The sequence below is a fragment of the Pseudomonas sp. PVC-5-1 genome (assembly GCF_057444345.1).
The window spans coordinates 5,594,490-5,650,849 of sequence record NZ_CM172024.1; the positions used below are offsets into that span (position 1 = coordinate 5,594,490).

52 protein-coding genes and 1 pseudogene (1 of these 53 only partly in view) are annotated in these 56,360 nt (G+C 63.7%); 29 read left to right on the forward strand and 24 right to left on the reverse strand.

Annotation, left to right across the window (positions count from 1 at the left end; translation table 11 throughout):
- Positions 1–997: the 5' portion of an L-piperidine-6-carboxylate dehydrogenase gene (gene amaB, locus AC2T3R_RS25530; RefSeq protein ID WP_486744426.1), read on the reverse strand. Its footprint begins 494 nt before the window's first position; only the first 997 of its 1,491 coding nucleotides appear in the window; the start codon lies at positions 995–997; the stop codon falls past the left edge of the window.
- A 136-nt stretch (positions 998–1,133) separates the two neighbouring features.
- On the opposite strand from amaB, the gene AC2T3R_RS25535 reads away from it, so the two are divergent.
- Both AC2T3R_RS25535 and hglS read left to right on the forward strand, forming a co-directional pair.
- Positions 1,134–2,024: a LysR family transcriptional regulator gene (locus AC2T3R_RS25535; RefSeq protein WP_410951468.1), complete on the forward strand. Its 891-nt coding sequence runs from the start codon at positions 1,134–1,136 to the stop codon at positions 2,022–2,024.
- A gap of 203 nt (positions 2,025–2,227) precedes the next feature.
- Complete coding sequence (gene hglS / locus AC2T3R_RS25540; protein WP_486744427.1) at positions 2,228–3,622, forward strand: 2-oxoadipate dioxygenase/decarboxylase HglS; 1,395 nt, start codon at positions 2,228–2,230, stop codon at positions 3,620–3,622.
- Between the two features lie 113 nt (positions 3,623–3,735).
- Here hglS and AC2T3R_RS25545 read toward each other — a convergent pair whose 3' ends face one another.
- Positions 3,736–4,662: a LysR substrate-binding domain-containing protein gene (locus tag AC2T3R_RS25545; RefSeq protein WP_013974772.1), complete on the reverse strand. Its 927-nt coding sequence runs from the start codon at positions 4,660–4,662 to the stop codon at positions 3,736–3,738.
- Between the two features lie 156 nt (positions 4,663–4,818).
- Between AC2T3R_RS25545 and AC2T3R_RS25550 the strand changes: the two genes are divergently transcribed.
- On the forward strand, positions 4,819–6,207 hold the full coding sequence (locus AC2T3R_RS25550) for a NorM family multidrug efflux MATE transporter (RefSeq protein ID WP_486744428.1): 1,389 nt from the start codon (positions 4,819–4,821) through the stop codon (positions 6,205–6,207).
- 83 nt (positions 6,208–6,290) lie between these two features.
- On the opposite strand, the gene AC2T3R_RS25555 is transcribed toward AC2T3R_RS25550, so the two are convergent.
- On the reverse strand, positions 6,291–7,958 hold the full coding sequence (locus AC2T3R_RS25555; RefSeq protein WP_486744429.1) for a putative bifunctional diguanylate cyclase/phosphodiesterase: 1,668 nt from the start codon (positions 7,956–7,958) through the stop codon (positions 6,291–6,293).
- Between the two features lie 253 nt (positions 7,959–8,211).
- Here AC2T3R_RS25555 and rep point away from each other — a divergent pair, with 253 nt between their 5' ends.
- Together rep and AC2T3R_RS25565 are read left to right on the forward strand one after the other, a co-directional pair.
- Positions 8,212–10,221, forward strand: coding sequence for a DNA helicase Rep (rep, locus tag AC2T3R_RS25560; protein ID WP_015272320.1), 2,010 nt, complete (start codon positions 8,212–8,214; stop codon positions 10,219–10,221).
- 64 nt (positions 10,222–10,285) lie between these two features.
- The gene (locus tag AC2T3R_RS25565) at positions 10,286–10,858 is read left to right on the forward strand and encodes a xanthine phosphoribosyltransferase (RefSeq protein WP_009683322.1); all 573 of its coding nucleotides are present in this window, start codon (positions 10,286–10,288) and stop codon (positions 10,856–10,858) included.
- A 110-nt stretch (positions 10,859–10,968) separates the two neighbouring features.
- On the opposite strand, the gene AC2T3R_RS25570 is transcribed toward AC2T3R_RS25565, so the two are convergent.
- The 5 genes from AC2T3R_RS25570 to dadA all read right to left on the reverse strand — a co-directional run bounded on the left by AC2T3R_RS25570 (position 10,969) and on the right by dadA (position 16,801).
- Positions 10,969–12,831, reverse strand: coding sequence for an acetyl-CoA hydrolase/transferase C-terminal domain-containing protein (locus tag AC2T3R_RS25570; RefSeq protein ID WP_486744430.1), 1,863 nt, complete (start codon positions 12,829–12,831; stop codon positions 10,969–10,971).
- A 226-nt stretch (positions 12,832–13,057) separates the two neighbouring features.
- Complete coding sequence (locus tag AC2T3R_RS25575) at positions 13,058–13,462, reverse strand: c-type cytochrome (RefSeq protein ID WP_410951470.1); 405 nt, start codon at positions 13,460–13,462, stop codon at positions 13,058–13,060.
- 154 nt (positions 13,463–13,616) lie between these two features.
- The gene (locus AC2T3R_RS25580; protein ID WP_013974777.1) at positions 13,617–14,165 is read right to left on the reverse strand and encodes a cupin domain-containing protein; all 549 of its coding nucleotides are present in this window, start codon (positions 14,163–14,165) and stop codon (positions 13,617–13,619) included.
- A gap of 109 nt (positions 14,166–14,274) precedes the next feature.
- On the reverse strand, positions 14,275–15,348 hold the full coding sequence (gene alr, locus AC2T3R_RS25585) for an alanine racemase (protein WP_015272322.1): 1,074 nt from the start codon (positions 15,346–15,348) through the stop codon (positions 14,275–14,277).
- A gap of 148 nt (positions 15,349–15,496) precedes the next feature.
- On the reverse strand, positions 15,497–16,801 hold the full coding sequence (gene dadA, locus AC2T3R_RS25590) for a D-amino acid dehydrogenase (RefSeq protein ID WP_486744431.1): 1,305 nt from the start codon (positions 16,799–16,801) through the stop codon (positions 15,497–15,499).
- 156 nt (positions 16,802–16,957) lie between these two features.
- Here dadA and dadR point away from each other — a divergent pair, with 156 nt between their 5' ends.
- Entirely contained in the window at positions 16,958–17,446 is a 489-nt protein-coding gene (gene dadR, locus AC2T3R_RS25595) for a transcriptional regulator DadR (RefSeq protein ID WP_003258963.1), read from the forward strand.
- 2 nt (positions 17,447–17,448) lie between these two features.
- Here dadR and AC2T3R_RS25600 read toward each other — a convergent pair whose 3' ends face one another.
- Complete coding sequence (locus tag AC2T3R_RS25600; RefSeq protein ID WP_013974780.1) at positions 17,449–17,802, reverse strand: YkgJ family cysteine cluster protein; 354 nt, start codon at positions 17,800–17,802, stop codon at positions 17,449–17,451.
- Positions 17,803–18,001: 199 nt separating this feature from the next.
- Between AC2T3R_RS25600 and AC2T3R_RS25605 the strand changes: the two genes are divergently transcribed.
- Positions 18,002–19,294, forward strand: coding sequence for an NAD(P)/FAD-dependent oxidoreductase (locus tag AC2T3R_RS25605; protein ID WP_085721323.1), 1,293 nt, complete (start codon positions 18,002–18,004; stop codon positions 19,292–19,294).
- 155 nt (positions 19,295–19,449) lie between these two features.
- Here AC2T3R_RS25605 and AC2T3R_RS25610 read toward each other — a convergent pair whose 3' ends face one another.
- Complete coding sequence (locus AC2T3R_RS25610; RefSeq protein ID WP_015272324.1) at positions 19,450–19,680, reverse strand: DUF1127 domain-containing protein; 231 nt, start codon at positions 19,678–19,680, stop codon at positions 19,450–19,452.
- A 178-nt stretch (positions 19,681–19,858) separates the two neighbouring features.
- Here AC2T3R_RS25610 and AC2T3R_RS25615 point away from each other — a divergent pair, with 178 nt between their 5' ends.
- A complete protein-coding gene (locus tag AC2T3R_RS25615; RefSeq protein ID WP_162491226.1) occupies positions 19,859–21,289 on the forward strand; it encodes an aminotransferase-like domain-containing protein in 1,431 nt (476 codons plus the stop codon).
- A gap of 60 nt (positions 21,290–21,349) precedes the next feature.
- Positions 21,350–22,906, forward strand: coding sequence for a phospholipase D family protein (locus AC2T3R_RS25620; RefSeq protein ID WP_486744432.1), 1,557 nt, complete (start codon positions 21,350–21,352; stop codon positions 22,904–22,906).
- 121 nt (positions 22,907–23,027) lie between these two features.
- Here the strand turns inward: AC2T3R_RS25620 and AC2T3R_RS25625 are convergent, their stop codons facing one another.
- Both AC2T3R_RS25625 and AC2T3R_RS25630 read right to left on the reverse strand, forming a co-directional pair.
- Positions 23,028–24,167 carry an MFS transporter gene (locus AC2T3R_RS25625; RefSeq protein WP_410951459.1) on the reverse strand — a complete coding sequence of 380 codons (1,140 nt, stop codon included), beginning with the start codon at positions 24,165–24,167 and terminating at the stop codon, positions 23,028–23,030.
- 130 nt (positions 24,168–24,297) lie between these two features.
- Positions 24,298–25,791 (reverse strand): aldehyde dehydrogenase, encoded by a 1,494-nt coding sequence (locus AC2T3R_RS25630; RefSeq protein ID WP_013974786.1) that lies wholly within the window; start codon positions 25,789–25,791, stop codon positions 24,298–24,300.
- A gap of 196 nt (positions 25,792–25,987) precedes the next feature.
- Here AC2T3R_RS25630 and AC2T3R_RS25635 point away from each other — a divergent pair, with 196 nt between their 5' ends.
- Positions 25,988–26,347 carry a cupin domain-containing protein gene (locus AC2T3R_RS25635; RefSeq protein ID WP_003258971.1) on the forward strand — a complete coding sequence of 120 codons (360 nt, stop codon included), beginning with the start codon at positions 25,988–25,990 and terminating at the stop codon, positions 26,345–26,347.
- Between the two features lie 70 nt (positions 26,348–26,417).
- Here AC2T3R_RS25635 and rpmG read toward each other — a convergent pair whose 3' ends face one another.
- Together rpmG and rpmB are read right to left on the reverse strand one after the other, a co-directional pair.
- Entirely contained in the window at positions 26,418–26,573 is a 156-nt protein-coding gene (rpmG, locus tag AC2T3R_RS25640; protein WP_003253507.1) for a 50S ribosomal protein L33, read from the reverse strand.
- 10 nt (positions 26,574–26,583) lie between these two features.
- The gene (rpmB, locus tag AC2T3R_RS25645; RefSeq protein ID WP_003258972.1) at positions 26,584–26,820 is read right to left on the reverse strand and encodes a 50S ribosomal protein L28; all 237 of its coding nucleotides are present in this window, start codon (positions 26,818–26,820) and stop codon (positions 26,584–26,586) included.
- Between the two features lie 361 nt (positions 26,821–27,181).
- Here rpmB and AC2T3R_RS25650 point away from each other — a divergent pair, with 361 nt between their 5' ends.
- Complete coding sequence (locus AC2T3R_RS25650) at positions 27,182–28,789, forward strand: ABC transporter substrate-binding protein (protein WP_217189999.1); 1,608 nt, start codon at positions 27,182–27,184, stop codon at positions 28,787–28,789.
- Positions 28,790–28,912: 123 nt separating this feature from the next.
- Here AC2T3R_RS25650 and radC read toward each other — a convergent pair whose 3' ends face one another.
- Complete coding sequence (radC, locus tag AC2T3R_RS25655) at positions 28,913–29,593, reverse strand: RadC family protein (protein WP_054572025.1); 681 nt, start codon at positions 29,591–29,593, stop codon at positions 28,913–28,915.
- A 128-nt stretch (positions 29,594–29,721) separates the two neighbouring features.
- Here radC and coaBC point away from each other — a divergent pair, with 128 nt between their 5' ends.
- The 4 genes and pseudogenes from coaBC to argB all read left to right on the forward strand — a co-directional run bounded on the left by coaBC (position 29,722) and on the right by argB (position 33,842).
- A complete protein-coding gene (gene coaBC, locus AC2T3R_RS25660; RefSeq protein WP_085721318.1) occupies positions 29,722–30,933 on the forward strand; it encodes a bifunctional phosphopantothenoylcysteine decarboxylase/phosphopantothenate--cysteine ligase CoaBC in 1,212 nt (403 codons plus the stop codon).
- A gap of 5 nt (positions 30,934–30,938) precedes the next feature.
- The gene (dut, locus tag AC2T3R_RS25665) at positions 30,939–31,394 is read left to right on the forward strand and encodes a dUTP diphosphatase (protein ID WP_015272329.1); all 456 of its coding nucleotides are present in this window, start codon (positions 30,939–30,941) and stop codon (positions 31,392–31,394) included.
- 144 nt (positions 31,395–31,538) lie between these two features.
- A pseudogene (locus AC2T3R_RS25670) lies at positions 31,539–32,906 on the forward strand (phosphomannomutase/phosphoglucomutase); the annotation flags it as partial.
- 30 nt (positions 32,907–32,936) lie between these two features.
- Positions 32,937–33,842 carry an acetylglutamate kinase gene (argB, locus tag AC2T3R_RS25675; RefSeq protein ID WP_003258198.1) on the forward strand — a complete coding sequence of 302 codons (906 nt, stop codon included), beginning with the start codon at positions 32,937–32,939 and terminating at the stop codon, positions 33,840–33,842.
- A 180-nt stretch (positions 33,843–34,022) separates the two neighbouring features.
- On the opposite strand, the gene pyrE is transcribed toward argB, so the two are convergent.
- Entirely contained in the window at positions 34,023–34,664 is a 642-nt protein-coding gene (gene pyrE, locus AC2T3R_RS25680; RefSeq protein ID WP_100413067.1) for an orotate phosphoribosyltransferase, read from the reverse strand.
- A gap of 80 nt (positions 34,665–34,744) precedes the next feature.
- On the opposite strand from pyrE, the gene AC2T3R_RS25685 reads away from it, so the two are divergent.
- A complete protein-coding gene (locus AC2T3R_RS25685) occupies positions 34,745–35,524 on the forward strand; it encodes an exodeoxyribonuclease III (protein ID WP_003253401.1) in 780 nt (259 codons plus the stop codon).
- Positions 35,525–35,639: 115 nt separating this feature from the next.
- Here AC2T3R_RS25685 and AC2T3R_RS25690 read toward each other — a convergent pair whose 3' ends face one another.
- Both AC2T3R_RS25690 and rph read right to left on the reverse strand, forming a co-directional pair.
- Positions 35,640–36,008: a DUF4870 domain-containing protein gene (locus AC2T3R_RS25690; protein ID WP_003258195.1), complete on the reverse strand. Its 369-nt coding sequence runs from the start codon at positions 36,006–36,008 to the stop codon at positions 35,640–35,642.
- 23 nt (positions 36,009–36,031) lie between these two features.
- Positions 36,032–36,754: a ribonuclease PH gene (gene rph / locus AC2T3R_RS25695; protein WP_013974792.1), complete on the reverse strand. Its 723-nt coding sequence runs from the start codon at positions 36,752–36,754 to the stop codon at positions 36,032–36,034.
- A gap of 230 nt (positions 36,755–36,984) precedes the next feature.
- Between rph and AC2T3R_RS25700 the strand changes: the two genes are divergently transcribed.
- Positions 36,985–37,848 (forward strand): YicC/YloC family endoribonuclease, encoded by an 864-nt coding sequence (locus tag AC2T3R_RS25700; RefSeq protein ID WP_015272331.1) that lies wholly within the window; start codon positions 36,985–36,987, stop codon positions 37,846–37,848.
- 13 nt (positions 37,849–37,861) lie between these two features.
- Entirely contained in the window at positions 37,862–38,482 is a 621-nt protein-coding gene (gene gmk / locus AC2T3R_RS25705) for a guanylate kinase (protein ID WP_015272332.1), read from the forward strand.
- Positions 38,483–38,606: 124 nt separating this feature from the next.
- On the opposite strand, the gene AC2T3R_RS25710 is transcribed toward gmk, so the two are convergent.
- The 3 genes from AC2T3R_RS25710 to AC2T3R_RS25720 all read right to left on the reverse strand — a co-directional run bounded on the left by AC2T3R_RS25710 (position 38,607) and on the right by AC2T3R_RS25720 (position 42,422).
- Positions 38,607–40,148 (reverse strand): APC family permease, encoded by a 1,542-nt coding sequence (locus AC2T3R_RS25710; RefSeq protein ID WP_013974795.1) that lies wholly within the window; start codon positions 40,146–40,148, stop codon positions 38,607–38,609.
- 113 nt (positions 40,149–40,261) lie between these two features.
- Positions 40,262–41,035: a gamma-glutamyl-gamma-aminobutyrate hydrolase family protein gene (locus AC2T3R_RS25715; RefSeq protein WP_015272333.1), complete on the reverse strand. Its 774-nt coding sequence runs from the start codon at positions 41,033–41,035 to the stop codon at positions 40,262–40,264.
- A 4-nt stretch (positions 41,036–41,039) separates the two neighbouring features.
- Complete coding sequence (locus tag AC2T3R_RS25720; RefSeq protein ID WP_015272334.1) at positions 41,040–42,422, reverse strand: glutamine synthetase family protein; 1,383 nt, start codon at positions 42,420–42,422, stop codon at positions 41,040–41,042.
- A gap of 207 nt (positions 42,423–42,629) precedes the next feature.
- On the opposite strand from AC2T3R_RS25720, the gene AC2T3R_RS25725 reads away from it, so the two are divergent.
- The 5 genes from AC2T3R_RS25725 to AC2T3R_RS25745 all read left to right on the forward strand — a co-directional run bounded on the left by AC2T3R_RS25725 (position 42,630) and on the right by AC2T3R_RS25745 (position 47,390).
- Positions 42,630–43,502: a LysR family transcriptional regulator gene (locus tag AC2T3R_RS25725; RefSeq protein WP_013974798.1), complete on the forward strand. Its 873-nt coding sequence runs from the start codon at positions 42,630–42,632 to the stop codon at positions 43,500–43,502.
- 261 nt (positions 43,503–43,763) lie between these two features.
- Positions 43,764–44,027 (forward strand): DNA-directed RNA polymerase subunit omega, encoded by a 264-nt coding sequence (gene rpoZ, locus AC2T3R_RS25730; RefSeq protein WP_003253383.1) that lies wholly within the window; start codon positions 43,764–43,766, stop codon positions 44,025–44,027.
- A gap of 59 nt (positions 44,028–44,086) precedes the next feature.
- Positions 44,087–46,195, forward strand: coding sequence for a bifunctional GTP diphosphokinase/guanosine-3',5'-bis pyrophosphate 3'-pyrophosphohydrolase (spoT, locus tag AC2T3R_RS25735; RefSeq protein WP_015272335.1), 2,109 nt, complete (start codon positions 44,087–44,089; stop codon positions 46,193–46,195).
- A 23-nt stretch (positions 46,196–46,218) separates the two neighbouring features.
- Positions 46,219–46,599 (forward strand): RidA family protein, encoded by a 381-nt coding sequence (locus tag AC2T3R_RS25740; RefSeq protein ID WP_009684531.1) that lies wholly within the window; start codon positions 46,219–46,221, stop codon positions 46,597–46,599.
- A 59-nt stretch (positions 46,600–46,658) separates the two neighbouring features.
- Complete coding sequence (locus tag AC2T3R_RS25745; RefSeq protein WP_410951456.1) at positions 46,659–47,390, forward strand: hypothetical protein; 732 nt, start codon at positions 46,659–46,661, stop codon at positions 47,388–47,390.
- 141 nt (positions 47,391–47,531) lie between these two features.
- Here AC2T3R_RS25745 and AC2T3R_RS25750 read toward each other — a convergent pair whose 3' ends face one another.
- The gene (locus AC2T3R_RS25750; RefSeq protein ID WP_486744433.1) at positions 47,532–48,401 is read right to left on the reverse strand and encodes an SDR family oxidoreductase; all 870 of its coding nucleotides are present in this window, start codon (positions 48,399–48,401) and stop codon (positions 47,532–47,534) included.
- Positions 48,402–48,591: 190 nt separating this feature from the next.
- Between AC2T3R_RS25750 and exbB the strand changes: the two genes are divergently transcribed.
- From exbB to AC2T3R_RS25780, 6 genes are all read left to right on the forward strand, one after another.
- Entirely contained in the window at positions 48,592–49,566 is a 975-nt protein-coding gene (gene exbB, locus AC2T3R_RS25755) for a tonB-system energizer ExbB (protein WP_367070113.1), read from the forward strand.
- Positions 49,567–49,569: 3 nt separating this feature from the next.
- Entirely contained in the window at positions 49,570–49,998 is a 429-nt protein-coding gene (exbD, locus tag AC2T3R_RS25760) for a TonB system transport protein ExbD (RefSeq protein ID WP_013974803.1), read from the forward strand.
- Positions 49,995–50,726, forward strand: coding sequence for an energy transducer TonB (locus tag AC2T3R_RS25765; protein WP_410951454.1), 732 nt, complete (start codon positions 49,995–49,997; stop codon positions 50,724–50,726). The genes exbD and AC2T3R_RS25765 overlap by 4 nt, the downstream gene beginning before the upstream one ends.
- Positions 50,727–50,820: 94 nt before the next feature.
- Complete coding sequence (locus AC2T3R_RS25770; RefSeq protein WP_013974805.1) at positions 50,821–51,747, forward strand: hydrogen peroxide-inducible genes activator; 927 nt, start codon at positions 50,821–50,823, stop codon at positions 51,745–51,747.
- A gap of 3 nt (positions 51,748–51,750) precedes the next feature.
- A complete protein-coding gene (gene recG, locus AC2T3R_RS25775; protein WP_015272340.1) occupies positions 51,751–53,829 on the forward strand; it encodes an ATP-dependent DNA helicase RecG in 2,079 nt (692 codons plus the stop codon).
- Positions 53,830–53,907: 78 nt separating this feature from the next.
- Positions 53,908–55,311 (forward strand): aminoacyl-tRNA deacylase and HDOD domain-containing protein, encoded by a 1,404-nt coding sequence (locus AC2T3R_RS25780; protein WP_217190000.1) that lies wholly within the window; start codon positions 53,908–53,910, stop codon positions 55,309–55,311.
- A 134-nt stretch (positions 55,312–55,445) separates the two neighbouring features.
- On the opposite strand, the gene AC2T3R_RS25785 is transcribed toward AC2T3R_RS25780, so the two are convergent.
- Positions 55,446–55,820 carry a hypothetical protein gene (locus AC2T3R_RS25785; protein WP_015272342.1) on the reverse strand — a complete coding sequence of 125 codons (375 nt, stop codon included), beginning with the start codon at positions 55,818–55,820 and terminating at the stop codon, positions 55,446–55,448.
- 148 nt (positions 55,821–55,968) lie between these two features.
- On the reverse strand, positions 55,969–56,268 hold the full coding sequence (locus AC2T3R_RS25790; protein WP_013974808.1) for an HU family DNA-binding protein: 300 nt from the start codon (positions 56,266–56,268) through the stop codon (positions 55,969–55,971).
- Between the last annotated feature and the right edge of the window lie 92 nt (positions 56,269–56,360).

The window sequence follows — 56,360 nt, forward strand, 5'->3', positions numbered from 1 at the left end:
ACGACTGCTTGTCGATCAGCGGGCCCACCAGGTTGTCCTTGCGTGGGTCACCGATGCGCACCTTGCCGTAGGCGGCTTTGACGCGGGCAACCACTTCGTCCTTGATCGAACGGTGCACGATCAGGCGGCGCAGGGTGGTGCAACGCTGGCCGGCGGTGCCGACTGCGGAGAACAGGATGCCACGCACGGCCAGGTCGAGGTCGGCGCTCGGGGCCAGGATCATGGCGTTGTTGCCGCCCAGTTCGAGGATGCTGCGGCCGAAGCGGGCAGCCACACGTGGGCCGACTTCGCGCCCCATGCGGGTGCTGCCGGTGGCGCTGACCAGCGGTACGCGCGGGTCGTCGACCATGGCTTCGCCGGCTTCACGGCCGCCGATCACCAGTTGTGCCAGGCCAGCCGGGGCATCACCGAAGGCTTTCAGGGCTTTTTCGAACAGCGCCTGGCAAGCCAGGGCGGTCAGCGGGGTCTTCTCGGACGGTTTCCATACCACCGAGTTACCGGCGACCAGGGCCAGGGCGGTGTTCCAGGCCCAGACTGCGACCGGGAAGTTGAAGGCGCTGATCACGCCGACCACGCCAAGCGGGTGCCAGGTTTCACGCATGTGGTGGCCAGGGCGCTCGGAAGCGATGGTCAGGCCGTACAGCTGGCGCGACAGGCCAACGGCGAAGTCGCAGATGTCGATCATTTCCTGCACTTCGCCCAGGCCTTCCTGGGTGATCTTGCCGGCTTCGATCGAAACCAGCTCGCCGAGGTCGGCCTTGTGCTCACGCAGCACTTCGCCGAACAGGCGCACCAACTCGCCGCGGCGCGGGGCCGGCACGCTGCGCCAGGCTTCGAAGGCGCTCTGGGCCTGATCGATGCGGGCGATGGTCTCGGCCTTGCCGAGCAGTTTCACCGAGGCGATCTGGCTGCCGTCGATCGGCGTGTGAACAGGGTAGTCGCCCTGGGTGTAAGCCTCGGCAGCAACGCCAAGGCGCTCGAGCAGTCCAGCAACCATTTGTGCATCTCCTACATCGGGTGATGGGGTGGAAAAATGATGTGGATCAGTATTAATCCGATCACACCGGTGCAACAAACGACCTTTATTCCGCATATCATTCCGTCAGGTAATGATTTGAGCCGCAGAGACCGCTATGTCCAAACGCCTGGTGCCCTCCATGACCGCCCTGCAGTGCTTCGAAGCTGCAGCCCGCCATTTGAGCTTTACCCGTGCCGCCGAAGAGCTGCACCTGACCCAGAGCGCGGTCAGCAAGCAGGTGGCGCAGCTTGAAGACATGCTGCGCCACCACCTGTTCCTGCGTATCCGCCGCCGTCTGCAGCTGACGCCGGCGGGTAGCCTGTACCTGGCCGAGGTCAACAAGATCCTCACACAGGTGGATATGTCCAGCCGCTACGTGCTCACCTACGGCGAGCAGACCGAGATATTGAAGGTAGCCACTCAGCCGAGTTTTGGCGTGCGCTGGTTGATCCCGCACCTCAAGGGCTTTGGCAAGCGCCACAACAACATTCACCTGGACATCCGCAACGAGATGGAGCCTTTCGCCCTGCTGCAAGGCTCGGCCGATGTGGTGTTCTTCTATGGCCAGGGCACTTGGCCGGGGGCCACCTGCGTGGAGCTGTTCGGTGAGGAGGTGGTGCCGGTGTGTGCGCCGGAGTTGCTGGCCGGACGTGAACTGAACGATGCCGGGGAGCTGGCCGACCTGGTGCTGCTGCAGAGCACCTCGCGGCCGGAGGCCTGGCACGAATGGTTCCTGGAGTTGGGTTTGCAGAGCGTCAGCGCCTACCACGGGCCGCGCTTCGATACCTTCTACATGGCCTTGAGCGCGGCGCAGGCCGGGTGCGGGGTGGCGTTGGTGCCGCGCTACCTGGCGGCGAAGGAGCTGGCCGAGGGGAGTTTGGTGGTGCCGTGGAACCATGCGATGCGCAGTGCCGGGGCGCATTACCTGGCGTATGCCGAGCATGCGGCGGAGGTGCCCAAGGTAAGGGCGTTGGTGGAATGGATTCGTGAGCAGTTATCGGCTTGAAGGCCTCTTCGCGGGCACGCCCGCTCCCACAAGGTACTGCATAAGGTTCAGACTGTGCACAATCCCTGTGGGAGCGGGCGTGCCCGCGAAGGGGCCCTTGAGGTCGATCAAAAAAGGAATGACACACTCACTTTTTTTCGCTTGTGAGCAAAGTGCATTCCCAGCTTTCATGTAAGCGTCCGAACCCAACCAGGAAGCTAGCGATGCCCGCCCACGATTTCGTCAGCCCCGACAGCATCCGCGCGCAGTTCTCTGCCGCCATGTCGCTCATGTACAAACAGGAAGTGCCCCTGTACGGCACGCTGCTGGAGCTGGTGAGCGAAATCAACCAGCAGGTCATGGCCCAGCAACCCGAGGTTGCCGAGGCCCTGCGCTGGACCGGCGAAATCGAGCGCCTGGATCAGGAGCGCCACGGCGCCATCCGTGTCGGCACCGCCGCAGAGCTGGCCACCATCGCCCGGTTGTTCGCGGTCATGGGCATGCAGCCAGTCGGCTACTACGACCTCAGTTCCGCCGGCGTGCCGGTGCATTCCACCGCCTTCCGCGCGGTGCACGAGCAGTCGCTGCACGTCAGCCCGTTCCGCGTATTCACTTCGCTGCTGCGCCTGGAGCTGATCGACAACCCGCAATTACGCGAGCTGGCAGAGAGCATCCTGGCCAAGCGCCAGATCTTCACCACCCGCGCCCTTGAGCTGATCGACCAATGCGAGCGCGATGGTGGCCTGAATGCCGCCGATGCCGAGGCGTTCGTGCAGGAAGCGCTGCACACCTTCCGCTGGCACCATGACGCCACCGTCACTGCCGAGCAGTACCAGCAGTTGCACGACCAGCACCGCCTGATCGCCGATGTGGTGGCCTTCAAGGGCCCGCACATCAACCACCTGACCCCGCGCACCCTGGACATCGATGCAATCCAGCTTGGCATGCCGGCCAAGGGCATCCCGCCAAAGGCCGTGGTCGAAGGCCCGCCCACCCGCCGTCACCCGATCCTGTTGCGCCAGACCAGCTTCAAGGCCCTGCAGGAAAAGGTCGCGTTCAGCGACCAGCAGGGCAGCGAAGGTAGCCACACCGCGCGCTTCGGCGAAATCGAGCAACGCGGTGCGGCGCTGACGCCGAAAGGCCGCCAGCTGTACGACAAGCTACTCGACGCCACCCGCGCCGCCCTGGGTGGCGCCCCGGCCGAGGCCAATGCCGAACGCTACATGGCGTTGTTGAAGGACACCTTTTCCGAGTTCCCGGATGACCTGGCACAGATGCGTGAACAAGGGCTGGCCTACTTCCGCTACTTCGCCACCGAGAAAGGCCTGGCTGCGCGCGACCAGGACGACCGCCCGACCACACTGGATGGGCTGATCGAGGCTGGCCATGTGCACTTCGAGGCGTTGGTGTACGAGGACTTCCTGCCGGTGAGCGCGGCGGGGATCTTCCAGTCCAACCTGGGTGACGATGCGCAGGCCGAGTACGGCAGCAACGCCAATCGCGATGCGTTCGAAGCGGCGTTGGGGCTGCAGGTGCAGGATGAGCTGGCGCTGTATGCGCAGAGCGAGCGTCGGTCGCTGCAGGCGTGTGCACAGGCGTTGAACCTGGGCTCGATGTAAGGCATTGCGGCCTCTTCGCGGGCTCGCCCGCTCCCACAGGTACAGTGCCGGTTTCAAGGCATGCGATAACCCTGTGGGAGCGGGCAAGCCCGCGAAGAGGCCGGTACAGGCGATCAAAGGGCCGGCAGGATCTGCACATCCGGCAAATCCATCGCCGCCACCTCCTCTTCCAGAAACGCGCTCAAACGCCGCAACCGCTCGCCCCCTGGCCGAGTGCGCGGCCACACGAGGTAATAATCCATCCCGCTGGGCACCGCCGTCGGCCAAGGCAAGCTCAAGCGCCCCTGCGCCACATCTTCGGCCACCATCAGCAAATCACCCATGGAAATGCCGTAGCCACGCGCAGCGGCAATCATGCCCAGCTCCAGGGTGTCGAACACCTGCCCGCCCTTGAGCGAAACCTTGTCACTCAACCCCATGCGCTCCAGCCATTCCCGCCAGTCACGCTTGTCCACCGTGGGGTGCAGCAGCTCTATGCAGGCCAGCCGACGCTCGTCCCAGGGTTCCTCGTCGAGCAGGTCTGGCGCACCCACGGGGATCAGCAGCTCCGGGAACAACCTGCGCACTTCCCATTCCGGCGGGAACACCCCGTCGCTGAGCAACACCGCGCAATCGAACGGCTCCTGGTTGAAGTCCACATGGTCGACATCCATCCAGGCGCTGGTCAGCTGCACTTCGTTGCCAGGCTGCAAGTGGCGAAAGCGGCTAAGGCGCGCCAGCAACCAGCGCATGGTCAGGGTCGAGGGAGCCTTCATGCGCAGGATGTCATCCTCACCGCGCAAGGTATCGCAAGCCCGTTCCAGCGCGGCAAAGCCTTCACGCACACCGGGCAGCAGCACCCGCGCCGCTTCGGTCAGTTGCAGGCTGCGGCCGCTGCGCACGAACAGGCGGCAGGCAAAATGCTCCTCCAGCGTGCGGATATGCCGGCTGACCGCGCTCTGGGTAATCGACAGCTCTTCGCCGGCACGGGTGAAGGAGCTTAGCCGCGCGGCGGCTTCGAATGCGCGCAGGGCATACAGCGGGGGGAGCTGACGGGACATGAGGCACCTGCCATACGGGGCTGTGAAATGAATCACCGGGAAGCATATATACATGAGTCAGACTCATGCCAATGATCGCATTTATCCTTTTGTGCAAAGTTGACCAAAGCCTCAGAATCGCCCTTCGTTGATCACCCCAGGAAAAGGACTGCCCCCATGCATGTCGCGCCCACCACAGAACTCAAGGCTTTGCTGCGCCTGGCCGGGCCGCTGATCGCCTCGCAGTTGGCGCACATGCTGATGGTGCTGACCGATACCCTGATGATGGCCCGCATCAGCCCGCAAGCCCTGGCTGGTGGCGGCCTAGGCGCGGCGAGCTACTCGTTCGTGTCGATCTTCTGCCTTGGCGTGATCGCTGCGGTCGGCACCCTGGTGGCCATTCGCAAGGGCGCCAACGACATCGAGGGCGCCACCCGCCTGGCGCAGGGTGGCCTGTGGCTGGCCTGGGGCCTGGCGCTGTTCGCTGCGCTGGTGCTGTGGAACCTTGAACCGGTACTGCTGCTGTTCGGGCAAAAGCCCGAGAACGTTGCCTCGGCCGCCGAATTCCTCACCCTGCTGCCACTGGCGCTGCCCGGCTACCTGACTTTCATGGCGTTGCGCGGCTTCACCAGCGCGCTGGGCCGGTCTACGCCGGTGATGGTCATCAGCCTGGTTGGCACGGTGCTCAACTACCTGTTCAACGTGGCGCTGATCGAAGGCATGTTCGGCCTGCCCAAGCTGGGCCTGATGGGCATCGGCCTGGTCACCGCGGTGGTGTCGATGGGCATGGCCATTGCCTTGGCGCTGTATATCCGTTGCCACCCGGCCTATGCCGCCTACCCATTGCGCAAGGGCCTGTCGCGCCCTTCGCTGCCGGCCCTGCGCGAGCTGTGGCGGCTGGGCCTGCCGATTGGCGGCACCTACATGGTGGAAGTCGGCCTGTTCGCCTTTGCCGCGCTGTGCATGGGCGTGCTGGGCAGTACCGAGCTGGCGGCGCACCAGATCGCCCTGCAGATCGTCTCCACGGCGTTCATGGTGCCGACCGGGTTGTCGTATGCGGTGACCATGCGCGTGGGGCTGTACTACGGCGCCGGCAACCTGCTGGCGGCGCGCAGTGCCGGGCGGGTGGGCATAGGCTTCGGGGCGATGATCATGTTTGCCTTCGCCGCGCTGTTCTGGCTGCTGCCCGATGCGCTGGTGGGGCTGTTCATCGACCGTGACGACCCGGCATTTGCGGCGATCTTCCAGCTGGCGGTGCAGTTGCTGATGGTGGCTGCGTGGTTCGAGCTGTTCGATGGCATGCAGACGATCGCGATGGGCTCGATCCGTGGGCTGAAGGATGCCAAGACGACCTTCCTGATCGGGTTGGTGTGCTACTGGCTGGTGGGGGCGCCGAGCGCCTGGCTGTTCACCTTTACCCTGGGCGGTGGCGCGGTCGGGGTGTGGTGGGGGCTGGCGTTGGGGCTGGCGTGTGCGGCGGTGGCACTGACCTTTGGCTTTGAGTGGCGGATGAAGCGGCTTTTGGGCAAGGCAGGGGGTAGTCGAGAGGCTACCGCCTCGGCCTGACTCACGGGCCTATTCGCGGGCACGCCCGCTCCCACAGGTACAGACACGGACACTGTGGGAGCGGGCGTGCCCGCGAATAGGCCCTAACGGGCAGCCTCCAACTGGCAGCCGGTCGCCTGCAGCAAGAACTCCATCAACTCCCCCACCGGCAGCGGCTTGCTGACCAGGAAGCCCTGCACCTGGTCACAGCCAAACCCGCGCAGCAACGCCATCTGCTCTTCACTCTCCACACCTTCGGCCACCACCTCGAGGTTGAGGTTGTGCGCCAGGTTGATCATGGCGTGCACCAGCTTGCGGTTCTCCTCGCGCATTTCCATCTCCGCGACAAAGCTGCGGTCCACCTTGAGCAAGGTGATCGGCAGGCTGTTTAGGTGCACGAACGAAGAGAACCCGGTACCGAAATCATCGAGCGAGAAGCGCACGCCCAGGCGCCCCAGGGCGTCCATGGTCTGGCGCACCAGTTCGTTGCGGCGCATCACTGCCGTTTCGGTCAATTCGAACTCCAGCCAGCGGGCATCCACGCCATGTTCGAGAATCAGGCGGCTCAAGGTCGCCAGCAACTGGCTGTCCTGGAACTGGCGGAAGCTCAGGTTGACCGCCATGTGCAGCGGCTCCAGGCCGCGCTCGCACAGCGCCTGCATGTCGCGCAGGGCTCGGGAAATCACCCAGTAGCCCAGCGGCACGATCAGGCCGCTCTGCTCGGCCAGCGGCACGAACTCGCTGGGCGGCAACAGACCACGCTCGGCATGCCGCCAGCGCACCAGCGCCTCGAGGCCGACGATGCGCCCGTCGGCCAGGTTCAACCGCGGCTGGTAATGCAGCTCCAGCTCGTCCCGGCGCAGGGCGCGGCGCAGTTCGCTTTCCAGGTCGGCAAGGCTGCGGGCGTTGCGATTGATACGCTCGTTGAACACATGGAAGGTGCAACCCTGGCTGCCCTTGGCCTGGCGCATGGCGATGTGCGCATGCCACATCAGCGGGTCGGCACCACCCTGGGCGCGGGCATGGGCCAGGCCCAGGCTGCAGCCCAGCAGCAGGCTTTCGCCGTCAATCCAGTAGGGTTCGGCCAACGCCTCGACAATCCGCTCGGCAATCCACTCGGCACGGTTGGGGTCGCGTCGGGTGTCGATCAGCAGGGCGAACTCGTCGCTGCCCAGGCGCGCCAGTTGGTCGCCCGCCTCCAGTTGCTGTTTCAGCCGCGCCACCACCTGCAGGATCAGGCGGTCGCCGCTCTGGTGGCCAAGGGCGTCGTTGACGTGGCGGAAGTTGTCCAGGTCCAGGTGGCCGAGGGCAAGGCCACGGCCGTCGTTCTCGGCCAGGCGCGCGGTCAGCAAGGCCTGGAAGCCTTGGCGGTTGGCGATGCCGGTCAGCGGATCCTGCTCGGCCAGGCGCTGCAAGGTGGCCACCAGCACGCCGCGCTCGCGCACATGGCGCAGCGAGCGACGCAAGGTGTCGGCATTGAGCTGGTCACGCACCAGCCAGTCACTGACGGCGCTGGGCGCTAACTGAGGCTCGTGGTCGAGCAGCAGGATGGTCGGCAGCTCGCAGCGCCCAGGCGCGGGCTGCAGGGCCGGGGTTGCCAGCACGACAGCCTGGCGGTCCTGGTTGAACAGGCTGTCGACCGACTCCCAGTTCGGCGCCGTCAGCAGCACGGCGCTGCTACCCTGGGCAGGCATGCACTCGCGTAGCAGCGCGCCCCATTCCGGCTCATCGGCCAACAGCAGCAAACGCAATGGTTCGACAGGCGTGGACAAGCGGGCTCCTTAGGCTTCACGGTGCAACGGAAACTGCCAGGTATGCTACTGCATTAATAAAAATGATTTTCAATTTAATACATGTTTTTACGGGCGTAGCATCCCGACGTATTTTGTCGTGCATCCTGCGCGAAACTGCGCCAGCCGGCAAATCCCGTTTACATATTTGACTCAGACGTCAGACGGTCGCGCCACAAACGCCCCATGCCTGTTAGAATGCGCGGCTATTTTCTGGCGACCCCCGGTTTCTAGCATGTCCCGACTCAATCCCCGGCAGCAGGAAGCCCGTGACTATGTCGGCGGCCCTCTTTTGGTGCTCGCCGGCGCAGGCTCGGGCAAGACCAGCGTGATCACGCGCAAGATTGCCCACCTCATTCAGAACTGCGGCATCCGTGCCCAGTACATCGTGGCGATGACCTTCACCAACAAGGCCGCGCGCGAGATGAAGGAACGGGTCGCCACCCTGCTGCGCCCGGGGGAAGGCCGCGGCCTGACTGTGTGCACATTCCACAACCTGGGCCTGAACATCATCCGCAGGGAGCACGAGCGCCTGGGCTACAAGCCGGGTTTCTCGATCTTCGACGAGTCCGACATCAAGGCGTTGCTGTCGGACATCATGCAGAAGGAATACTCCGGCGACGACGGCATCGACGAGATCAAGAACATGATCGGTGCCTGGAAGAACGACCTGATCCTGCCCGCCGAGGCCCTGGAGAAGGCGCGCAACCCGCGCGAGCAGACTGCCGCCATCGTCTACACCCACTACCAGCGCACGCTCAAGGCGTTCAACGCGGTGGACTTCGACGACCTGATCCTGCTGCCGGTCAAGCTGTTCCAGGAGCACCCCGATGTGCTGGAGCGCTGGCAGAACCGCGTGCGCTACCTGCTGGTGGACGAATACCAGGACACCAACGCCAGCCAGTACCTGCTGGTGAAGATGCTGATCGGCATGCGCAACCAGTTCACCGTGGTAGGCGACGACGACCAGTCGATCTACGCCTGGCGTGGCGCCCGGCCGGAAAACCTGATGCTGCTCAAGGAGGACTACCCCTCCCTGAAGGTGGTGATGCTGGAGCAGAACTACCGCTCCACCAGCCGCATCCTGCGCTGCGCCAACGTGCTGATTGCCAACAACCCGCACGCGTTCGAGAAGCAGCTGTGGAGCGAGATGGGCGTGGGCGACGAGATCCGCGTCATCCGCTGCAAGAACGAGGAAGCCGAGGCCGAACGCGTGGCCATGGAAATCCTCACCCTGCACCTGCGCACCAACCGCCCGTACAGCGACTTTGCCATCCTCTACCGCGGCAACTACCAGGCCAAGCTGATCGAACTGAAGCTGCAGCACCACCAGGTGCCATATCGCCTGTCGGGCGGCAACAGCTTCTTCGGCCGCCAGGAGGTCAAGGACCTGATGGCCTACCTGCGTCTGCTGGTGAACCCGGACGATGACAACGCCTACCTGCGGGTGATCAACGTACCCCGCCGCGAAATCGGCTCCACCACCCTGGAAAAGCTCGGCAACTACGCCACCGAGCGCGGTATTTCGATGTACGCCGCCAGCGAGGAGCTTGGCCTGGGCGAGCATCTGGACGCCCGCTATACCGAGCGCTTGCAGCGCTTCAAGCATTGGCTGGACGGGGTGCGCCACAAGGTTGCCCTGGAAGATCCGATTGCCGCGCTGCACGAGATGATCCGCGATATCGACTACGAGAACTGGATCCGCCAGCAGACCGCCAGCGACAAGGCGGCCGAGTTCCGCATCAGCAACGTCTGGTTCCTGGTCGAAGCGCTGAAGAACACCCTCGAGAAGGACGAAGAGGGTGACATGACCATCGAGGACGCCATCGGCAAGCTGGTGCTGCGCGACATGCTCGAGCGCCAGCAGGAAGAGGAAGAGAACGCCGAAGGTGTGCAGATGATGACCCTGCATGCCTCCAAGGGCCTGGAATTCCCATACGTGTTCATCATGGGCATGGAAGAGGAAATCCTCCCGCACCGCTCCAGCATCGAGGCCGACACCATCGAAGAGGAACGCCGCCTGGCCTACGTGGGCATCACCCGCGCGCGCCAGACCCTGGCCTTCACCTTCGCCGCCAAGCGCAAGCAGTACGGTGAAATCATCGACTGCACGCCCAGCCGGTTCCTCGACGAACTGCCACCGGACGACCTGGCCTGGGAGGGCCTGGACGATGCGCCGGTCGAGGTAAAGGCCGCACGGGGCAACAACGCCCTGGCCGATATCCGGGCAATGCTCAAACGCTGATCAACCATTACTCTTTAACTTTGCCGCTATTTGCGGCCACCTTTGCTACATCGAGGAAAACAAAGTGGAAGCACTGCATCAGAAGATTCGCGAAGAAGGCATCGTGCTTTCCGATCAGGTTCTCAAAGTCGATGCGTTTCTCAACCACCAGATCGATCCGGCGCTGATGCAGCTGATCGGTGACGAGTTCGCCCGCCTGTTCGCCGACGCGGGCGTGACCAAGATCGTCACCATCGAAGCCTCGGGCATTGCCCCGGCGGTGATGACTGGCCTGAAGCTGGGCGTGCCGGTGATCTTCGCCCGCAAGCACCAGTCGCTGACCCTGACCGAGAACCTGCTGACCGCCTCGGTGTATTCCTTCACCAAGCAGACCGAGAACACCGTGGCCATCTCGCCGCGTCACCTCAACAGCAGCGACCGCGTGCTGGTGATCGACGACTTCCTGGCCAACGGCAAGGCGTCGCAGGCCCTGATCTCGATCATCAAGCAGGCCGGCGCCACCGTGGCCGGCCTGGGTATCGTGATCGAGAAGTCGTTCCAGGGCGGCCGTGCCGAGCTGGACAGCCAGGGCTATCGCGTCGAGTCGCTGGCCCGGGTGAAGTCGCTGGAAGGTGGTGTGGTTACCTTCATCGAGTAATCGCGGCGCCTGCTTCGCGGGCACGCCCGCTCCCACAGGTACACCACAGGTTTTGAATGCTGTGGTGTACCTGTGGGAGCGGGCGTGCCCGCGAATGGCCTCAATCCTCTCTATCTGGCAGCCGCCAACCCCGCCAGCAGCAACCGCTGGTAAAGCTCTTCCTTCAGCCCCTGCGGCTGATCCAGCTGCATCCGCACAAGATGCCTCGCATAGCCCTCCGGCCCCGGCGCATCCAGCGCTGCCTTGCCCAGCTCCAGCACCTCGCTCAGCTTGAACTTGCTCTTCAACCAGTTCAGCGCCCGCAGCAAATCCCGCTCTTCAGCCGTAAAGTCCGTGCCCAGCGGATACTCCGGGAACAACCGCGAATGCCGCGCCCTGATCGCCTCCAGCCGCTGCGGCGTATTGTCGGTAAAGCACGCCTCCAGTTGAAAATCCTTGGCCAGCTTGCCGGCATCCTTTGCCTGCTCGATCAGCCCCTGCTGGAACCGCGAATCACATACTGCCAGCAACCGCGCAATCACCTCGCTGTCGGTCTGCCCACGCAGGTCGGCAATGCCGTACTCGGTCACCACGATATCGCGCAGGTGCCGGGGGATGGTGCAATGGCCATAGTTCCAGAACAGGTTCGAAGTTACCTCCCCGCCCGCCTCACGCCAGCTGCGCAGCAGCAGGATCGAACGCCCGCCCTCCAGCGCATGGCCCTGGGCGACGAAGTTGTACTGCCCGCCCACGCCACTGAGTACTCGGCCATCCTCCAGCTGGTCAGCCACCCCAGCGCCAAGCAGGGTCATGCCGAATACGCTGTTGATGAAGCGCGCATCGCGGCGTTGCCGGCGCTTGAGCTCCTCCTGCCCGTACAGCTCGTTGATGAAGCTGATACGAGTCATGGCAAACCGTGCGCGCTGTTCCAGCGGCATGTCGCGCAAGCGCTGGTAGAACGCCTGGGGGCCGAGGAAGAAACCGCCATGCAGCACTGCCGCCACCTGCTCGTCCGCCGGGCGCCGCAACAGGCCCGCTTCGGCCAGCGCCAGCAAGCCGTTGACGAACATCTCGCTGCAGCCGTACAGGCCTTGGGCGAAGGTATCCAGGCCCCCTTCCCGTTCGATCAGCGCTTGCCACGAGCCAGCACCCAGCGCGTCGAGCACGGCACGATAACCGGCGTTGTCACCCTGACGCGCCAGCAATGCGGCAGCTACCGCATCGCCCATGGCACCAATGCCGATCTGTAGCGTGCCGCCGTCGCGAACCAGGCTGCTGGCGTGCAGGCCGATGCAGTGGTCCTGGGTGTTGACCGGCATGTTCGGCGTGGAGAACAGGCGGCGTTGCTCGGCTGTATCGATCAGCAGGTCGAACGTGTCGATGGGTAGCTCGGCGTCACCCGGCATGTAAGGCAGCTCGGCATGCACCTGGCCGAGCATGAGGATGGTCTCGCCGGCAGCGCGGCGCTTGGCGATCATCGGCAGCAGGTCGAGGGTGATGTCGGGGTTGCAAGCCAGGCTCAGGTGCACCGGCCTCTCGTGCGTGGCGGCCACCAACTGCGCGATCAGGTTCAGGCCCTTGGCGTTGATGTCACGTGCTGCGTGGCTGTAGTTGCTGCTGATGTAGCTTTGCTGGGCCGAATCGCTGTGCAGCAGGCTGCCGGGTTGCATGAAGAATTGTTCCACCTGGATGTTCGGCGGCAGGCTGTCGTTGCGCAGGTCGGCGAGGTAGGTAAGTTCTTCATAGTCGGCGAAGACGCGCTCGACGAAGGGCTCGAGAAAGCGCCGCTGCAGGCCATCACCCAGTGGCGGGCGGCCGAGGGACAGGGCGGTGTAGATGGTCAGCTGCCGTTCGGGCAGCTCGCGGATGCGGGCGTAAAGCGCATTGACGAAGGCGTTGGGCTTGCCCAGGCCCAGCGGCAGGCCCATGTGGATATGGGCTGGCAGGCGCGACAGGACTTGCTCGACGGCCTGGTCGATGGAGCAGAGGTGCATCGGGGCCTCCTGAGACATCCATGGGTTCAGGGGTTGGACATGGGCCTGAAGTATTTGGTTGCCTGTGCCGGCCTCTTCGCGGGCTTGCCCGCTCCCACAGGAACACCGCTGCCGACAGGTCCCGTGACAACCTGTGGGAGCGGGCAAGCCCGCGAAGAGGCCGGCACAGGCACCACAAAAACAAAGCCCGCCATCAACGGCGGGCTTCATGCAATTCAGCTGTTTCTCACAGCCCGGACATCTTCTTGATCGCCCCTTTCAGGTCGTCATCCGAGCAGTCTGCGCAGGTGCCTTTCGGTGGCATGGCATTGATGCCGGTAATGGCCTTGGCCAGGATGCCGTCCAGGCCGCCCTGGTGGTCGGCGCGTTCCTTCCACGCCGCGGTATCGCCAATCTTCGGTGCGCCGAGCAGGCCGGAGCCATGGCAGGCATTGCAGTGCTTGGCGATGATCTCGTCCGGCGTCTTGGCACCACCGCCACCTGCGGCGGCGGCCACTTCCATGCCCTTGCACTCCTGGCCCTGGACGCACACCTGGCCAACCGGCTCCAGGCGCTTGGCGATCTCATCATTGGTCGCAGCGGTTGCGCTCATTGCCCAGAGGGCGAATACGGCTGCTGGTACGGCCAGCATCTTCTTGATTTGGTTCACGCGAACACCCTCATGGTGGCTAATCACGCTCGCGGCCACGGATCGGCGAGCGTTGAAAAGTATAGCGGGAACCCAGAGGCCGTGAAACGACCCCACACGGGAAAGGGGTATTGCCGAATCAATGCACTGCGCTGGATCAAAAGTTTGAAGGCGTCGCCGCACTGATCAACCGCGCCGGCCGGTCGAACGGGTTGCGAAAGCGGTGCGGGCGGGTGCTTTCGAAGTAGTAGCTGTCACCCTCTTCAAGGATGAAGATCTCGTTGCCGACTACCAGCTCCAGGCGGCCTTCGAGCAGGATGCCGGTTTCCTCCCCGTCATGGGTAAGCATTTCGGCACCCGTGTCCGCACCCGGTGGATACACCTCGGTTAGAAAGGCGATGGCACGGTTGGGGTGCGACTTGCCGACCAGCTTCATGGTCACCGCACCGTCGGAGATATCGATCAGCTCATGGGCCTTGTAGACGATCTGCGTGGGGCTTTCAGGTTCCAGTTCGACCGAAAAGAACTCGACCATGGACATGGGAATGCCGCTCAGCACCTTGCGCAGCGAGCTGATCGACGGGCTCACGCTGTTCTTCTCGATCATCGAGATGGTGCTGTTGGTCACGCCGGCACGCTTGGCGAGTTCACGCTGGGACAGGCCCTTGAGCTTGCGGATGGCTTGCAGTCGTTCGCCGACGTCCAAAGCTGGAGCCTCCTGAAACGGTGGAAAGGGGGGTGGATGTGAACGATATCATGGCAATGCCGTTCAGTATTTACAACACACCGCCCTTCAACCTGTCCGCTTCAGCGTGTCATTCGCCGATGTAGTCCCGCGGTACTCGCTTCAGGTTGCAGAAAATCTGGTACGGAATGGTACCCGCGTGCGCAGCCACCTCACTGGCCAGCACATGCTTGCCCCATAGTTCGACCGGGCTGCCGACGGTGGCTTCCGGCACGTCGGTCAGGTCGATGCTGAGCATATCCATCGATACTCGGCCGATCAGTTGAGTGCGCTTGCCAGCGACCAGCACCGGGGTACCGTTGGGCGCCTGGCGCGGGTAGCCATCGGCATAGCCCATGGCAACCACACCAACGCGGGTTGGCCGTGGGCTGACGAACTTGGCGCCATAGCCCACCGGCTCGCCGGCAGGCAGTTCGCGCACGCTGATCACCCGCGATTGCAGGGTCATCACCGGTTGCAGGCGCTCGGCCTCGGCCTGGGCCACTTCGAACGGTGTGGCACCGTACAGCATCAGGCCCGGGCGCACCCAGTCGCTAGGGGCCTGCGGCCAGCCCAGCACACCGGGGGAGTTGCGCAGGCTGCACTCGGCGGCCAGGCCCTGGCGTGCGGCCTCGAACACGGCGATCTGCTGGGCGGTAGCGTCGGCATCCAGTTCGTCGGCGCGAGCGAAGTGGCTCATCAGCACGATGCGCGCGACCTTGCCGCTGGCCAGCAGGCGCTGGTAGGCCTCGTGGTAGTCCTTGGGGTGCAGGCCGACGCGGTGCATGCCGCTGTCGAGCTTGAGCCAGACGCTGAGCGGCTTGTGCAGCTGGGTCTTTTCGATCGCTTCCAGTTGCCACAGCGAGTGCACAACGCACCATAGGTCGTGCTCGGCGATCAGGGCCAGTTCGCTGGCTTCGAAGAAACCTTCCAGCAGCAGCACCGGGGCCTTGATACCGGCGGCGCGCAGTTCCAGCGCTTCTTCGATGCAGGCCACGGCAAAGCCGTCGGCTTCGGCCTCCAGGGCCAGGGCACAGCGCACGGCGCCGTGGCCGTAGGCGTCGGCCTTGATCACGGCGAGGGCTTTGGCACCGGTCAGTTCACGGGCCAGACGGTAGTTGTGGCGCAGGGCCTGGAGGTCGATCAGGGCGCGGGCGGGACGCATGGCGGCTGCCTTATGGTGGTTCACAGGTTGAAAACGGTGTTGGGTTCTTCGCGGGCTCGCCCGCTCCCACAGGTACTGCACAGTTTTCAATATCTGTGGTTTTCCTGTGGGAGCGGGCGAGCCCGCGAAGAGGCCGGTACAGGCGAACTTACTGCTGGTGAGCCGGCGCAGTCTGCCCGTGCTTGGCCACTTCCGGGCTGTTGCCATAACGGGAAATGTCCAGGCCTTCGGCACTGATCTGCGGCTTCTTGCGCGCAATCAGGTCGGCCAGCAGGCGACCGGAACCGCACGCCATGGTCCAGCCCAAAGTACCGTGACCGGTGTTCAGGAACAGGTTGCGGAACGCCGTGGCACCAACGATCGGCGTGCCGTCCGGGGTCGCCGGGCGCAGGCCGGTCCAGAAGCTGGCCTGGCTCAGATCACCGCCGCGAGGATAAAGGTCGTTGACGATCATCTCCAGCGTTTCGCGCCGACGCGGGTTCAACGACAGGTCAAAACCGGCGATCTCAGCCATGCCGCCGACGCGGATACGGTTGTCGAAACGGGTAATGGCGACCTTGTAGGTCTCGTCGAGAATGGTCGAGGTCGGGGCCATGTCGGCGTTGGTGATCGGCACGGTCAGCGAGTAGCCCTTCAGCGGGTATACCGGGGCCTTGATGCCCAGCGGCTTGAGCATCTGCGGCGAGTAGCTGCCCAGCGCCAGCACGTAACGGTCGGCGGTTTCCAGCTTGCCGTCGATCCACACGCCATTGATGCGGTCACCCGCGAAGTCCAGGCACTGGATGTCCTGGCCGAAGCGGAACTCCACGCCCAGCTTCACGGCCATTTCGGCAAGCTTGGTGGTGAACAGCTGGCAGTCGCCAGTCTGGTCGTTTGGCAGGCGCAGGGCGCCGGCCAGGATGTCCTTGACGCCAGCCAGGGCCGGTTCGACGCGGGCAATGGCGTCGCGGTCAAGCAGCTCGTAAGGCACGCCGGACTGTTCCAGCACGGCAATGTCCTTGGCCGCGGCATCCACCTGGGCCTGGGTACGGAACAGCTGGGTGGTGCCCAGGCTGCGGTTTTCGTAGGCGATGCCGGTTTCGGCGCGCAGTTCGTCGAGGCAGTCACGGCTGTACTCGGACAGGCGCACCATGCGCTCCTTGTTCACCGCGTAACGGCTGGCGGTGCAGTTGCGCAGCATCTGCGCCATCCACAGGTACTGGTCGACGTCGCCGGTGAGCTTGATGGCCAGGGGCGCGTGGCGCTCCAGCAGCCATTTGATGGCCTTCAGCGGCACGCCTGGGGCGGCCCAGGGCGAGGCATAGCCGGGCGAGATCTGGCCGGCGTTGGCAAAGCTGGTTTCCATGGCCACCGCCGGCTGGCGATCGACCACCGTTACTTCGAAACCTTGCCGGGCCAGATAGTAGGCACTGGCGGTTCCGATCACACCGCTACCAAGTACCAGAACTCGCATCGTTTTATCCCTCGCACGCGGCGCGCCGCAGACTTTTATTGAAATGGCATGAATGCGCGCAGTATAGGAATTTGAAGGCAGTGCAATTCACTATATAAAAGCCTATTATTGGCGAGAATTCTCGGCAAAATTGCCTTTCACGGAGGGGCATCCCCTATGAGAACCCAGCACCAGAGCAAGCGTGAACTGGACAAGATCGACCGTAACATCCTGCGTATCCTGCAGAATGACGGGCGTATTTCCTTCACCGAACTGGGCGAGAAAGTTGGGCTTTCCACCACCCCTTGCACCGAGCGGGTCCGCCGCCTGGAGCGCGAGGGCATCATCATGGGCTACAACGCCCGCCTGAACCCGCAGCACCTCAAGGGCAGCCTGCTGGTGTTCGTGGAAATCAGCCTGGACTACAAATCGGGCGACACCTTCGAGGAGTTCCGCCGCGCGGTGCTGAAACTGCCCCACGTGCTGGAATGCCACCTGGTTTCAGGCGACTTCGACTACCTGGTGAAGGCGCGTATTTCCGAGATGGCCTCTTACCGCAAGCTGCTCGGCGACATCCTGCTGAAGCTGCCGCACGTGCGCGAATCGAAGAGCTACATCGTGATGGAAGAGGTGAAAGAGAGCCTTTGCCTGCCGATCCCGGACTGAAGTCAGACCAGCACCTGGCGGGTGGTGGCAATGAACTGGTGGACCAGCTGCTCGGCAGCGGGCTCGATCATCTGTTCAGGGCCACGGCCACGCGGGCAGGCCAGGCGCGGGGTGGTGCCGAACAGGCGGCAGATCATCGGGCGCTCTTCATACACCGTGCAGCCGTTGGGGCCCAGGTGCACACAGTCCAGGCGCTCCAGGGCGGCGTCCTGCTCGGCCTGGGACTTGCGCGGCAGGCGGGCCATTTCTTCCGCCGAAGTGGTGACCGGGCCGCAGCAGTCATGGCAGCCGGGCTCGCACTCGAAGGAAGGGATGAGTTCGCGCAGAAAATGGATCTTGTGGCGGTTGCAGGACATGGCAAGGTACAAGTTTGAGAGCTGAGGTTGGATTATAGGGCCAATCGCCGGCAAGCCGGCTCCCACAGGTACACCGCCGGTCTCAAGTGCCACGCGGACCCTGTGGGAGCTGGCTTGCCGGCGATGAGGCCGGTTGCCCCTCCCCAAAGCCCCGGCTTATCCTCCTCCCCCTCAACCCACCAGCCTCAGGACCTGCCCAATGATCCACAGCGCGCAGCACGCCGCCTCCTATTACGCCGCCAGCAGCGCGCCACACCCCGACCACTCCTTCCTGCAAGGCGAGCACAGCGCCGACGTGTGTATCGTCGGCGGCGGCTACTCGGGCCTGAACACCGCCATCGAACTGGCCGAACGCGGCTTCTCGGTCATCCTGCTGGAAGCGCGCAAGCTCGGTTGGGGCGCCAGCGGGCGCAATGGTGGGCAACTGATCCGTGGCGTCGGCCACGGCCTGGAACAATTCCTCCCGGTCATCGGCGAGGAAGGCGTGCGCAGCCTGAAACTGATGGGCCTGGAAGCCGTGCAGATCGTCCGCGAGCGGGTCGAAAGGCATGCCATCGCCTGCGACCTCACCTGGGGCTACTGCGACCTGGCCAACAAACCCGCTGAACTACTGGGTTTTGCGGAGGATGCTGAAGAACTGCGCAGCCTCGGCTACGCACATGAACTGCGCCTGGTCGGCAAGGACGATATCCACAGCGTGGTCGGCGCCGACTGCTATGTCGGCGGGCTGGTCGACATGGGTTCCGGGCACCTGCACCCGCTCAACCTGGCCCTGGGTGAGGCTGCAGTGGCCAGCCGCCTGGGCGTGAAGCTGTTCGAGCAGTCCGAGGTGACACGCATCGATTACGGCCCGGAAGTACAGGTGCACACCGCCCAAGGCCGAGTACGCGCCAAAACCCTGGTGCTGTGCTGCAACGCCTACCATAACGACCTCAACCGCGAGTTGGGCGGCAAGGTGCTGCCAGCCGGCAGCTATATCATCGCCACCGAGCCACTGGGTGAAGAACGTGCCCGCTCGCTGCTACCGCAGAACATGGCGGTATGTGACCAGCGCGTGGCACTGGACTACTACCGCCTGTCCGCCGACCAGCGCCTGTTGTTCGGCGGTGCCTGCCACTATTCGGGCCGCGACCCTAAGGACATCGCCGCCTACATGCGGCCGAAGATGCTCAAGGTATTCCCGCAACTGGCCGACGTGCACATCGACTACCAGTGGGGCGGCATGATCGGCATCGGCGCCAACCGCCTGCCGCAGGTTGGCCGCCTGGCAAGCCAGCCGAACGTTTATTACGCCCAGGCCTACTCCGGCCATGGGCTCAACGCCACCCACCTGGCTGCGCGCCTGCTCGGCGAAGCCATCAGCGGCCAGGAAAGCGGGCGTTTCGACCTGTTTGCCAAGGTGCCACACATCACCTTCCCCGGCGGCAAGCACCTGCGCTCGCCGCTGCTGGCGTTGGGGATGCTGTGGCATCGCCTGAAAGAGCTGATCTGAAAGCTGCGCGGTCCCTGTAGGAGCGGCCTTGTGTCGCGAAAGGGGTGCGTAGCGCCCCCCAGGTTTCAGCTTCGCCGCAAATATCGCTGGGGCCGCTCTGCGGCCCTATCGCGACACAAGGCCGCTCCTACATCGACCGCGCAACATCTGTATGGTCAGTCTTTCCAGAAGGGCTTACGCCCCTCGGCCCGGGCCTGCTCCCAGCTCAGCCCGATATCGCGCAACTCGTCATCAGTCAACTGCAGCAGCGCCCTGCGGGTGTGCCAGCGATGCAGCATCAGCCCCCAACGCCCCAACCCTTCCGGCGCGTTGAACACCTTGGCTTGCTGCCCGGCTTCCAGTTCCTTGGCCAACAGTTGCAAGCGCACATCGCTCATGCCACCCATCACCGCATCCTCTCGTTCAGTTGATACTGTGGAGAAAGCATGCGCGTCGACAGCACCGGCAATACAGATCCAATACAGCCTTATTATTCCCATACAGAATTGGCCGCAGACCGACTGAATGCTGTATTTTCAGCGCAACTGTACCGGTCGCCACGCTATTACAGCGCAGGAGTATGCCGTGACCCTTTACCTGAACCTCGCCGAACTGCTCGGTGCCCGTATCGAACAGGGCCTCTACCGCCCCGGCCAGCGCCTGCCGTCAGTGCGCGCCCTGAGTGTGGAGCACGGGGTCAGCCTGAGCACCGTGCAGCAGGCCTACCGCATGCTGGAAGACAGCGGCATGGTCTCGCCCCGGCCCAAGTCCGGCTACTTCGTCAACGACCACCGCCACCTGCCAGCCCTGCCCGCCGTCAGCCGCCCGGCCCAGCGCCCGGTGGACATCTCGCAATGGGAGCAGGTGCTGGAACTGGTGCGCAGCACCCCACGCCAAGGCGTGATCCAGCTCGGCCGCGGCATGCCCGACATCGACAGCCCCACCCTCAAGCCACTGCTGCGCAGCCTCGCCCAGCTGAGCCGGCGGCAGGACATGCCCGGCCTGTACTACGACAACATCCACGGCAACCTGGCCCTGCGCGAACAGGTGGCCCGGCTGACGCTCGACTCCGGCTGCCGCCTAGGCCCGGCCGACCTGGTGATAACCACCGGCTGCCATGAGGCGCTGTCATGCAGCATTCGCGCGGTGTGCGAGCCGGGCGATATCGTCGCGGTCGACTCGCCCAGCTTCCACGGCGCCATGCAGACCCTCAAGGGCCTGGGCATGAAAGCCCTGGAGATCCCCACCGACCCGGTCACCGGCATCAGCCTGGAGGCGCTGGAGCTGGCCTTGGAGCAGTGGCCGATCAAGCTCATCCAGATCACCCCCAGCTGCAACAACCCGCTCGGCTACATCATGCCCGAGGCCCGCAAGAAGGCCCTGCTGAGCCTGGCACAGCGCTACGACGTGGCGATCCTCGAAGATGATGTATATGGCGACCTGGCCTACACCTACCCGCGCCCACGCACCCTCAAGTCGTTTGACGACGACGGCCGCGTGCTGCTTTGCAGTTCGTTCTCCAAGACCCTCGCCCCCGGTCTGCGGATAGGCTGGGTGGCACCCGGTCGTTACCTGGAGCGGGTGCTGCACATGAAATACATCAGCACCGGAAGCACGGCCAGCCAGCCACAGTTGGCCATTGCCGACTTCATCGCCGGCGGGCACTACCAGCCCCACGTACGGCGCATGCGCAGCCAGTACCAGCGTGGCCGCGACCTGATGAGCGACTGGGTGACCCGCTACTTCCCGGCGGGCACCCGGGTCAGTCGACCGCAAGGTGGCTTCATGCTGTGGGTGGAATTACCCGAACATTTCGATACGCTGCGCCTGAACCGGGCTTTACTGGAGCAGGACGTGCAGGTTGCCGTGGGCAGTATTTTCTCGGCCTCGGGCAAGTTCCGCCACTGCCTGCGCATGAACTTCGCCGCACGGCCCACGCAGCAGATCGAAGCTGCCGTGCGCAGGGTTGGTGAAACCGCCCTTCGTCTACTGGAAGAAGAAAGCGCCGGCGCGTAACTTTGCGCCGCCCGCCACGGTCCAACCATTTAAGCCTTTGCTGCACAGGACGATCCACCCTTGAGACTCCAGCGAGCCCTGCCTCTGCTGCTGGTGCTACTGCTTGGTCTTGCCGGCTGTGCCAGCGTCGGCACGCCCCGCGAAACCAGCCAGGCGTTACCCGCCAACGACTCGGCCTTCGGCCGCTCGGTACTGCGCCAGGCCGCGCCGTACGACGGCCGCTCGGGCTTTCGCCTGCTGCCCAACAGCAACGAGGCGTTCCGCGCCCGTGCCGAACTGATCCGCAACGCCCAGGCGAGCATCGACCTGCAGTACTACATCGTCCACGATGGCCTCAGCACTCGTGCACTGGTTCATGAACTGCTGCGCGCCGCCGACCGTGGCGTGCGTGTGCGCATCCTGCTCGACGACACCACCAGCGATGGCTTGGACGTCATCATGGGCACCCTCGATGCCCACCCGAACATCCAGATACGGGTGTTCAACCCGCTACACCTGGGCCGCAGCACCGGCGTGACGCGCGCGGTGGGCCGCCTGTTCAACCTGTCGCGCCAGCATCGGCGCATGCACAACAAACTGTTCCTGGTGGACAACAGCATGGCCATCGTCGGCGGGCGCAACCTGGGCGATGAGTATTTCGATGCCGAACCCAACCTCAACTTCACCGACATCGACTTGCTGGGTGTCGGCCCGGTGGCCGAACAGCTCGGCCACAGTTTCGACCAATACTGGAACAGCGCCCTGAGCCGGCCGATTACCGACTTTCTCTGGCGCGACCCGGATGCCAGCGACCTGCGCGCCAGCCGCCACCGCCTGGAAATTTCACTGGCCGAAGCCAGGACCCAGCGCAAAGCCCTGTATGACCGCTTGATGGCCTACCAGTCGCAGCCGCGCCTGGATGTGTGGCGCAACGAACTGATCTGGGCCCATGCCCAGGCGCTGTGGGATGCGCCGAGCAAGGTGCTGGCCGATGACGAACCGAACCCGCAACTGCTGCTGACCCAGCAACTGGCCCCTGACTTGAGCAAGGTGCAACACGAGCTGATCCTGGTATCGGCGTACTTCGTACCCGGCGAGTCCGGCCTGCTGTACCTGACCCACAGCGCAGACGCGGGTATCTCGGTCAAACTGCTGACCAACTCGCTGGAAGCCACCGACGTGCCGGCAGTGCATGGCGGCTATGCGCCGTATCGGCGGGCGCTGCTGGAGCATGGCGTACAACTGTATGAGCTGCGCCGCCAACCCGGTGACCCCAGCGCCCGGCACAGCTTGAGCTTCCATGGCAGCTCCGACTCGAGCCTGCACAGCAAGGCGATCGTGTTCGACCGGCGCAAGACCTTCATCGGCTCGTTCAACTTCGACCCGCGTTCGGTGTTGTGGAATACCGAGGTCGGGGTGCTGGTGGACAGCCCGGAGCTGGCCGAGTACACCCGCGCGCTGGCGGTACAGGGCATGGCCCCGGCCTTGAGCTACCAGCCGACGCTGGTGGGTAACCAGATGGTGTGGGTGACCGAGGAAAATGGCAGGCGACGCATGCTCACGTCCGAGCCGGGCGGGATTTGGCGGCGGTTCAATGCCTGGATCAGCAAGGCGGTTGGCCTGGAGAAGATGTTGTAGCGGCGATTTTGGGGCTGCTTTGCAGCCCATCGCGACGCAAGGCCGCTCCTACATGGGATCGCGTATCTCCTGTAGGAGCGGCCTTGCGTCGCGATGGGCCGCAAAGCGGCCCCAAAATCCATCAGGCAGAAGCCGGCTCAAACGCCCCGCGCCGCCGGGTCAACATCACCAACCCCGCAGCCCCCGCCGCCATCAGCAACGGCAACGCATGCCCGCTGATCCACTGGCTGCCTGCCCCGGCCAGCAATGGCCCGAGCAGGCAGCCAATACCCCACAGCTGCGCCACATGGGCGTTGGCCCGCACCAGCGCATCATCCCGGTAGCGCTCACCAATCAGCACCAGCGACAAGGTGAACAAGCCCCCCGCACTGGCCCCGAACAGCACCCACAGTGGCCAGATCGCTGGTGTATGCAGCAGCACCGGGATCGCCAGGCTGGATACCAGAAGAGTGACCGCACAGCCAGTGAACAGAGCGCGCCGCGACATATGATCGGCCAGCGCACCGATGGGCAGCTGCAGCACCGCGTCGCCCACCACCACGGTACTGACCATGAAAAGGGCGATTTCGGTGCTGAAGCCCTGTTGCAGGCAATACACCGGCAACAAGGTCAGGATCATCGCCTCGAACGAGGCAAACAGGGCAATGGCCCAGGCGATCACCGGCAAGCGCCGGCAGAAGGCGAACAGGTCGCCGAAGGTGACGCTGCAGGCCTCTGTGCTGGGTGCCCCGCCACGGCCCAGGAGAATCAGCGGCGCCACCAGCAGCAGGCCGGTAGCGGCCCAGAAGCCGAAGTCGTCATCCGAGCCAAGAAAGCCCAGCACCAGCGGCCCGGCCAGCTGGCTTAGGGCATAGCTGCTGCCGTACAGCGCCACCAGGCGGCCACGCCATTGCTCGACTACCAGCTGATTGATCCAGCTTTCGCCGAGTATGAACACCACGGTCAGCGACATACCGATCAGCAACCGCAGCAGCAGCCACAGCGGGTAACTGGGCAGCAGTGCGACCAGGCCAATCGACAGCGCCCCGCCCCACAGGCACAGGCGCATGGCCGAGGGCACACCGACCCAGCCGGCCAGGCGACTGGCCAGACTGGCACCTACCAGCACGCCCAGCGCCGGCATCGCGGCCATCACACCGATGGCGAAGCTGCCGTAGCCCCAGGCCTCCAGGCGCAGGGATACCAGCGGCATGCTCACGCCGAGTGCCAGCCCGACGCTTAGCACCGATGCCAGTACGGCGAAGTAGGTACCCCAACGCATCCTTGACCTCTTGAGTTCTTGGGGCTGCTTTGCAGCCCATTCGCGGCACAAGGCCGCTCCTACAGGGAAACGCATACCCCTGTAGGAGCGGCCTTGTGCCGCGAATGGGCCGCGAAGCGGCCCCACGGGATTACAACTTGATCCAGGTCGCCTTCAGCTCGGTGTACTTCTCCAGCGCATGCAGCGACTTGTCACGGCCGTTGCCCGACTGCTTGAAGCCACCGAACGGCGCGGTCATGTCGCCGCCGTCGTACTGGTTGACCCAGACGCTGCCAGCGCGCACGGCGCGGGCGGTCTTGTGGGCCTTGGAGATGTCCGAAGTCCAGATGCCAGCGGCCAGGCCATACGGCGTGTCGTTGGCAATGGCGACGGCTTCTTCGGCGGTATCGAAGGCGATCACCGACAGCACCGGGCCGAAGATTTCTTCCTGGGCGATCTTCATGGCGTTGGTCACGCCGTCGAAGATGGTCGGCTCGACATAAGTGCCACCGGTTTCTTCCAGGGTGCGCTTGCCGCCGGCCAGCAGCTTGGCGCCGTCCTTGTGGCCAGCCTCGATGTACGACAGCACGGTGTTCATCTGCTGGGTGTCGACCAGGGCACCGACAGTGGTCTGTGGGTCCAGCGGGTTGCCTGGCTTCCAGCCTTTCAGGGCCTCGACCACCATCGGCAGGAACTTGTCCTTGATCGAACGCTCGACCAGCAGGCGCGAGCCGGCGGTGCACACTTCGCCCTGGTTGAAGGCGATGGCGCTGGCGGCAGCTTCGGCGGCAGCTTGCAGGTCCGGAGCGTCAGCGAAGACGATGTTCGGGCTCTTGCCGCCGGCTTCCAGCCAGATGCGCTTCATGTTCGATTCGCCCGCGTAAACCATCAGCTGCTTGGCGATCTTGGTCGAACCGGTGAATACCAGGGTGTCGACGTCCATGTGCAGGGCCAGGGCCTTACCCACGGTGTGGCCGTAGCCTGGCAGCACGTTCAGCACGCCAGCCGGGATACCGGCTTCGATGGCCAGCTGGGCGATGCGAATGGCCGTCAGCGGCGACTTTTCGGACGGCTTGAGCACTACCGAGTTACCGGTGGCCAAGGCCGGGCCGAGCTTCCAGCAGGCCATCAGCAGCGGGAAGTTCCACGGTACGATGGCACCGACCACACCCACCGCTTCGCGGGTGACCAGGCCGAGCTGGTCATGCGGGGTCGGGGCGACTTCGTCGTAGACCTTGTCGATGGCTTCGGCAGTCCAGTGGATGGCATTGGCCGCGCCAGGTACGTCGATGCTGGAGGAGTCGCCGATCGGCTTGCCCATGTCCAGGGTTTCCAGCAGCGCCAGCTCTTCGACGTTCTTGCGCAGCAGGTCGGCGAAGCGGATCAGCTTGGCCTTGCGCTTGGCCGGGGCCAGCTGCGACCACACGCCGGAGTTGAAGGTGGCACGGGCGTTTTCCACAGCGCGGTTGGCATCGGCCAGATCGCAGCTGGCAACCTTGGCCAGGAAGCGTCCGTCGACCGGGCTCAGGCACTCGAAGGTTTCACCAGATGCGGCATCGGTGTATTCGCCGTTGATGAAGGCACGGCCTTCGATCTTCAGTTGCTGGGCACGTTGTTCCCAGTCCGCACGAGTCAGGGTGGTCATACGAAACTCCTCCTCTTGTTTAGGTGCAACGCCGCACTGAGGACTCACAGGCGTTGTCAGAATTCTGCCCCAGCGTCGAGGGCATTTTGGCTACCGACACCCTAAACCAGCCGGTGTAAACTATCAATATATTTGACACAAAAGGCTCAAAAGCCTACTCATGTGCATTTTATTAAACAACAACAGGAGCCGAACCATGAGTATCGACAGCATAATCGACTTCGCGCAGGTCATTACCGAGGCCGAACGCTACCGCCCGGCGGCGGAAAAAATCCTCAAGGGCGAGCCAGACCAGGCGGTCTACAATCATTATTCCAGCCCGTGCGGGCAGTTTGCCGCGGGCGTGTGGGAAGGCGAGGTCGGGCAGTGGACGGTGAACTACACGGAGCATGAGTACTGCGAGATCGTCCAGGGCGTTTCGGTGCTGCGTGACCAGGACGGCGGAGCCAAGACCCTTCGCGCCGGTGACCGGTTTGTCATCCCGGCCGGCTTCAAGGGCACCTGGGAGGTGCTGGAGCCTTGCCGCAAGATCTATGTGATGTTCGAGCAGAAATGATCTGAGGCCCGAACAGGCATAAAAAAACCCGCATCCTTTCGGAGGCGGGTTTTTTCAGGTCGCCGATCAATTACTTGATCTTGGCTTCCTTGTACACCACGTGCTTGCGAACAACCGGATCGTATTTCTTGATCTCGATTTTGTCCGGAGTGGTGCGCTTGTTCTTGTCGGTGGTGTAGAAGTGGCCAGTGCCAGCACTCGAAACCAGACGGATCAATTCACGCATGACGTTCTCCTTAGAACTTTTCGCCGCGAGCGCGCAGCTCGGCCAGCACTACGTCGATACCACGCTTGTCAATAACGCGCATGCCTTTGGCAGATACGCGCAGACGCACGAAACGCTTCTCGGATTCAACCCAGAAACGGTGGTGCTGCAGGTTCGGCAGGAAACGACGACGGGTTTTGTTGTTTGCGTGGGAAATGTTGTTCCCGGTTACTGGACCCTTACCAGTAACTTGACAGACTCTCGACATGACTCAGCCCTCTAAAACCACATGCCCAACCCGGCATGGGTTGGCCGCTTAATCTCTCAGTCTTTGGCGCCTGGGCGCCGTGATTCTGGAGGTCTTATCGGCCGCATTCGCTGATGCGACAGGCCGAGCCCCTAGAAAAGAGCGCTGCTTTATACCAGAAAGACTCGGCCGCAACAACATTAGATGAATATTGACACGAGCCCCGACGCGCCGGGCCAGCATAGCGGCAGGCCCCGCCAGCCGTCGACCGCTCGTCGCCAATTTTGTAAAAAAGGGTGTGGTCATTTCCCGACGAGCACACTAGGGTAGGCCTTTTCCAGACTGCACTGGCAGATGGGCCACTGACAGCCAAGGAGCCACTATGCGTGCCGCCGCCCTTTCCTTATTGTTCAACTCCTTGTTCGCCGCAGGCGCCCTGATCGCCGCCAGCGTTGCCCAGGCCGCCCCGCTGAGCGTCTGCAGCGAGGCCAGCCCCGAAGGCTTCGACGTGGTGCAGTACAACTCACTGACCACCACCAACGCCACAGCCGATGTGCTGATGAACCGCCTGGTGGAGTTCGACGCGGCGCAAGGCAAGGTGGTGCCGAGCCTGGCGGCCAGCTGGACGGTATCGGCCGACGGCCTGATCTACGACTTCACCCTGCGCGATGATGTGAACTTCCACACCACCGCCTACTTCAAGCCAAGCCGCCCACTGAACGCCGACGATGTGCTGTTCAGCTTCCAGCGCATGCTCTACCCCGCCCATGCCTGGCACAAGACCGCGCCGGGCGGCTACCCGCATGCCCAGTCGCTGCAACTAGGCAGCCTGATCAAGGCGATCGAGGCACCCGCGCCAAACACCGTGCGCTTCACCCTCAACCACCCGGACGCCACGTTCCTGGCCACGTTGAGCATGGGCTTCGCATCGATCTACTCCGCCGAGTACGCGGACAAACTGCTCAAGGCCGGCACGCCGGAGAAGCTCAACAGCCAGCCGATCGGCACCGGGCCGTTCATCTTCCAGCGCTTCCAGAAGGACGCCGTAGTACGCTATCGCGCCAACCCTGACTACTTCGCCGGCAAGCCGGCGGTCGACCCGCTGATCTTCGCCATCACCACCGATGCCAACGTGCGCCTGCAGAAGCTCAAGCGCGGCGAGTGCCAGGTCGCGTTGTCGCCCAAGCCGCTGGACATTGCCGAAGCTGGCAAGGACGGCAACCTCAAGGTGGCCACCACCCCGGCGTTCATGACCGCCTTCGTCGCCATCAACAGCCAGCACCCGCCGCTGGACAAGCCGGAGGTGCGTCAGGCCATCAACTTGGCCTTCGACAAGCAGGCCTACCTCAAGGCCGTGTTCGAAGACTCCGCGGTGGCCGCCAACGGCCCCTACCCGCCCAATACCTGGAGCTACGCCAAGGACCTGCCCGGCTACCCGCTGGACCTGAAGAAAGCCAAGGCCCTGCTGACCAAGGCCGGCCTGGCCGAGGGCTTCAGCACCACGATCTGGACCCGCCCGTCGGGCAGCCTGCTCAACCCTAACCCCAGCCTCGGTGCGCAGATGCTGCAGGCCGACCTGGCCAAGATTGGCGTCAAGGCAGAGATCCGCGTGATCGAGTGGGGCGAGCTGATCCGCCGCGCCAAGGCGGGCGAGCATGACCTGCTGTTCATGGGCTGGGCGGGCGACAACGGCGACCCGGACAACTTCCTCAGCCCGCAGTTTTCCTGCGCCGCGGTGAAGTCGGGGACCAACTTCGCACGCTTCTGCGACAGCCGCCTGGACCAGTTGATCAGCGCCGGGCGCACCACCAACGACCAGAGTGTGCGCAGCCGGCTTTACCAGCAGGCACAGACGCTGATCCAGCAACAGGCGCTGTGGGTGCCGCTGGCGCACCCGACAGCGGCGACGCTGCTGCGCCAGGGGGTCGAGGGGCACCAGGTGAGCCCGTTCGGGCGGTTGGATTTCAGCAAGGTATCAGTGAACAAATAAGCCTGCACCGGCCTCTTCGCGGGCTTGCCCGCTCCCACAGGGACCTCGCCAACTTTCAACATGGCACTATTCCTGTAGGAGCGGGTTTACCCGCGAAAAGGCCGGGACAGACAGCACAAGTGCCTAAGCCACAATCCACCCATGCTCGACCATCGACAGCGGCTCCCCGTCACCGATGATGATGTGATCCAGCACCCGCACATCGATCAACGCCAGCCCCCGCTTCAACGACAGGGTCAAATGCACATCATCCTGGCTCGGCTCGTTGTTGCCTGAAGGATGGTTGTGGCACAGGATCAACGCCGCCGCGTTGTGCAGCAGTGCCCGCCGCACTACCTCCCGCGGGTAAACACTCGCCCGGTCTATCGTGCCCCTGAACAGGATCTCGAACGCCAACGGCCGGTGCTTGGTATCCAGAAACAGGCAACCGAATACTTCACTGATCTCATGGCGCAGCATGGCCTTGAGATAACGCCGCACCGCCGCTGGGCTTTCGAGAGCCGCTGCGCGCTCGATGTCCTCATCCAGATAACGCCGGCCAATTTCCAAAAGCACCTGCAACTGTGCGTATTTCACAGCGCCAATGCCCGGCTCGCGAAGCACTGCTGCGCGATCGGCCTCGAGAAACTGCCTGAGCCCACCAAAACGCCCCAGCAGCCCCCGCGCAAGGTCCAGCACATTCCGCCCGGCAACCCCCGACCCTAACAGCACGGCGAGCAGTTCGGCATCCGACAGCGCTGCCGCCCCGCGCTGCAGCAACTTCTCCCTCGGCCGCTCTTCAGCCGGCCACTCCCTGATATTCATCCCGCTCCTCTGCCCTTGCTGCGGCCCATTTCGGCCCTGTGTTAATCTATTTCGCCTCGTACATGCGACGTTCCGCCGCAGGCATTTTCAAACGTCGTCGCCCGCTCTCACTGGAAAAAGGCAAGCCTATGCAGCGGCTGTATCGCAAGCGCATCGTTCTCGGCGTGGGTGGCGGCATTGCCGCCTACAAAAGCGCCGAACTGATTCGCCGACTCCTGGAGCACGGCGCGCAGGTGCGCGTCGTCATGACCCGTGGTGGTGCAGAGTTCATCACCCCGCTAACCCTGCAAGCGCTGTCAGGCCACCCGGTGCACATGGACCTGCTCGACCCTGCCGCCGAAGCGGCCATGGGCCACATCGAACTGGCCAAGTGGGCTGACCTGGTGCTGATCGCCCCGGCCACCGCCGACCTCATGGCGCGCATGGCCCAAGGCATGGCCGACGACCTGCTGACCACCTTGGTACTGGCTACCGATGCCACTGTCGCCGTGGCCCCGGCCATGAACCAGGCCATGTGGCGCGACCCGGCCACCCAGGCCAACCTCGAACTGCTCAAGAGCCGGGGCATCCAGGTGTTCGGCCCAGCGTCCGGCAGCCAGGCCTGTGGCGACGTCGGCCTGGGCCGCATGCTCGAAGCCACCGACCTGGCCTGGTGTGCCGCGGAAAGCTTCAAGCGCCAGGCCCTGACCGGCAAGCACGTGCTGATCACTGCCGGCCCGACCCAGGAAAACATCGACCCGGTGCGCTACATCACCAATCATAGCTCCGGCAAGATGGGCTTCGCCTTGGCTGAAGCCGCCGCCGAAGCCGGGGCTCGGGTCACCCTCGTCACCGGCCCGGTGCACCTGCCGACCCCCGACCGGGTCAGCCGTATCGACGTGGTCAGCGCGCGGGACATGCTCGCGGCCTGTGAAGCGGCCATGCCATACGACCTGTTCATTGCCTCTGCGGCGGTAGCGGACTACCGCCCGGAAGTCGTTGCCACGCAAAAACTGAAGAAAGATCCTACGACCGGCGACGGCATGCTGCTGCAGATGGTGCGCAATCCCGATATCCTTGCCACCATCGCTGGCCGCGCCGACCGCCCGTTCAGCGTCGGTTTCGCCGCCGAGACCGAGCACTTGCTCGATTACGCCACGCGCAAGCTAAAGGACAAGAACCTCGACCTGATCGTCGCCAATGATGTGGCCAACCCCAGCATCGGCTTCAACAGCGAGGAAAACGCCTTGACCGTGATCGACCGCCAGCAGCACCAGACCCTCTTCGCGCAGACCAGCAAGGGCAAGATTGCCCGGCAACTGGTCGCCTTCATCGCCGAACGACTCAATCAGGTTCAATAAGTTACATGCACGCTCTTCAAGCCAAGATCCTCGACCCACGCCTGGGCACCGAATTCCCCCTGCCGCAGTACGCCACCCCCGGCTCCGCCGGCCTGGACCTGCGCGCCCTGCTCAAGGAAGACACCGTCCTCGAGCCAGGCCAGACCCTGCTGATCCCCACCGGCCTGTCGATCTACATCGGCGACCCTGGCCTGGCGGCGGTGATCTTGCCGCGCTCGGGCCTGGGCCATAAGCACGGCATCGTGCTGGGCAACCTGGTCGGGCTGATCGACTCGGACTACCAGGGCGAGTTGATGGTGTCGTGCTGGAACCGCGGCAACACACCGTTCACCATCGCCGTTGGCGAGCGCATTGCCCAGCTGGTGCTGGTACCGGTGGTACAGGCCCATTTCGACATCGTCGAAGCGTTCGATGAAAGCCAGCGCGGCGCTGGCGGCTTCGGCCATTCCGGCAGCCACTGAGCCGAGAAATGACCGTTCAGGCCAAGGATGGCGAACTCTCTGGCGAAACCACCGTCCAAGCGTTCAGTTTGCGCCTGCCCAGAAAGCCTTTGACTAATGGAGCTTCCAGAGATGAACGACATGGCCCACCTGGTCCCCGCCGCACTGCCAGACAGCATTTTCCGCGCGTATGACATTCGCGGCGTGGTCGGCAAAACCCTTCACGCCGAAACCGCCTACTGGATCGGCCGCGCCATCGGCGCGCAGAGCCTGGCCCAGGGCGAACCGCAGGTTTCGGTCGGCCGCGATGGCCGCCTGTCCGGCCCGATGCTGGTCGAACAGCTGATCAAGGGCCTGGTCGATGCCGGCTGCCAGGTCAGCGACGTCGGTCTGGTGCCCACCCCCGCCCTGTATTACGCAGCCAACGTGCTGGCCGGCAAGTCCGGCGTGATGCTGACCGGTAGCCACAACCCGTCTGACTACAACGGCTTCAAGATCGTCATCGCTGGCGATACCCTGGCCAACGAACAGATCCAGGCCCTGCTGACCCGATTGAAAACCAACGACCTGACCCTCGCCGAAGGCCGCGTGGAAAAGGTCGAGATCCTTGACCGCTACTTCCAGCAGATCGTCGAGGACGTGAAGCTGGCCAAGAAGCTCAAGGTGGTCGTGGACTGCGGCAACGGTGCCGCCGGCGTGGTCGCGCCGCAACTGATCGAAGCCCTGGGCTGCGAAGTGATCCCGCTGTTCTGCGAAGTCGACGGCAACTTCCCCAACCACCACCCGGACCCGGGCAAGCCGGAGAACCTCGAAGACCTGATCGCCAAGGTCAAGGAAACCGGTGCCGACATCGGCCTGGCCTTCGACGGTGACGGCGACCGCGTCGGCGTGGTGACCAACACCGGCAGCATCGTCTACCCCGATCGCCTGCTGATGCTGTTTGCCCAGGACGTACTGTCGCGCAACCCGGGTGCCGAGATCATTTTCGACGTGAAGTGCACCCGTCGCCTGACCCCGCTGATCGAGCAGCACGGCGGCCGCGCACTGATGTGGAAGACCGGCCACTCGCTGATCAAGAAGAAAATGAAGCAGACCGGCTCGCTGCTGGCCGGCGAGATGAGCGGTCACATCTTCATCAAGGAACGCTGGTACGGTTTCGACGACGGCATCTACAGCGCCGCGCGCCTGCTGGAGATCCTCAGCAAGGCCGGGAAGAGTGCCGAAAACCTGTTCGCCGCGTTCCCGAACGATATTTCCACGCCGGAAATCAATATTGATGTGACCGACGAGGGTAAATTCAGCATCATTGATGCACTGCAACGCGACGCCGACTGGGGCGAAGCCAACCTGACCACCATCGACGGTGTGCGGGTGGACTACGCCCACGGCTGGGGCCTGGTTCGCGCCTCCAACACCACCCCGGTGCTGGTGCTGCGCTTCGAGGCTGACAGCGACGCCGAATTGCAACGTATCAAGGATGTTTTCCGTACCCAGTTGCTGCGGGTTGAGCCTGAGCTGCAACTGCCGTTCTGACCGACTATCTGTTCCTTACAGGAGCCCTGCATGACCCTCGATCGCGATGCCGCTTCCCATGTAGCCGAGGTTTTGTCCGAAGCACTGCCTTACATCCGCCGCTTTGTCGGCAAGACCCTGGTGATCAAGTACGGCGGCAACGCGATGGAGAGCGAGGAGCTCAAGACCGGCTTCGCCCGTGACATCGTGCTGATGAAGGCTGTGGGCATCAACCCGGTGGTGGTCCACGGTGGTGGCCCGCAGATCGGCGACCTGCTCAAGCGCCTGTCGATCGAAAGCCACTTCATCGACGGCATGCGCGTCACCGACTCGGCGACCATGGACGTGGTGGAGATGGTGCTGGGTGGCCAGGTCAACAAGGACATCGTCAACCTGATCAACCGCCACGGCGGCAGCGCCATCGGCCTGACCGGCAAGGACGCGGAGCTGATCCGCGCCCGCAAGCTGACCGTCAGCCGCCAGACGCCCGAGATGACCACCCCGGAAATCATCGACATCGGCCACGTGGGCGAAGTGGTAAGCGTGAACACCGACCTGCTGAACATGCTGGTGAAGGGCGACTTCATCCCGGTGATCGCGCCGATCGGCGTGGGTGCCAATGGTGAGTCGTACAACATCAACGCCGACCTGGTGGCAGGCAAGGTAGCCGAAGCACTGAAGGCCGAGAAGCTGATGCTGCTGACCAACATCGCCGGCCTGATGGACAAGCAGGGCGAAGTACTGACCGGCCTGACCACCGAGCAGGTCAACGAACTGATCGCCGACGGCACCATCTACGGCGGCATGCTGCCGAAGATCAAGTGCGCGCTGGATGCGGTGCAGGGCGGTGTCAACAGCTCGCACATCATCGATGGCCGCGTGCCGAATGCGGTGCTGCTGGAGATCTTCACCGACAGCGGCGTGGGTACCCTGATTACCAACCGCAAGCAGCGCTGATTGGTTGGTTAGCCTGCACTGGCCCTATCGCCGGCAAGCCAGCTCCCACAGAATCTCCACAGCCCTCAAAGGCGGTGCTGTACCTGTGGGAGCGGGCATGCCCGCGAAGAGGCCAGAACAGGCGACACAAAAAAAGGCGACCTTCACAAGAAGGTCGCCTTTTTCATTTCCGGGCCCGGATCAGATACCGTACTGCGCCCGGTAAGCCTCGACAGCTGGCAGATACTGCTTCAGCTGTGGGTCATCGGCCAGGAACTCCAGCACCTGGGTCAGCGAAACGATGCTGACCACCGGAATACCGAAGTCGCGTTCCACTTCCTGGATCGCCGACAGCTCGCCATTGCCGCGCTCTTCGCGGTTCAGCGCGATCAGCACGCCAGCGGCCTTGGCCTGCTGGGCATTGATGATTTGCATGACCTCACGAATGGCGGTACCGGCGGTGATCACGTCGTCGATGATCAGCACGTCACCGGCCAGCGGTGCACCGACCAGGCTGCCACCCTCACCGTGGTCCTTGGCTTCCTTGCGGTTGAAGCACCATGGCACATCGAGCTGATGCTGATCGGCAAGGGCCACGGCAGTTGTCGCTGCAAGCGGGATACCCTTGTAGGCCGGGCCGAACAGCACATCGAACGGGATCTTGCTGTCGACGATGGCTGCGGCATAGCAACGGCCCAGTTCGGCCAGGGCGGAACCGGTGTTGAACAGGCCGGCATTGAAGAAATACGGGCTGGTACGCCCCGATTTCAGGGTGAATTCACCGAAACGCAGTACCCCGCGATCGATGGCAAAACGGATGAAGTCGCGCTGATACGGCTGCATGGATAGTCCCGGACACCACGGATTTAGCTAAATGGGTTGAGCTCGGGTATCATACACGCACGAGATTTTTGGGGCCATTTATGCGGATCATCAGTGTGAACGTAAATGGCATTCAGGCTGCGGCCGAGCGTGGTTTGCTCAGCTGGCTGCAAGCCCAGAATGCCGACGTCATCTGCCTTCAGGATACCCGCGCCTCGGCCTTTGAACTCGATGACCCAGCTTTCCAGCTCGATGGCTATTTCCTTTATGCCTGCGACGCGGAGGTGCCTGCCCAAGGTGGTGTGGCCCTGTATTCGCGCATGCAGCCCAAGGCAGTCATCACCGGCCTGGGCTTCGAGACAGCCGACCGCTACGGGCGTTACCTGCAAGCAGATTTCGACAAAGTCAGTATTGCCAGCCTGCTGCTGCCTTCGGGTATGAACGGCGACGAAGACTTGAACCAGAAGTTCAAGTTGATGGACGACTTCGCCAAGTACCTGGACAAACAGCGTCGCAAGCGTCGCGAATACATCTACTGCGGCTCGTTCTACGTGGCGCAGCAGAAGCTCGATATCAAGAACTGGCGTGACAGCCAGCAGTCGCCGGGTTTCCTGGCGCCGGAGCGTGCCTGGATGGATGCGATCACCGGCGAGATGGGTTACGTCGACGCCCTGCGCGAAGTCAGCCGTGAAGGCGACCAGTACAGCTGGTGGCCGGACAACGAGCAGGCCGAGATGCTCAACCTGGGCTACCGGTTCGACTACCAGATCCTCACCCCGGGCCTGCGCCGCTTCGTGCGCAATGCCCGCCTGCCGCGTCAGCCGCGCTTCTCCCAGCATGCGCCGCTGATCGTCGACTATGACTGGACGTTGACCATCTGAAGGCATGGGGCCGCTTTGCGGCCCTATCGCGACACAAGGCCGCTCCTACAGGGGAATGCACATCCCTTGTAGGAGCGGCCTTGTGTCGCGATAGGGCTGCAAAGCAGCCCCAGCTTTATTTGATCGGCCGCCAGATCATCGGGTAGCGATACGGCTTGCCCTCATTCGCCCGCACAGCCGCAATGATGATCAGGATCATCACCGCGACCATCAGCATGGCGAACAGCACCAGCCCGATGAACACGAACATCAGCAGGAAGCAGATGAACCCGGCAATGGTCACGCTGATCTGAAAATTCAGCGCCTCTTTGCCCTGGGCGTCGATGAAAGGGTCTTGCTCGCGCTTGAGGTGCCAAAGCACCAGCGGGCCCAGCAAGTGCCCGAGCGGCACCACCAGGCCCAGCAGCGCGGAGAGGTGGCAGAACATCGCCCACTGCCGGATTTCGGCATTGGGCGGGGTGATCGACAGGTTCGATTCGCTCATGCCCCGCACCTCCCTGGCTGGGTTCAGTCGGCCAGTGCCGCCTGCTGCAGTTCGAAGATCTCGCTCATGCCCTTCTGCGCCAGGGCGAGCATGGCGTTGAAGTCTTCAGGCTGGAACGGTGCGCCTTCGGCAGTACCCTGCACTTCGATGAAACCACCGGCGCTGGTCATGACCACGTTCAGGTCGGTTTCGGCGGCGGAGTCTTCCAGGTAGTCCAGGTCGAGCACCGCTTCGCCCTGATACATGCCCACCGACACTGCGGCGATCATGTGCTTGAGCGGGTTGCCGGCTTTCAGGCCACCGCGCTTCTTGATCACCGCCAGGGCATCGCACAGAGCGACCATGGCACCGGTGATGGACGCGGTACGGGTGCCACCATCGGCCTGGATCACGTCGCAGTCGACGTACAGGGTGATATCACCGAGCTTGCTCATGTCCAGCGCGGCGCGCAGCGAACGGCCGATCAGACGCTGGATTTCCAGGGTGCGGCCACCCTGCTTGCCACGGCTGGCTTCACGCTGGTTACGCTCGCCGGTGGAACGCGGCAGCATGCCGTACTCGGCAGTCAGCCAGCCTTGGCCCTGGCCTTTGAGGAAGCGCGGCACACCGTTTTCCACGCTGACCGTGCAGATGACCTTGGTGTCACCGAACTCGACCAGTACCGACCCTTCGGCGTGCTTGGTGTAGTTGCGGGTAATGCGGATCGAGCGGAGCTGATCGGCGGCGCGACCACTTGGACGTTTCATCTGGGATACCTGTACTGGGACTTTGAATCTGCCGAGCATTATAGAGCCCATGGCCCGGGGAAGACATGCCTATTGTCGCGCCCGGCACAGCCCGTCGCCTTTTCCTACCGGCCAGGCCACCCGTCGGTAACATGGGTGGATTGGGCGCCAAGGCCCCACTGCGCTACAATCCTGCGCCTTGCAGCCGAGAGGCTCCCACCGTTCATTTATTTATACGCGAGGTACTCCCCATGGTGCACAGCATGACCGCTTTTGCTCGTGTCGAGCGCGCCGGCAGCCAAGGCACCCTGGTCTGGGAGCTGCGCTCGGTCAACCACCGTTACCTGGAGCCTCACCTGCGCCTGCCCGAGGCCCTGCGCGACCTCGAAGGCGCCGTGCGTGAAGGGCTGCGCCAAGGCCTGTCGCGGGGCAAGGTAGAATGCACCTTGCGCCTCAACGAAGACAGCAACGGCAAACCGCTGAAGGTGGACCGCGAGCGCGCCGCGCAGCTGGTTGCCGCCGCCGAGGAAGTGGCCGGCCTGATCAAGCAGCCGGCACCACTGAACCCGCTGGAGGTGCTGTCCTGGCCAGGCGTGTTGGTGGCCGACGCCAACGATCCGCAGGCACTGAATACCGAAGCCATGGCGTTGTTCGATGAGGCGCTGGCCGAGCTCAAGGCCGGGCGTCAGCGTGAAGGCCTGGAACTGGCCCGGCTGATCAACGAACGCCTGGACAACATGGCCAGCGAAGTCACCACCCTGCGCGCCCTGGTGCCGCAGATGCTGGCAGCACAGCGGCAGAAGATCCTCGACCGCTTCGGCGATATGCAGGCCGAACTCGACCCGCAACGTCTGGAGCAGGAGATGGTGCTACTGGCCCAGAAGAGCGACGTGGCCGAGGAGCTCGACCGCCTCAGCACCCACGTCACCGAAGTGCGCCGCGTGCTCAAGGGTGGCGGTGCTGCCGGGCGGCGCCTCGACTTCCTGATGCAGGAACTCAACCGCGAGGCCAACACCCTCGGCTCCAAGGCCTTCGACCCACGCAGCACGCAAGCGGCGGTCAACCTGAAGGTATTGATCGAACAGATGCGTGAACAAGTACAGAACATCGAGTAAGGCCACCCCGACCATGAAGCAAAGCAGCGGCACTCTCTACATCGTTTCGGCCCCTTCGGGCGCCGGCAAGACCAGCCTGGTCACTGCCCTGACCCAGGACGACTCGCAAATCCGCGTCTCGGTCTCGCACACTACCCGCGCCATGCGCCCGGGTGAGCAGCACGGGGTGAACTACCACTTCGTCGTCCACGAGGAATTCAAGGCTCTGATCGACCAAGGCGACTTCCTGGAGCATGCCGAGGTGTTCGGCAACTTCTACGGCACCTCGCGCAGCGCCATGCAGCAGACCCTGAACCAGGGTTACGACCTGATCCTGGAAATCGACTGGCAAGGCGCCCAGCAGGTACGCAAGCTGATGCCGCAGGCTTTGTCGGTGTTCATCCTGCCACCAAGCCAGCAGGCACTGCGCGAGCGCCTGGACGGCCGCGGGCAGGACAGCGAAGAAATCATCGCCGGGCGCATGAAGGAAGCGGTCAGCGAGATGGTGCACTACGACGAGTATGACTACGTGATCATCAACGATGACTTCGACGAGGCGCTGGAAGACTTGAAGGCAGTGTTCCGCTCGAACCGCCTGCTGCTGAACAAGCAGCAACAGCGCAACAGCGGGCTTCTGAAAGAACTGCTCTCCTGAAAGACCGCATGGGGCTGCTTTGCAGCCCATTCGCAGCACAAGGCTGCTCCTACAATGGCGCAATGTACGCCATCGATGTAGGAGCAGCCTTGTGCTGCGAATGGGGCGCGAAGCGCCCCCAGCCTTATTCCTGCAATGGCAAGGTAGCCTGCTGACGCAGGGTAGCCCCCAGGAAGTACGCCGGCGCGCGCAGCCGCGACAGCATCATCAGCACGATCCCCAGCACCGAGATGATCGCGGCGATCACGAACACCAGCCCCAGCCCGCCCACATGCGAGCCGCTGCCGAAGTCCGGCGAGGCGCTGTCGATGGCTGTACGCACGAAGATAACCGACAAGATCACCCCACCCACCAGCGGGCACAAGCCGCGCATGAGGAAGTGGCGCAGGCTGTCGAACAGGCTGTGGCGGAAGTACCAGACACAGGCAAAGGCCGTCAGCGAATAGTAGAAGCAGATCATCATGCCCAGTGCAGTGATGGTATCTGCCAACACGTTCTCGCTCAGGGTGCGCATGGTCACGTAGAACAGACCCGCGGCCACGCCGGCGCAGATGGTGGCGTAACGCGGGGTCTGCGAACGAGGGCAGACGCTGGCGAACTTCTGCGGCACCGCACCGTAGTAACCCATGGCCAACAGTGTGCGCGCCGGCGACACGAAGGTCGACTGCAGCGACGCCGCGGTGCTGGCCAGCACCGCGATGGACATCAGGATCGCCAGCGGCCCCATGACCGGGCCGGCCAGGTGAGCGAAGACGTTTTCCTGGATGCGCGGGTTGTTAAGGCCCAGGCCTTGTTCGCTGATACCGGCAAACTGCAGGGTGGCAATCGCGGTGAACAGGTACAGGCCGAGGATCAGCAGCACGGTCCAGGTGGCCGCCTTGCCCGGCACCTCGTCACTGCCGACCGATTCCTCGCTGACAGTCAGGCACACGTCCCAGCCCCAGAAGATGAAGATCGACAGCGACAGCCCGGCGGCAAAGGCCGAGAACGATTCGACGCCGAACGGGTTGAACCAGGCGAAATCGAATTCCAGCGGTGGCGGCGCCGTGGTTTCGCCGAAAGCGGCAAAGGCAAAGCCGATCAGCACCAGCAACTGCAGGGCCACCAGGCCGTATTGCACCGTCATGGTGGTGGTCATGCCGCGGCAGCAGATCCACACCGCCAGGGCGATGAACACGCAACAGGTGGTTATGTTGATGAGCAGGTTGTCGGCCAATGCCGCCAGTTCATGCTTGCCGGTGATCTGACCAAGGAACAGGTAGAAGAAGTCGACCGCCACCCCTGCCAGGTTCGACAACACGATGGTGGTGGCGACCACCAGACCCCAGCCACCGATCCAGCCGATCATCGGACCGAAGGCACGCGCCGACCAGGTAAACGAAGTACCGCTGTCCGGCTCCGCCGAGTTCAGTTCGCGATAGCCCAAGGCTACCAACAGCATCGGCAGGAAGCCGACGATGAATACCGCTGGCAGGTGCGCGCCCACTTCACGCACGGTCGGGCCAAGGGCGCCGGTCAGGGTGTAGACCGGGGCGATGGTGGAAATGCCCAGCACCACGCTGGCCAGCAAGCCCAGCCGGCCGGTGGCCAGCCCCTTGCTGCGCTGGGTGTTGCCCGCGTCGGCCGCCACATCGGGTGGGCGGCCGGCTTCTGTGTAATTGCTCATGAGTATTTGCCGTAAATTTTGGAATTGTTTTCACAGGCCTTGCGTACAAGGCCCGCTTTCACTCATTGAAAGCTTGCTGCCGGGAACAAGTCATCCGAGACCTTCGGGTGACGTCAGAGTGCCTCCTGCCGTGCGCCCTCCCGTGTTGCATAGGCAAAACAGGCCTCGCGAAACGCCTGGAACAGGCGCAACGAGACCGGGTTTTCGGTAAATCGCCACTCCGGGTGCCATTGCACGCCGAGCACAAAGCCCGGCGCGGCAGGCATGGACACCGCTTCGATCAGGCCATCCGGGGCCCGTGCCTCGACGCGCAGGCCCGGGGCCAGGCGGTCGATGCCCTGGCTGTGCAGCGAGTTGACCTCGAACTGCGCCGCCAGGCCCAGGCGCTCGAACAACCCGCCAGGCTCGATACCGACAAGGTGACGAGGGCCGTATTGCACCTCCAGAGGTGCGTCCTCTGGTTCACGGTGGTCCAGGTAGCCGGGCAGTTCCTGCACGCGCTGGTGCAGGCTGCCGCCCAGGGCCACGTTCAATTCCTGGTAGCCACGGCAAATACAGAACACCGGCACACCGGCGGCAATGGCCGCCTGCAACAGCGGCAGGGTCAGGCGATCGCGTGCCAGATCGTGCCGGGTACCTGCCGCGCTGGGGGCGCCATTGTAATGATGCGGTTCGATATTTGAAGGTGAGCCGGTAAAAACAATGCCATGCAGACGGGCCAGCAGCGCCTGCGTGTCGCTGCCCCCGTCACGGGCCGGCAAGATCAATGGCAAGCCGGCAAAGCCGGCCGCCTCGACATACTTGTCGCCTACCGTATGCGACGAGTTCTTCCCCACCTGCTGGCGGCAGGCGCTGACACCGATCAAGGGGACCGCATTTGCGCTCATGGGTTTACACCGTGTGCAGGTACCAGTTGTACTCGAGATCGGAAATCGACACTTCGAACTCGGCCAGTTCGCTTTCCTTGCAGGCCACGAAGATATCGATGTAATCCGGGCTGATGTATTGGTTGAGGACTTCGCTGTCGTCCAGTGCGCGCAGGGCATCGCGCAGGTTGTTTGGCAGGCTCTGCTCCAACTGTTCGTAGGAATTGCCTTCGATCGGCGCCTGCGGCTCGACCTGGTTGGTCAGGCCGTGGTGAACACCGGCGAGGATCGCCGCGAGCATCAGGTAGGGGTTGGCGTCGGCACCGGCCACGCGGTGCTCGAGGCGCACGTTATCGCTGCTGTCGGTGGGCACGCGCACGGCCACGGTGCGGTTGTCCAGGCCCCAGCTTGGCGCATTGGGCACGTAGAACTGCGCGCCGAAGCGGCGGTAGGAGTTGATGTTCGGGCAGAGGAAGGCCATCGACGCCGGCATGGTCTCCAGCACACCACCGATGGCATGGCGCAGCGCGTCGCTTTGCAGCGGGTCGTCACTGGCGAAGATGTTCTTGCCGGTTTTCTTGTCCAGCAACGAAATGTGCACGTGCAGGCCATTGCCTGCCTGGCCCGGGTAGGGCTTGGCCATGAAGGTGGTATCCATCTCATGGTCGTAGGCAACGTTCTTGATCAGGCGCTTGAGCAGGATCGCGTAGTCGCAGGCCTTCAGTGGGTCGGCCACATGGTGCAGGTTGACCTCGAACTGTGCCGGGGCGCTTTCCTTGACGATGGCGTCGGCGGGCAGGCCTTGCTCCTTGGCCGCTTCGAGCATGTCCTGCAGGCAGTCGGCATATTCATCGAGGTCGTCGATCAGGTACACCTGGGTCGACTGCGGGCGTTTGCCGGAAATCGGCGAGCGCGGCGGCTGCGGGCGACCGTTGAGGTTGTCCTGGTCGATCAGGTAGAACTCCAGCTCGAACGCGGCGCAGATATCCAGGCCCAGGTCATCGAACTTGCTCACCACCTGGCGCAGTACTTCGCGCGGGTCGGCGAAGAACGGCTGGCCATCCAGTTCGTGCATGGTCATCAGCAGCTGGGCGGTGGGGCGCTTCTGCCACGGCTCGTCCGACAGCGTGCCGGGGATCGGGAAGCAGATGCGGTCGGCATCGCCGATGTCCAGGCCAAGGCCGGTGCTCTCGACGGTGGACCCGTTGATGTCCAGGGCGAACAGCGATGCTGGCAGGTTGATGCCCTTCTCGTACACCTTGTGCAGGCTGGCCCGCTCGATGCGCTTGCCACGTACCACGCCGTTCATGTCGGAGATCAGCAGGTCGACGTACTGCGTGTCCGGATGGGCCTGGAGGAAGTCATTCATCTCGCTGGAAGAACTGGCGCACGGGGTTACCGACGTCATGGCTGTACATCCTTTGATTTGCTGCGGCGATGTGGGGGATACGGCTGGCGCCTCACGGGCGACGATGGTTGCAGCTGTTGTTCTTTTCACTTTCCCATCGTGGGGATTGGTTACCCGACCGGGCGCATTGATTCCCGGGGGCCGTTTCACTATAAAATGGCCAAAACGCAACAGACATTGGCAATTCGGCAAGCAGAGCGTGCACCAATGCAATATCAGATTACCCATGCCGACCTCTCCCTGGTCCTGGCCCTGGAACGTGGCCGCTCGCTGGCCAAGGCTGCCGAGTTGCTCAAGGTCGATGTTTCGACGGTGTTCCGCTCGATCCGCCGGCTGGAGTCGGCGCTGGGCACCGCCTTGTTCGTCAAGAGCCGCAAAGGCTACCTGCCGACCGACACCGCCCAGGCCCTGGCCGAGCAGGCCGAGCGCGCCGAGCAGGCGCTGGAGGCGGCGCGCATCGCCATGACCAGTGGCGAGCAGGTGGTCAGCGGCACCGTGCGCCTGACCTGTACCGAGGCGGTGATGCACAGCCTGCTGCTGCCGGCGCTGGCCGAGTTCATGCCCAACTACCCGGCCTTGTCGCTGGAGATGGGCACCTCCAACACCTTCGCCAACCTCAGCCGGCGCGATGCCGACATTGCCCTGCGCCTGACCAACACGCCGCCGGAGCACCTGGTGGGCCGCAACCTGGGGTCCACCTCCTACGTGGTCTGCGGCCAGCCGCAGTGGCGCGAGCGCCTGGCCGAGTCACCTGCCAGCGTGCCGTGGATCGCCCCCGACGACTCGATGCAGGACCACCCCACGGTGGTCTGGCGCAACCAGCAGCACCCGGGGTTGAGCCCGCGCTACCAGTGCAGCGGCATGTCGACCATCGCTCAACTGGTCACGGCCGGGCTCGGCGTGGCAGCGCTGCCGGACTACATGGTGCATGCTCTGCCCGGGGTGGATGCGCTGAGCGGGCCGCTGCCGGGTTGCGACACCCAGCTGTGGCTGCTGACCCGGCCGGACTGCCGGGCGTTGCGCTCGGTGCAGACCCTGTTCGAGGAGCTGACCCCGCGGTTGCGTGACGCGATGCTCTGAGGTTATCGTCAGGTTCAAGCGATAGGGTGTCTGTTCCGGCCCTTTCGCGGCTGAAGCCGCTCCCACAGGGTGCGGTGATGAACCTGAGGACAATGCGGTCCCTGTGGGAGCGGCTTCAGCCGCGAAGAAGGCAACACAGGGCTTGAAGGTAACCACCCGACAAAACAGCGCTTCCCTATTGGCTGGTGATTTTTTAAACTATCGAGTCCGCCTGCCCATTATCGGGCTGCACGCCCACCGCAATTGCTACTGAGGAAGACCATGGCCCGCGTAACTGTTGAAGACTGCCTGGAACACGTGGATAACCGCTTTGAGCTGGTCATGCTCTCGACCAAGCGCGCTCGCCAGCTGGCGACCGGCGGCAAAGAGCCACGCGTTGCGTGGGAAAACGACAAGCCGACCGTTGTTGCCCTGCGTGAAATCGCCGAAGGCATCGTCACCAACGAGTTCATCGCCGCTGAAGAGATCGTCACCGAGGATCCGGTGTTCGCCGCATTCGAGGACGAGAACAACGAGGCTGTCTGATTGATGCCAGGTCGACGTCGCACGGCGCAAGGCCCCCTTCCTCGGCAGGAGGTGAACCCATGCCGGGTATAGAAGCCTTGGCCGAACGGCTGTCGACCTACCTTGGCCCCGAACAGGTCAACCTGGTCCGGCGCGCCTATTTCTACGCCGAACAGGCCCACGATGGGCAGCGCCGCCGCAGTGGCGAGCCCTACGTAACCCACCCGCTGGCCGTGGCCAGCATCCTTGCAGACATGCACATGGACCATCAGAGCCTGATGGCGGCCATGCTGCACGACGTGATCGAAGATACCGGCATCGCCAAGGAAGCCCTCAGCCAGCAGTTTGGCGAGACCGTGGCCGAACTGGTCGATGGGGTCAGCAAGTTGACCCAGATGAACTTCGAGACCAAGGCCGAGGCGCAAGCCGAAAACTTCCAGAAGATGGCCATGGCCATGGCCCGCGATATCCGCGTGATCCTGGTCAAGCTGGCCGACCGCCTGCACAACATGCGCACCCTGGAAGTGCTGTCCGGCGAAAAACGCCGGCGCATCGCCAAGGAAACCCTCGAGATCTACGCCCCCATTGCCAACCGCCTGGGCATGCACACCGTGCGCGTTGAGTTCGAGGACCTCGGCTTCAAGGCCATGCACCCGATGCGTTCGTCGCTGATCCACCGTGCGGTGAAAAGCGCACGCGGCAACCGCAAGGAGATCGTCGCCAAGATCGAGCATTCGCTGGCCAACTGCCTGGCCGCCGACGGCATCGAGGGCGAGATCAGCGGCCGGCAGAAACACCTCTATGGCATCTACAAGAAGATGCGCGGCAAGCGCCGCGCCTTCAACGAGATCATGGACGTGTACGCCTTCCGCATCGTCGTGGACAAGGTCGATACCTGCTACCGCGTACTCGGTGCGGTGCACAACCTCTACAAGCCGCTGCCCGGTCGCTTCAAGGATTACATCGCGATCCCCAAGGCCAACGGCTACCAGTCGTTGCACACCACGCTGTTCGGCATGCACGGCGTGCCCATCGAAATCCAGATCCGCACCCGCGAGATGGAAGAGATGGCCAACAACGGCATCGCCGCACACTGGCTGTACAAGTCCAACGACGACGAGCAACCCAAGGGCAGCCACGCCCGCGCCCGCCAGTGGGTCAAGGGCATCCTCGAGCTGCAGCAACGTGCCGGCAACTCGCTGGAATTCATCGAAAGCGTGAAGATCGACCTGTTCCCGGACGAGGTCTACGTGTTCACGCCCAAAGGCCGCATCATGGAGCTGCCCAAAGGCTCCACGGCGGTCGACTTCGCCTACGCGGTGCACACCGACGTCGGCAACAGCTGCATCGCCTGCCGCATCAACCGCCGCCTAGCGCCGCTGTCCGAACCGCTGCAAAGCGGCTCGACAGTGGAAATCGTCAGCGCCCCGGGCGCGCGGCCGAACCCGGCCTGGCTCAACTTCGTGGTTACCGGCAAGGCGCGCACGCACATCCGCCACGCGCTCAAGCAGCAGCGTCGCTCCGAGTCCATCAGCCTGGGCGAACGCCTGCTGAACAAGGTGCTCACCGGCTTCGACAGCAGCCTGGAAATGATCCCCCAGGAGCGTATCCAGGCCATTCTCGCCGAGTACCGCCTGGAGCTGATCGAAGACCTGCTCGAAGACATCGGCCTGGGCAACCGCATGGCCTACGTGGTCGCGCGCCGCCTGCTGTCGGCCGAAGGCGAGCAGCTGCCGGCACCGGAAGGCCCGCTGGCGATTCGTGGTACCGAAGGGCTGGTGCTGAGCTACGCCAAGTGCTGCACGCCGATCCCGGGCGACCCGATCGTCGGCCACCTGTCAGCCGGCAAGGGCATGGTCGTGCACCTGGAAAACTGCCGCAACATCAGTGAAATCCGCCACAACCCGGAAAAGTGCGTACAACTCTCGTGGGCCAAGGACATCACCGGTGAGTTCAATGTCGAGTTGCGTGTCGAACTGGAACACCAGCGCGGCCTGATTGCCCTTCTGGCCAGCAGTGTCAACGCCGCCGACGGCAACATCGAGAAGATCAGCATGGACGAACGCGACGGCCGTATCAGCGTGGTCCAACTGGTGGTCAGCGTGCACGACCGCGTGCACCTGGCGCGTGTGATCAAGAAGCTGCGTACCCTGACCGGTGTGGTCCGCATCACCCGCATGCGTACGTAGTCCGCCAACCGCAAGGAGTCATCATGAGCAAGACCGTCATCAACAGCGACAAGGCCCCTGCCGCCATCGGCACCTACTCGCAGGCGATCAAGGCCGGCAACACCGTGTACATGTCGGGCCAGATCCCGCTGGACCCGAAGACCATGGAACTGGTCGAAGGCTTCGAAGCCCAGACCGTACAGGTGTTCGAGAACCTCAAGGCCGTGGCTGAAGCCGCTGGCGGTTCGTTCAAGGACATCGTCAAGCTGAACATCTTCCTCACCGACCTGAGCCACTTCGCCAAGGTCAACGAGGTGATGGGCCGCTACTTCGAGCAGCCTTACCCGGCCCGCGCCGCCATCGGCGTTGCCGCGCTGCCGAAAGGCGCCCAGGTCGAAATGGACGCCATTCTGGTCATCGAATGATGCCCTCGGTGACGGGCACCCCGCCCGTCACCTTCCCTCCTTTGCAAGGTTATCCCCTCATGCGTCAAGCACTGCCCCTCGCGCTGGCAGCCCTGCTTCTGGGCGGCTGCGCCAGCCACAAACCCGAAGATTTCAACGGCACCTGGATCAATCAGGACGCCATCAATGCGGCCGTCAAGGGCGGCAGCCTGCGTCAGGCGCTCAATGAGCACGGGCCGGTATTCGAGTGGAAGCTCGACGTCGCCAGCCAACAGGCCAGCTACAGCAATGGTTTCGAAGCGGCCGACGGCCAGCTGAGCGCCACCGACAAGCAATGGCAGGCCAGCTTCCAGGGTGGCCAGACCGAACAGCTGTCGCTCGATGGCGACGAACTGCAGGCGGTCGATCAACGCGGCGGCAAGCAGACCTTCGTTCGCGCCAAAGCACCGGCGGCGACCAATGCGCCACTGGGCAGCACCTTCGAGAAAGCCCTGTACCAGGCCTATCTGGGCGGCAACTGGAAGATCGTCGAAGGCCAGGGCAAAGGTGCCAGCGTGCGCTTCGGCGACACCGGCAACGTCACCGGCCTGCCAGGGCCAGACCGTTTCGCCCTGTGCCTGGCGGGTGATTGCGCGACCATGGGTGGCAGCAATGACAGCCTGTGGCTGGAGCGCAACCAGCGTGGCGCGCCGTTCATCCTCAAGCGCGATGGCGACAAGCTGGAGATCTTCCAGGCAGTGAACCGCGCGCAGCCGGATGAAATGCCAGTGTTGGCGGCCGGCAAGCGCCAGTGGGTGCTGGAGCTGGACTGAAAACCTGCGCGGTCCCTGTAGGAGCGGCCTTGTGTCGCGATGGGGCGCGCAGCGGCCCCGGGATTTCAGCGTCGCCGCATAGAATGCCGGGGCTGCTTCGCAGCCCTATCGCGGCACAAGGCCGCTCCTACAGGGGGCGCATCAGGCCTGAGGCTGGTTTTTACCCTCAAGGATGGCCGCATAACCTTCCCTGTAACTCGGATACACCGGCGCCCAGCCCAATGCCCGCGCCCGGGCATTACTGCAGCGCTTGCTGCCGGTACGGCGCACCCGCTGCTCATCCGACCACTCGGTTACCCCCATGTACGCCCGCAGCCAGGCCACCACATCGGCCAGCGGCGCCGGGTCGTCGTCGACGCCGATGTAGCAGTCGTCGAGCACCTTGCCGTCGGCATCGGCCTGCAACAGGAACGCCAACAGGCTGGCGGCATCCTCGGCATGGATGCGGTTGCCATACAGCGGTGGCTCCTCGGCCACGCGGTAGCCCTGGCGCACCTGACTGAGCAGCCACTCGCGACCGGGGCCATAGATGCCGGTCAGGCGCACCACGCTGGCCGGGATGCCGCTGGCCAGCGCCAGCCGCTCAGCCTCCAGCATCAACCGCCCGGAATAACCTTCAGGCTCGGTGGCCGCGCCTTCTTCGATCCACTCGCCGTCCTTCTGTGCATACACGCTGCTGCTGGACACGAACAGCAGCCGTCGTGGGCATTGCCCGCGCTCGGCCAGCCAACCCAGCACATGGCGCAAACCGTCGACATAGGCTGCCTGGTAACCCGCTTCGTCGTGCTGGCTGGCCGCCACGCAATACACCAGGTAGTCCGGCGCGCGCTGCGGCCAGGTGTCGGGAATCGATGGCTCGGACAAGTCCGCTGCCACCGGCACGACCCCCGCAGGCAACTGCCCGACCGAGCGACGCAGGCCGCTCACCTGCCAACCGCGCGCAAGCATCTGCCGGGCAAGGCGCCCGCCTACATCACCACATCCCACCACCATCACGGAAAGGTCTGACATCTCTAAACTCCCTAGACCAATTGATCAGCCCGACAACGCTACACGATGGATGGCTAGACCATAGGCGAAAAAAGCAACAAGATTACTTTTGTTAACAAGAATTACTTGCAATAATGGCCGCCAAATTGTTCTCGGCCTACCTCGAGGCCTTGGAGAACGTTAACTTCATTCTTCATCAGGTCCGGCCAGCATGACACGTACTCAACCTTCCGCTTCGCCAACCCCGTCGCGCGCCTGGCGCGCCATCGCCGCGCTGACACTCAGCCTGGTGCTGGCCCCAGTGGCCATGGCCGATGAGCCAACCGCCAATGCTGCCGCGCCTGCTGCCGCTACTGCACCGGCTGCTCCGGCAGTTGCTCCAGCCGCAGCACCGGCTGGCAGTGCAGTTGCCGCCACCCCGGTTGATGCCCCGGTCGCTGCAGACCCGAGCGTCGAGGCTCTGGTTGAAGACACCTCGCTGGGCATGGCCCACGACCTGTCCCCTTGGGGCATGTACAAGAACGCCGACGTGGTGGTGAAGGCGGTGATGATCGGCCTTGCCATCGCCTCCATCATCACCTGGACCATCTGGATTGCCAAAGGCTTCGAGCTGATGGGCGCCAAGCGTCGCCTGCGTGGTGAAATCGCCCTGCTGAAGAAATCCGCCAGCCTCAAGGAAGCCAGCGACGTTTCCAACAAGGAAGGCACCCTGGCCCACACACTGGTCCACGACGCACTCGAAGAGATGCGCCTGTCGGCCAACGCCCGCGAAAAAGAGGGCATCAAGGAGCGCGTCAGCTTCCGCCTGGAGCGCCTGGTACACGCCAGCGGTCGCACCATGAGCAGCGGCACCGGCGTACTCGCCACCATCGGCTCCACTGCGCCATTCGTCGGCCTGTTCGGTACCGTTTGGGGCATCATGAACAGCTTCATCGGCATCGCCAAGACCCAGACCACCAACCTGGCCGTGGTTGCCCCAGGTATCGCCGAAGCCCTGTTGGCCACCGCCCTGGGTCTGGTCGCCGCAATTCCGGCCGTGGTCATCTACAACGTCTTCGCCCGCTCCATCGCCGGCTACAAGGCCCAGGTGTCCGACGCCTCCGCCCAGGTGCTGCTGCTGGTCAGCCGCGATCTGGACCACCAGGGCAGCGAGCGTGTTGCCCCGCACATGGTGAAAGTGGGGTAAGCCATGGGCCTGCATCTCAACGAAGGTGGCGACGACCTCGCCGAAAACCACGAAATCAACGTTACGCCGTTCATCGACGTGATGCTGGTGCTGCTGATCATCTTCATGGTCGCAGCCCCCTTGGCCACGGTCGACATCAAGGTCGACCTGCCGGCCTCGACCGCCAAGCCGGCGCCGAGGCCCGAGAAACCGGTGTTCGTCAGCGTCAAGGCCGACCAGAAGCTGTACGTCGGTGACGATCAGGTCCCTGCCCCCGACCAGCTTGGCCCGATGCTCGATGCCAAGACCAAGGGCGACAAGGAAACCACCATCTTCTTTCAGGCTGACAAAGGCGTGGATTACGGTGACCTGATGGAAGTGATGAACAACATGCGCGCGGCCGGCTACCTGAAAGTCGGTCTGGTAGGTCTAGAGACGGCAGCCAAGAAATGACAAGAACGCGCTCGAACATGGCGCGCTACGGTGGCAGCCTGGCGATCGTGCTGGGCGTGCACGTGGTCGCCGTGCTGCTGACGCTCAACTGGTCGGTGCCCCAGGCCATCGAACTGCCACCGGCAGCCATGATGGTTGAGCTGGCGCCGTTGCCGGAGCCTGCGCCACCACCGCCCCCGAAAGCGGCGCCGCAGCCACCGGCACCGGTCGAGGAACCGCCGCTGCCGAAGCTGGCCGAGGCACCCAAGCCCAAGATCGCCATTCCCAAGCCGCCCAAGCCAAAGGCCAAGCCACAGCCGCCCAAGCCCGAGAAGAAGCCTGAGCCGCCGAAGGAAGCACCGCCGACCGAACAAACGGTAGACGCACCACCCAGCAACGCGCCACCGCAGAAGTCCGCGGCACCGGCACCGAGCATTGCGTCCAACAGCAAAGCCCTGCCGACCTGGCAGAGCGACCTGCTGCGTCACCTGGCCAAGTACAAGCGTTACCCGGAAGACGCGCGCCGTCGCGGGCTGCAGGGCATAAACCGCTTACGTTTCGTGGTCGACGCCGAAGGCAAGGTGGTGTCGTACTCCATGGCCGGAGGTTCGGGTAGTGCCGCTCTGGACCGGGCGACCCTGGAAATGATCCGTCGGGCCGGCACGGTACCCAAGCCGCCACCCGAGTTGCTGAACAATGGCACGATCGAAGTCGTGGCCCCGTTCGTCTACTCGCTGGACCGCCGCTGAGACTTTTGTTTCTGTCACAAATCGGCAAGTCTGATAACGTGCGTCTATCGATTGCAGCCGCTATGCTGGGCTCGCAACTTCATGGACGCACGTTATGACCCTCACAGAATTACGCTACATCGTCACACTCGCCCAGGAACAGCATTTCGGGCATGCCGCCGAACGCTGCCACGTGAGCCAGCCGACCCTGTCGGTCGGTGTGAAGAAGCTCGAGGATGAGCTTGGCGTGTTGATCTTCGAGCGCAGCAAGAGCGCGGTCCGCCTGACCCCAGTCGGCGAAAGCATCGTCGCCCAGGCACAGAAGGTACTGGAGCAGGCCCAAGGCATTCGCGAGCTGGCCCAGGCCGGCAAGAACCAGCTGACCGCCCCGCTCAAGGTCGGTGCCATCTATACCGTCGGCCCGTACCTGTTCCCGCACCTGATTCCGCAGCTGCACCGCGTGGCACCGCAGATGCCGCTCTACATCGAAGAGAACTTCACCCACGTACTGCGCGAAAAGCTGCGCAACGGCGAACTGGACGCGGTGATCATCGCCCTGCCGTTCAACGAAGCCGACGTGCTGACCCTGCCGCTGTACGATGAGCCGTTCTGCGCCCTGATGCCGGCTGACCACCCGTGGACAGCGAAAAAGACCATCGACACCGCCATGCTCAACGACAAGAGCCTGTTGCTGCTCGGTGAAGGCCACTGCTTCCGCGACCAGGTACTGGAGGCCTGTCCAACGCTGAACAAGGGCGGTGAAGGCTCCAAGCACACCACGGTGGAGTCCAGCTCGCTGGAAACCATCCGTCACATGGTGGCCTCGGGCCTTGGCGTGTCGATCCTGCCGCTGTCGGCGGTGCACAGCCACCACTACGCCCCCGGTGTCATCGAGGTTCGCCCACTGACCGCACCGGCACCATTCCGCACCGTAGCCATCGCCTGGCGCGCCAGCTTCCCGCGGCCGAAGGCCATCGAGATCCTCGCCGACTCGATCCGCCTGTGCTCGGTCGCCAAAGCCCCTGCGGAACAACCGGCCTGAGTCATGAGTGAGCTGTCGAAGGTCCCGGTGACGGTACTCAAGGGGGTTGGCGAGGCCATGGCGGAGAAGCTCGCCAAGGTCGGCCTGGAGAACCTGCAGGACGTGCTGTTCCACCTGCCCCTGCGCTACCAGGACCGCACCCGCGTGGTGCCGATCGGTCAACTGCGCCCTGGCCAGGACGCAGTGATCGAGGGCGTGGTCAGCGGCGCCGACGTGACCATGGGCAAGCGCCGCAGCCTGGTGGTGCGCCTGGGTGACGGCAGCGGTGTGCTGAGCCTGCGCTTCTACCACTTCAGCAACGCGCAGAAGGAAGGCCTCAAGCGTGGCACCCACCTGCGCTGCTACGGCGAAGCACGCCCCGGCGCTTCGGGCCTGGAAATCTACCACCCGGAATACCGGGCGCTGAACGGCGACGAACCGCCGCCACCGGTCGAGCAGACCCTGACGCCGATCTATCCGTCCACCGAAGGCCTTACCCAGCAACGCCTGCGGCTGCTGTGTCAGCAGAGCCTGGGCCTGCTGGGCCCGCGCAGCCTGCCGGACTGGCTGCCCGACGAACTGGCCCGGGACTACCAGCTGGCGCCGCTGGACGATGCCATCCGCTACCTGCACAACCCGCCGGCCGACGCCGACCTCGACGAGCTTGCCGAAGGCCAGCACTGGGCCCAGCACCGCCTGGCCTTCGAAGAACTGCTGACCCACCAGTTGTCGCAGCAACGCCTGCGTGAAAGCCTGCGCAGCCTGCGCGCGCCAGTGCTGCCCAAGGCCCAGCGCCTGCAGGCACAGTACCTGGCCAACTTGGGTTTCCAGCCGACCGGCGCACAGCAGCGGGTGGCCAACGAAATTGCTTACGACCTCAGCCAGCAAGAGCCGATGATGCGCCTGGTGCAGGGCGATGTGGGTGCCGGCAAGACCGTGGTCGCCGCCCTGGCCGCGCTGCAGGCCCTGGAAGCCGGCTACCAGGTGGCCCTGATGGCACCCACCGAGATCCTCGCCGAACAGCACTACATCACCTTCAAGCGCTGGCTCGAACCGCTGGGCATCGAAGTCGCGTGGCTGGCCGGCAAGCTAAAGGGCAAAGCCCGGGCAGCCGCCCTGGAGCAGATCGCCAATGGCGCGCCAATGGTGGTCGGCACCCATGCGCTGTTCCAGGAAGAGGTGAAGTTCAAGCACCTGGCCCTGGCGATCATCGATGAACAGCACCGTTTTGGCGTGCAGCAACGCCTGGCCCTGCGCAAGAAGGGCGTGGCCGGGGAATTGTGCCCGCACCAGCTGATCATGACCGCCACACCCATTCCGCGCACCTTGGCCATGAGCGCCTACGCCGACCTGGACACCTCGGTGCTCGACGAACTGCCACCCGGACGCACCCCGGTGAACACCGTGCTGGTGGCCGATAGCCGCCGCTTCGAAGTGGTCGAGCGGGTGCGCGCCGCCTGCGCCGAAGGGCGCCAGGCCTACTGGGTGTGCACACTGATCGAAGAATCCGAAGAGCTTACCTGCCAGGCCGCCGAAAGCACCTACGAGGAGCTGGGCAGCGCCTTGGGCGAGCTGCGGGTAGGGCTGATCCACGGGCGCATGAAGCCGGCGGAAAAGGCTGAGATCATGGCTGAGTTCAAGGCCGGCAACCTGCAGTTGCTGGTCGCCACCACGGTCATCGAGGTGGGCGTGGATGTGCCCAACGCCAGCCTGATGATCATCGAGAACCCAGAGCGCCTGGGCCTGGCACAGCTGCACCAGTTGCGTGGCCGGGTTGGCCGGGGCAGCGCCGTCAGCCATTGCGTGCTGCTGTACCACCCACCACTGTCGCAGATCGGCCGCGAGCGGCTAGGGATCATGCGGGAAACCAACGACGGCTTCATCATCGCCGAAAAGGACCTGGAGCTGCGTGGCCCGGGCGAGATGCTCGGCACCCGCCAGACAGGCCTGTTGCAGTTCAAGGTCGCCGACCTGATGCGTGACGCCGACCTGCTGCCGGCCGTGCGCGACGCCGCCCAGGCCCTGATCGCACGCTGGCCGGAGCACGTCAGCCCGCTGCTCGATCGCTGGCTGCGTCATGGCCAGCAATATGGCCAAGTGTGACGCTGGTCCCATAATGGATCCAGATTTGCCCAGAGGCTGGTTATACTTCGCGTTTAAAGGAATCAGTGGATACGGACCATGACTGAAGTTGCCCTGGACACCGCAACCCCACACGCTCCCTCGGTCATCCGGCTGCTGCTCGACAAACTCGGCGTGGCCTACCGCGAGGTGGTCGAACATCCGCACCTGCCGGCAGCGTCGCGGGTACAGGCCGTGCTGCTCGACGACGAGGTCGGCGCCCTGATGGTGCTATTCCCGCAGAGCCAGCTGCTGGACCTCAACCGCCTGGCCGAACTGACCGGTCGCAAGCTCACTGCGGTGTCGGTGCCTCGCCTGAAGCAGATGCTGGACAAGCACCAGCTCAAGGCCCTGCCAGGCATTCCGGCGCTGACCAGCTCGCCGTGCCAGTACGAAAAGAGCCTGCTCGACGCCGAAACCGTGTTTATCCAGTCTGGCGAAGCCGGCCTGCTGCTGGAAATCGAACGCGCACACTTCAAGCGGATGCTGGCCAAGGCCAGCGCCAGCAGCTTCGGTCAGGAAGTCGAGGCAATCAACCCCAACCTCGACCGCCCCGATGATGACACCCGGGAAATCACCAACGCCGTCCAGGCCTTCACTGCCCGGCGCATCCAGAAGCGCCTGGAAGAAACCATCGAAATCCCGCCGCTGGCCGACACCGCGCAAAAGATCATCAAGCTACGGGTAGACCCCAACGCCAGCATCGACGATATCACCGGCGTGGTCGAAACCGATCCGGCGCTGGCGGCACAGGTGGTGAGCTGGGCGGCATCGCCCTACTACGCCTCTCCGGGCAAGATCCGCTCGGTGGAAGACGCCATCGTGCGTGTGCTGGGCTTCGACCTGGTGATCAACCTGGCCCTGGGCCTGGCGCTGGGCAAGACCCTGAGCCTGCCGAAAGACCACCCGCAGCAAGCCACGCCGTACTGGCAGCAGTCGATCTACACCGCCGCGATCATCGAAGGCCTGACCCGCGCCATGCCACGGGCCGAGCGCCCTGAGGCCGGCCTGACCTACCTGGCCGGGCTGCTGCACAACTTTGGCTACCTGCTGTTGGCGCACGTTTTCCCGCCGCACTTCTCGCTGATCTGCCGCCACCTGGAGGTCAACCCGCACCTTTGCCACACCTATGTGGAACAACACCTGCTGGGCATCAGCCGCGAGCAGATCGGTGCCTGGTTGATGAAGCTGTGGGACATGCCGGAAGAACTGTCCGCCGCACTGCGCTTCCAGCACGACCCGGCCTATGAAGGCGAGTTTTCGGCGTTCCCCAACCTGGTGTGCCTGGCTACACGATTGCTGCGCTCGCGGGGGATTGGCTCGGGGCCACAGCAGGAGATTCCAGACGAATTGCTGGAGCGGCTGGAGATTACCCGGGACAAGGCCGAGGATGTGGTGAACAAGGTGCTCGAAGCAGAGAGCCTGCTGCGTGAGCTGGCTTCGCAGTTCCACGCCCCTCACTGATATCAAAAGGGGCCGCTTTGCGGCCCAATCGCCGGCAAGCCGGCTCCCACAGGTTCGACACAGGCCTGAGGGCAGTGCTATCCCTGTGGGAGCTGGCTTGCCGGCGATTGGGCTGCAAAGCAGCCCCTTCAATTTCAGGCCTTCTTCTTCGGCTTCAGGTACTTCATCAACCCCTGGAACCACATCACCAGCGCCGGGTTGCCCTTGATCTGGATGTGCTTGTCCTGAATCCCCTGCATGAACGCCAACTGCTTGTTACCTGCCTGCATGGTGGTGAAGCCATAGGCGGCGTCCTTGAAGGCAATGGCGAACGCTGGCTGCGGGTGCGCACCGCCTTTGCTGCTGACGCGTTCGTTGTTGACTATGAAGTGCCGGGCGACCTTGCCGTCCAGGGTCTGCATCTGGAACACCAGGTCCTTGCCCTTGAGCTGCTGCTGGAACGCCGGGTTGTTGCGGCTGGCCCTGGCCATCAACAGCCCCATGGCCCAGAGAAGAAAGCGGAACTTCATCAACGCGCCTCGAATTAAAAGTGACTAAGGCGCGCAGTCTATCCTTTTCCAGAACTATTTATGCAAGTTCGAAACATTTTGCCTGCAGAAAGCACAACGGGCGCCCTGGGGCGCCCGCTTGGCTGACACTGGAGTTGTCAGGGAGCGATCACTTGCCTTTCTTGGCCGGCTTGACGGGGGCGTTGACGCTGTCGCGCAGGTTCTTGCCTGGCTTGAAAGCCACGGTATTGCTGGCCTTGATCTTGACCGGTTCACCGGTTTGCGGGTTCTTGCCGGTACGCGCACCGCGATGACGTTTTTCGAAGGTGCCGAAACCGACCAGGGTCACGGTGTCCTTGTCCAGGGCACCCGTGATGCTGTCGAGAATCGCGTTCAAAACCTGATTGGCCTTTTCCTTGGTCAGATCGGCCTTTTCGGCGATGACGGCGGCGAGTTCTGGTTTGCGCATAGTGAAGCCTCTTTGACGGAATTCTTGTTGTTATGCCGTGCTGCCCTGGGAGCAGCGCTCAAGGCACCGCAGGCTCTAATCTGCGGCAGACG

Bases quoted from the DNA above. Each gene is read 5' to 3' on its own strand.
- pyrE (WP_100413067.1), bottom strand. From the start codon at position 34,664: ATGCAGCCGTATCAGCGCGACTTCATCCGTTTTGCCATCGATCGCGGG.
- AC2T3R_RS25550 (WP_486744428.1), top strand. From the start codon at position 4,819: ATGCATGTCGCGCCCACCACAGAACTCAAGGCTTTGCTGCGCCTGGCC.
- rep (WP_015272320.1), top strand. From the start codon at position 8,212: ATGTCCCGACTCAATCCCCGGCAGCAGGAAGCCCGTGACTATGTCGGC.
- argB (WP_003258198.1), top strand. From the start codon at position 32,937: ATGACCCTCGATCGCGATGCCGCTTCCCATGTAGCCGAGGTTTTGTCC.
- AC2T3R_RS25575 (WP_410951470.1), bottom strand. From the start codon at position 13,462: ATGCTGGCCGTACCAGCAGCCGTATTCGCCCTCTGGGCAATGAGCGCA.
- AC2T3R_RS25780 (WP_217190000.1), top strand. From the start codon at position 53,908: ATGACTGAAGTTGCCCTGGACACCGCAACCCCACACGCTCCCTCGGTC.
- AC2T3R_RS25740 (WP_009684531.1), top strand. From the start codon at position 46,219: ATGAGCAAGACCGTCATCAACAGCGACAAGGCCCCTGCCGCCATCGGC.
- hglS (WP_486744427.1), top strand. From the start codon at position 2,228: ATGCCCGCCCACGATTTCGTCAGCCCCGACAGCATCCGCGCGCAGTTC.
- rph (WP_013974792.1), bottom strand. From the start codon at position 36,754: ATGAAACGTCCAAGTGGTCGCGCCGCCGATCAGCTCCGCTCGATCCGC.
- exbB (WP_367070113.1), top strand. From the start codon at position 48,592: ATGACACGTACTCAACCTTCCGCTTCGCCAACCCCGTCGCGCGCCTGG.
- AC2T3R_RS25770 (WP_013974805.1), top strand. From the start codon at position 50,821: ATGACCCTCACAGAATTACGCTACATCGTCACACTCGCCCAGGAACAG.
- AC2T3R_RS25630 (WP_013974786.1), bottom strand. From the start codon at position 25,791: ATGACCACCCTGACTCGTGCGGACTGGGAACAACGTGCCCAGCAACTG.
- radC (WP_054572025.1), bottom strand. From the start codon at position 29,593: ATGAATATCAGGGAGTGGCCGGCTGAAGAGCGGCCGAGGGAGAAGTTG.
- rpmG (WP_003253507.1), bottom strand. From the start codon at position 26,573: ATGCGTGAATTGATCCGTCTGGTTTCGAGTGCTGGCACTGGCCACTTC.
- AC2T3R_RS25690 (WP_003258195.1), bottom strand. From the start codon at position 36,008: ATGAGCGAATCGAACCTGTCGATCACCCCGCCCAATGCCGAAATCCGG.
- AC2T3R_RS25750 (WP_486744433.1), bottom strand. From the start codon at position 48,401: ATGTCAGACCTTTCCGTGATGGTGGTGGGATGTGGTGATGTAGGCGGG.
- AC2T3R_RS25715 (WP_015272333.1), bottom strand. From the start codon at position 41,035: ATGAGCGCAAATGCGGTCCCCTTGATCGGTGTCAGCGCCTGCCGCCAG.
- rpmB (WP_003258972.1), bottom strand. From the start codon at position 26,820: ATGTCGAGAGTCTGTCAAGTTACTGGTAAGGGTCCAGTAACCGGGAAC.
- AC2T3R_RS25725 (WP_013974798.1), top strand. From the start codon at position 42,630: ATGCAATATCAGATTACCCATGCCGACCTCTCCCTGGTCCTGGCCCTG.
- AC2T3R_RS25790 (WP_013974808.1), bottom strand. From the start codon at position 56,268: ATGCGCAAACCAGAACTCGCCGCCGTCATCGCCGAAAAGGCCGATCTG.
- dadR (WP_003258963.1), top strand. From the start codon at position 16,958: ATGAGAACCCAGCACCAGAGCAAGCGTGAACTGGACAAGATCGACCGT.
- AC2T3R_RS25535 (WP_410951468.1), top strand. From the start codon at position 1,134: ATGTCCAAACGCCTGGTGCCCTCCATGACCGCCCTGCAGTGCTTCGAA.
- AC2T3R_RS25605 (WP_085721323.1), top strand. From the start codon at position 18,002: ATGATCCACAGCGCGCAGCACGCCGCCTCCTATTACGCCGCCAGCAGC.
- AC2T3R_RS25635 (WP_003258971.1), top strand. From the start codon at position 25,988: ATGAGTATCGACAGCATAATCGACTTCGCGCAGGTCATTACCGAGGCC.
- AC2T3R_RS25650 (WP_217189999.1), top strand. From the start codon at position 27,182: ATGCGTGCCGCCGCCCTTTCCTTATTGTTCAACTCCTTGTTCGCCGCA.
- AC2T3R_RS25545 (WP_013974772.1), bottom strand. From the start codon at position 4,662: ATGTCCCGTCAGCTCCCCCCGCTGTATGCCCTGCGCGCATTCGAAGCC.
- spoT (WP_015272335.1), top strand. From the start codon at position 44,087: ATGCCGGGTATAGAAGCCTTGGCCGAACGGCTGTCGACCTACCTTGGC.
- dadA (WP_486744431.1), bottom strand. From the start codon at position 16,801: ATGCGAGTTCTGGTACTTGGTAGCGGTGTGATCGGAACCGCCAGTGCC.
- rpoZ (WP_003253383.1), top strand. From the start codon at position 43,764: ATGGCCCGCGTAACTGTTGAAGACTGCCTGGAACACGTGGATAACCGC.
- AC2T3R_RS25785 (WP_015272342.1), bottom strand. From the start codon at position 55,820: ATGAAGTTCCGCTTTCTTCTCTGGGCCATGGGGCTGTTGATGGCCAGG.
- AC2T3R_RS25610 (WP_015272324.1), bottom strand. From the start codon at position 19,680: ATGGGTGGCATGAGCGATGTGCGCTTGCAACTGTTGGCCAAGGAACTG.
- AC2T3R_RS25685 (WP_003253401.1), top strand. From the start codon at position 34,745: ATGCGGATCATCAGTGTGAACGTAAATGGCATTCAGGCTGCGGCCGAG.
- AC2T3R_RS25625 (WP_410951459.1), bottom strand. From the start codon at position 24,167: ATGCGTTGGGGTACCTACTTCGCCGTACTGGCATCGGTGCTAAGCGTC.
- AC2T3R_RS25600 (WP_013974780.1), bottom strand. From the start codon at position 17,802: ATGTCCTGCAACCGCCACAAGATCCATTTTCTGCGCGAACTCATCCCT.
- AC2T3R_RS25745 (WP_410951456.1), top strand. From the start codon at position 46,659: ATGCGTCAAGCACTGCCCCTCGCGCTGGCAGCCCTGCTTCTGGGCGGC.
- gmk (WP_015272332.1), top strand. From the start codon at position 37,862: ATGAAGCAAAGCAGCGGCACTCTCTACATCGTTTCGGCCCCTTCGGGC.
- recG (WP_015272340.1), top strand. From the start codon at position 51,751: ATGAGTGAGCTGTCGAAGGTCCCGGTGACGGTACTCAAGGGGGTTGGC.
- AC2T3R_RS25700 (WP_015272331.1), top strand. From the start codon at position 36,985: ATGGTGCACAGCATGACCGCTTTTGCTCGTGTCGAGCGCGCCGGCAGC.
- alr (WP_015272322.1), bottom strand. From the start codon at position 15,348: ATGCGTCCCGCCCGCGCCCTGATCGACCTCCAGGCCCTGCGCCACAAC.
- AC2T3R_RS25765 (WP_410951454.1), top strand. From the start codon at position 49,995: ATGACAAGAACGCGCTCGAACATGGCGCGCTACGGTGGCAGCCTGGCG.
- dut (WP_015272329.1), top strand. From the start codon at position 30,939: ATGCACGCTCTTCAAGCCAAGATCCTCGACCCACGCCTGGGCACCGAA.
- exbD (WP_013974803.1), top strand. From the start codon at position 49,570: ATGGGCCTGCATCTCAACGAAGGTGGCGACGACCTCGCCGAAAACCAC.
- AC2T3R_RS25570 (WP_486744430.1), bottom strand. From the start codon at position 12,831: ATGCACCTCTGCTCCATCGACCAGGCCGTCGAGCAAGTCCTGTCGCGC.
- AC2T3R_RS25720 (WP_015272334.1), bottom strand. From the start codon at position 42,422: ATGACGTCGGTAACCCCGTGCGCCAGTTCTTCCAGCGAGATGAATGAC.
- coaBC (WP_085721318.1), top strand. From the start codon at position 29,722: ATGCAGCGGCTGTATCGCAAGCGCATCGTTCTCGGCGTGGGTGGCGGC.
- AC2T3R_RS25710 (WP_013974795.1), bottom strand. From the start codon at position 40,148: ATGAGCAATTACACAGAAGCCGGCCGCCCACCCGATGTGGCGGCCGAC.